This is a genomic window from Sphaerisporangium sp. NPDC005289, from assembly GCF_040607455.1.
GTDB lineage: Bacteria > Actinomycetota > Actinomycetes > Streptosporangiales > Streptosporangiaceae > Sphaerisporangium > Sphaerisporangium rhizosphaerae.
This window is the reverse complement of sequence record NZ_JBEXGS010000003.1, coordinates 229,560-287,230: the sequence shown is the minus strand read 5'-3', so window position 1 is coordinate 287,230 and position 57,671 is coordinate 229,560. Positions and strand designations below refer to the sequence as shown.

Annotated in this window: 48 protein-coding genes (2 of these 48 cut by a window edge); 32 read left to right on the top strand and 16 right to left on the bottom strand. The window is 72.6% G+C overall.

The window, feature by feature from the left end; translation table 11 throughout:
• Positions 1–597, bottom strand: the 5' portion of a protein-coding gene (locus ABZT47_RS06915) for an LCP family protein (RefSeq protein ID WP_354837071.1). The gene continues 1,155 nt to the left of window position 1, outside the view; 597 of the gene's 1,752 nt are visible here — the first part of the coding sequence; the start codon lies at positions 595–597; its stop codon lies beyond the left edge, outside the window.
• A gap of 284 nt (positions 598–881) precedes the next feature.
• A complete protein-coding gene (locus ABZT47_RS06910) occupies positions 882–2,573 on the bottom strand; it encodes a phospholipid carrier-dependent glycosyltransferase (RefSeq protein ID WP_354837069.1) in 1,692 nt (563 codons plus the stop codon).
• A 291-nt stretch (positions 2,574–2,864) separates the two neighbouring features.
• On the opposite strand from ABZT47_RS06910, the gene ABZT47_RS06905 reads away from it, so the two are divergent.
• The 5 genes from ABZT47_RS06905 to ABZT47_RS06885 all read left to right on the top strand — a co-directional run bounded on the left by ABZT47_RS06905 (position 2,865) and on the right by ABZT47_RS06885 (position 9,250).
• A complete protein-coding gene (locus ABZT47_RS06905; RefSeq protein WP_354837067.1) occupies positions 2,865–5,066 on the top strand; it encodes a hypothetical protein in 2,202 nt (733 codons plus the stop codon).
• Between the two features lie 55 nt (positions 5,067–5,121).
• Complete coding sequence (locus ABZT47_RS06900) at positions 5,122–6,039, top strand: permease-like cell division protein FtsX (RefSeq protein ID WP_354837065.1); 918 nt, start codon at positions 5,122–5,124, stop codon at positions 6,037–6,039.
• A gap of 54 nt (positions 6,040–6,093) precedes the next feature.
• Entirely contained in the window at positions 6,094–7,014 is a 921-nt protein-coding gene (locus ABZT47_RS06895) for a permease-like cell division protein FtsX (RefSeq protein ID WP_354837063.1), read from the top strand.
• 198 nt (positions 7,015–7,212) lie between these two features.
• Entirely contained in the window at positions 7,213–8,142 is a 930-nt protein-coding gene (locus tag ABZT47_RS06890; protein WP_354837061.1) for a glycosyltransferase family 2 protein, read from the top strand.
• A gap of 1 nt (position 8,143) precedes the next feature.
• Positions 8,144–9,250, top strand: a complete 1,107-nt coding sequence (locus tag ABZT47_RS06885; protein ID WP_354837059.1) for a glycosyltransferase family 4 protein — start codon at positions 8,144–8,146, stop codon at positions 9,248–9,250.
• Here the strand turns inward: ABZT47_RS06885 and ABZT47_RS06880 are convergent.
• On the bottom strand, positions 9,205–10,149 hold the full coding sequence (locus tag ABZT47_RS06880) for a lysylphosphatidylglycerol synthase transmembrane domain-containing protein (RefSeq protein ID WP_354837057.1): 945 nt from the start codon (positions 10,147–10,149) through the stop codon (positions 9,205–9,207). The two genes, ABZT47_RS06885 and ABZT47_RS06880, sit on opposite strands and share 46 nt — an antisense overlap.
• Before the next feature lie 120 nt (positions 10,150–10,269).
• Here ABZT47_RS06880 and ABZT47_RS06875 point away from each other — a divergent pair, with 120 nt between their 5' ends.
• The 5 genes from ABZT47_RS06875 to ABZT47_RS06855 all read left to right on the top strand — a co-directional run bounded on the left by ABZT47_RS06875 (position 10,270) and on the right by ABZT47_RS06855 (position 15,762).
• A complete protein-coding gene (locus tag ABZT47_RS06875) occupies positions 10,270–11,139 on the top strand; it encodes a methyltransferase domain-containing protein (RefSeq protein ID WP_354837055.1) in 870 nt (289 codons plus the stop codon).
• 50 nt (positions 11,140–11,189) lie between these two features.
• Positions 11,190–12,134, top strand: a complete 945-nt coding sequence (locus ABZT47_RS06870; protein WP_354837053.1) for a lysylphosphatidylglycerol synthase domain-containing protein — start codon at positions 11,190–11,192, stop codon at positions 12,132–12,134.
• Between the two features lie 226 nt (positions 12,135–12,360).
• Positions 12,361–13,488, top strand: coding sequence for a glycosyltransferase family 1 protein (locus ABZT47_RS06865; RefSeq protein ID WP_354837051.1), 1,128 nt, complete (start codon positions 12,361–12,363; stop codon positions 13,486–13,488).
• Between the two features lie 15 nt (positions 13,489–13,503).
• Positions 13,504–14,607, top strand: coding sequence for an NDP-sugar synthase (locus ABZT47_RS06860; protein ID WP_354837049.1), 1,104 nt, complete (start codon positions 13,504–13,506; stop codon positions 14,605–14,607).
• 231 nt (positions 14,608–14,838) lie between these two features.
• On the top strand, positions 14,839–15,762 hold the full coding sequence (locus ABZT47_RS06855; protein WP_354837047.1) for a DNA-3-methyladenine glycosylase 2 family protein: 924 nt from the start codon (positions 14,839–14,841) through the stop codon (positions 15,760–15,762).
• A 161-nt stretch (positions 15,763–15,923) separates the two neighbouring features.
• On the opposite strand, the gene ABZT47_RS06850 is transcribed toward ABZT47_RS06855, so the two are convergent.
• Positions 15,924–16,064, bottom strand: a complete 141-nt coding sequence (locus ABZT47_RS06850; protein ID WP_354837045.1) for a hypothetical protein — start codon at positions 16,062–16,064, stop codon at positions 15,924–15,926.
• A gap of 205 nt (positions 16,065–16,269) precedes the next feature.
• Here ABZT47_RS06850 and ABZT47_RS06845 point away from each other — a divergent pair, with 205 nt between their 5' ends.
• Complete coding sequence (locus ABZT47_RS06845; protein ID WP_354837043.1) at positions 16,270–18,987, top strand: bifunctional FO biosynthesis protein CofGH; 2,718 nt, start codon at positions 16,270–16,272, stop codon at positions 18,985–18,987.
• A 201-nt stretch (positions 18,988–19,188) separates the two neighbouring features.
• Here ABZT47_RS06845 and ABZT47_RS06840 read toward each other — a convergent pair whose 3' ends face one another.
• Positions 19,189–19,704, bottom strand: a complete 516-nt coding sequence (locus tag ABZT47_RS06840; protein ID WP_354837041.1) for a peptidase inhibitor family I36 protein — start codon at positions 19,702–19,704, stop codon at positions 19,189–19,191.
• Between the two features lie 510 nt (positions 19,705–20,214).
• Here ABZT47_RS06840 and ABZT47_RS06835 point away from each other — a divergent pair.
• On the top strand, positions 20,215–21,990 hold the full coding sequence (locus tag ABZT47_RS06835) for a substrate-binding domain-containing protein (protein WP_354837039.1): 1,776 nt from the start codon (positions 20,215–20,217) through the stop codon (positions 21,988–21,990).
• A gap of 27 nt (positions 21,991–22,017) precedes the next feature.
• Here the strand turns inward: ABZT47_RS06835 and ABZT47_RS06830 are convergent, their stop codons facing one another.
• From ABZT47_RS06830 to cofD, 3 genes are all read right to left on the bottom strand, one after another.
• Positions 22,018–23,043: a hypothetical protein gene (locus tag ABZT47_RS06830; RefSeq protein WP_354837037.1), complete on the bottom strand. Its 1,026-nt coding sequence runs from the start codon at positions 23,041–23,043 to the stop codon at positions 22,018–22,020.
• Positions 23,044–23,169: 126 nt separating this feature from the next.
• A complete protein-coding gene (locus tag ABZT47_RS06825) occupies positions 23,170–24,435 on the bottom strand; it encodes a coenzyme F420-0:L-glutamate ligase (RefSeq protein WP_354837035.1) in 1,266 nt (421 codons plus the stop codon).
• Positions 24,432–25,358, bottom strand: coding sequence for a 2-phospho-L-lactate transferase (cofD, locus tag ABZT47_RS06820; RefSeq protein ID WP_354837033.1), 927 nt, complete (start codon positions 25,356–25,358; stop codon positions 24,432–24,434). The genes ABZT47_RS06825 and cofD overlap by 4 nt, the downstream gene beginning before the upstream one ends.
• A 260-nt stretch (positions 25,359–25,618) precedes the next feature.
• On the opposite strand from cofD, the gene ABZT47_RS06815 reads away from it, so the two are divergent.
• From ABZT47_RS06815 to ABZT47_RS06800, 4 genes are all read left to right on the top strand, one after another.
• On the top strand, positions 25,619–28,309 hold the full coding sequence (locus tag ABZT47_RS06815) for a hypothetical protein (RefSeq protein ID WP_354837031.1): 2,691 nt from the start codon (positions 25,619–25,621) through the stop codon (positions 28,307–28,309).
• A gap of 278 nt (positions 28,310–28,587) precedes the next feature.
• Positions 28,588–28,830 (top strand): WhiB family transcriptional regulator, encoded by a 243-nt coding sequence (locus ABZT47_RS06810; RefSeq protein WP_184889896.1) that lies wholly within the window; start codon positions 28,588–28,590, stop codon positions 28,828–28,830.
• Between the two features lie 282 nt (positions 28,831–29,112).
• A complete protein-coding gene (locus ABZT47_RS06805; protein ID WP_354837029.1) occupies positions 29,113–32,187 on the top strand; it encodes a glycosyltransferase family 2 protein in 3,075 nt (1,024 codons plus the stop codon).
• Entirely contained in the window at positions 32,184–33,653 is a 1,470-nt protein-coding gene (locus tag ABZT47_RS06800) for a DUF5719 family protein (RefSeq protein WP_354837027.1), read from the top strand. The genes ABZT47_RS06805 and ABZT47_RS06800 overlap by 4 nt, the downstream gene beginning before the upstream one ends.
• A gap of 166 nt (positions 33,654–33,819) precedes the next feature.
• Here the strand turns inward: ABZT47_RS06800 and ABZT47_RS06795 are convergent, their stop codons facing one another.
• Entirely contained in the window at positions 33,820–34,215 is a 396-nt protein-coding gene (locus tag ABZT47_RS06795; protein ID WP_354837601.1) for a metallopeptidase family protein, read from the bottom strand.
• A 290-nt stretch (positions 34,216–34,505) separates the two neighbouring features.
• On the opposite strand from ABZT47_RS06795, the gene ABZT47_RS06790 reads away from it, so the two are divergent.
• The 5 genes from ABZT47_RS06790 (at position 34,506) to ABZT47_RS06770 (ending at position 38,767) form a co-directional block, all read left to right on the top strand.
• Positions 34,506–34,874, top strand: coding sequence for a DUF3499 domain-containing protein (locus ABZT47_RS06790; RefSeq protein WP_354837025.1), 369 nt, complete (start codon positions 34,506–34,508; stop codon positions 34,872–34,874).
• 180 nt (positions 34,875–35,054) lie between these two features.
• Positions 35,055–36,428, top strand: coding sequence for a phosphomannomutase/phosphoglucomutase (locus ABZT47_RS06785; protein WP_354837023.1), 1,374 nt, complete (start codon positions 35,055–35,057; stop codon positions 36,426–36,428).
• Positions 36,425–36,598 carry a Trm112 family protein gene (locus ABZT47_RS06780; protein WP_354837021.1) on the top strand — a complete coding sequence of 58 codons (174 nt, stop codon included), beginning with the start codon at positions 36,425–36,427 and terminating at the stop codon, positions 36,596–36,598. Before ABZT47_RS06785 ends, ABZT47_RS06780 begins: the two co-directional genes overlap by 4 nt.
• Positions 36,595–37,716, top strand: coding sequence for an SIS domain-containing protein (locus tag ABZT47_RS06775; protein ID WP_354837019.1), 1,122 nt, complete (start codon positions 36,595–36,597; stop codon positions 37,714–37,716). The genes ABZT47_RS06780 and ABZT47_RS06775 overlap by 4 nt, the downstream gene beginning before the upstream one ends.
• Positions 37,717–37,783: 67 nt before the next feature.
• The gene (locus tag ABZT47_RS06770) at positions 37,784–38,767 is read left to right on the top strand and encodes a cation diffusion facilitator family transporter (RefSeq protein ID WP_354837017.1); all 984 of its coding nucleotides are present in this window, start codon (positions 37,784–37,786) and stop codon (positions 38,765–38,767) included.
• A gap of 64 nt (positions 38,768–38,831) precedes the next feature.
• Here ABZT47_RS06770 and ABZT47_RS06765 read toward each other — a convergent pair whose 3' ends face one another.
• Complete coding sequence (locus tag ABZT47_RS06765; protein WP_354837015.1) at positions 38,832–39,431, bottom strand: TetR/AcrR family transcriptional regulator; 600 nt, start codon at positions 39,429–39,431, stop codon at positions 38,832–38,834.
• 96 nt (positions 39,432–39,527) lie between these two features.
• Here ABZT47_RS06765 and ABZT47_RS06760 point away from each other — a divergent pair, with 96 nt between their 5' ends.
• From ABZT47_RS06760 to ABZT47_RS06750, 3 genes are all read left to right on the top strand, one after another.
• A complete protein-coding gene (locus tag ABZT47_RS06760; RefSeq protein ID WP_354837013.1) occupies positions 39,528–40,337 on the top strand; it encodes an alpha/beta hydrolase in 810 nt (269 codons plus the stop codon).
• A gap of 180 nt (positions 40,338–40,517) precedes the next feature.
• Positions 40,518–41,729 (top strand): sensor histidine kinase, encoded by a 1,212-nt coding sequence (locus tag ABZT47_RS06755; protein WP_354837010.1) that lies wholly within the window; start codon positions 40,518–40,520, stop codon positions 41,727–41,729.
• Complete coding sequence (locus tag ABZT47_RS06750) at positions 41,726–42,460, top strand: response regulator transcription factor (protein WP_354837008.1); 735 nt, start codon at positions 41,726–41,728, stop codon at positions 42,458–42,460. Before ABZT47_RS06755 ends, ABZT47_RS06750 begins: the two co-directional genes overlap by 4 nt.
• 110 nt (positions 42,461–42,570) lie before the next feature.
• On the opposite strand, the gene ABZT47_RS06745 is transcribed toward ABZT47_RS06750, so the two are convergent.
• Both ABZT47_RS06745 and ABZT47_RS06740 read right to left on the bottom strand, forming a co-directional pair.
• Positions 42,571–43,374 (bottom strand): hypothetical protein, encoded by an 804-nt coding sequence (locus ABZT47_RS06745; protein WP_354837006.1) that lies wholly within the window; start codon positions 43,372–43,374, stop codon positions 42,571–42,573.
• Positions 43,375–43,575: 201 nt separating this feature from the next.
• Positions 43,576–43,911, bottom strand: a complete 336-nt coding sequence (locus ABZT47_RS06740; protein WP_354837004.1) for a MerR family DNA-binding transcriptional regulator — start codon at positions 43,909–43,911, stop codon at positions 43,576–43,578.
• A 113-nt stretch (positions 43,912–44,024) separates the two neighbouring features.
• Here ABZT47_RS06740 and ahcY point away from each other — a divergent pair, with 113 nt between their 5' ends.
• Both ahcY and ABZT47_RS06730 read left to right on the top strand, forming a co-directional pair.
• Positions 44,025–45,452: an adenosylhomocysteinase gene (ahcY, locus tag ABZT47_RS06735; RefSeq protein WP_354837002.1), complete on the top strand. Its 1,428-nt coding sequence runs from the start codon at positions 44,025–44,027 to the stop codon at positions 45,450–45,452.
• Between the two features lie 52 nt (positions 45,453–45,504).
• Positions 45,505–46,773, top strand: a complete 1,269-nt coding sequence (locus tag ABZT47_RS06730) for an adenosylhomocysteinase (protein WP_354837000.1) — start codon at positions 45,505–45,507, stop codon at positions 46,771–46,773.
• Here ABZT47_RS06730 and ABZT47_RS06725 read toward each other — a convergent pair.
• Entirely contained in the window at positions 46,743–47,993 is a 1,251-nt protein-coding gene (locus tag ABZT47_RS06725) for a glutamate--cysteine ligase (protein WP_354836998.1), read from the bottom strand. The genes ABZT47_RS06730 and ABZT47_RS06725 overlap by 31 nt on opposite strands.
• Positions 47,994–48,424: 431 nt before the next feature.
• Between ABZT47_RS06725 and ABZT47_RS06720 the strand changes: the two genes are divergently transcribed.
• From ABZT47_RS06720 to ABZT47_RS06700, 5 genes are read left to right on the top strand one after another with little or no spacing between them, the layout of a single operon-like run.
• On the top strand, positions 48,425–50,254 hold the full coding sequence (locus tag ABZT47_RS06720) for an ABC transporter substrate-binding protein (RefSeq protein WP_354836996.1): 1,830 nt from the start codon (positions 48,425–48,427) through the stop codon (positions 50,252–50,254).
• Positions 50,255–50,301: 47 nt separating this feature from the next.
• A complete protein-coding gene (locus tag ABZT47_RS06715) occupies positions 50,302–51,342 on the top strand; it encodes an ABC transporter ATP-binding protein (RefSeq protein WP_354836994.1) in 1,041 nt (346 codons plus the stop codon).
• Complete coding sequence (locus tag ABZT47_RS06710) at positions 51,339–52,340, top strand: dipeptide ABC transporter ATP-binding protein (RefSeq protein ID WP_354836992.1); 1,002 nt, start codon at positions 51,339–51,341, stop codon at positions 52,338–52,340. Before ABZT47_RS06715 ends, ABZT47_RS06710 begins: the two co-directional genes overlap by 4 nt.
• A complete protein-coding gene (locus ABZT47_RS06705; RefSeq protein WP_354836990.1) occupies positions 52,337–53,317 on the top strand; it encodes an ABC transporter permease in 981 nt (326 codons plus the stop codon). The genes ABZT47_RS06710 and ABZT47_RS06705 overlap by 4 nt, the downstream gene beginning before the upstream one ends.
• Positions 53,318–53,320: 3 nt before the next feature.
• Positions 53,321–54,283 carry an ABC transporter permease gene (locus tag ABZT47_RS06700; protein WP_354836988.1) on the top strand — a complete coding sequence of 321 codons (963 nt, stop codon included), beginning with the start codon at positions 53,321–53,323 and terminating at the stop codon, positions 54,281–54,283.
• 294 nt (positions 54,284–54,577) lie between these two features.
• Here ABZT47_RS06700 and ABZT47_RS06695 read toward each other — a convergent pair whose 3' ends face one another.
• Positions 54,578–55,468 carry an RDD family protein gene (locus ABZT47_RS06695; RefSeq protein ID WP_354836985.1) on the bottom strand — a complete coding sequence of 297 codons (891 nt, stop codon included), beginning with the start codon at positions 55,466–55,468 and terminating at the stop codon, positions 54,578–54,580.
• 38 nt (positions 55,469–55,506) lie between these two features.
• On the opposite strand from ABZT47_RS06695, the gene ABZT47_RS06690 reads away from it, so the two are divergent.
• On the top strand, positions 55,507–56,496 hold the full coding sequence (locus ABZT47_RS06690) for a stage II sporulation protein M (protein WP_354836982.1): 990 nt from the start codon (positions 55,507–55,509) through the stop codon (positions 56,494–56,496).
• A gap of 1 nt (position 56,497) precedes the next feature.
• Here the strand turns inward: ABZT47_RS06690 and ABZT47_RS06685 are convergent, their stop codons facing one another.
• Positions 56,498–57,505 (bottom strand): sigma-70 family RNA polymerase sigma factor, encoded by a 1,008-nt coding sequence (locus tag ABZT47_RS06685; protein WP_354836980.1) that lies wholly within the window; start codon positions 57,503–57,505, stop codon positions 56,498–56,500.
• 20 nt (positions 57,506–57,525) lie between these two features.
• A protein-coding gene (locus ABZT47_RS06680; protein WP_354836978.1) for a TIGR03086 family metal-binding protein crosses the window boundary here: on the bottom strand, positions 57,526–57,671 show its final stretch. It continues 436 nt past the right edge of the window; the window shows 146 of its 582 coding nt (coding positions 437–582); its start codon lies off the right edge, out of view; the stop codon is at positions 57,526–57,528.

Here is a 57,671-nt window from a genome sequence, read left to right as displayed (position 1 = left end):
GCGCGGGAAGCTGATGAGCGTCGCCTTGTCGCGGTTCGGCGACACGTGCATGAGGATGATCGTGTCGGTGCGCTCGCCCAGGTCGCTCATGTGCTGGCCGTACTTCTTGTTGTCGCCGGCCCGCGAGTCGGAGCCGACCAGCAGGACGTTGAGCGCCCCGGTGGCGTTCACGGGGCGGTTGGCGTTGAGGTCGCCGCTGACGTCCTCGGTGCGGACCTCGCCGAGCACGTTGCGGTACAGCGTGTAGCCGGTGAGCGCCAGCAGCACCATGACGCTGGTGAGCGCGATGCTGACGTAGGCCAGGACGCGCATGCGCCCGTTGCCGCCGCTGCCGTGCGGAGGCGGGCCGCCGCCTCCGGGACCGCCGTCGCCGCCGCCGCGCCGCCGGCCGCGGCCGGGCTCGTCCGGCGGCGGAGGCCCCTCGACGGGACCGCCGCGCTGGCGGCGGCCGCGCTGCTCGTCCACCATGGGGAAGTCCTGCGGGCCCGAGGGATGGTTCTCGTACGGGCCGTGGGGGCCCGCGGGCCGTACCGGGGCTGGGGCGTCGGGGGGAACGCCTCTGCGGCGGCGGCCCCCTTCGCGGGGAGGGACGTCCACGGGAGGCTGCTCCATCGCTCGGCCGCGGCTGGACCGGCGACCGGAGGCGGGAGGCGCGTTCCGATGGTTGGTGACCGTGGCGCCGTGTCGGTGCTCGCTCATTTCGTCATGAGGTTAGTCACCGGGCCGACTCTGGGCGACATGATCGGAGGAACAGGCGCATGATCACGGTTACTCCAGAGGGGGTCGATCGGGCGGCCAAGCATACCGACACGAGGATATTTCCTGGAATAACGCAAACGGTGGGTTTACTGGAAGTTCACAGGATCACCAGGTCACGACCGTCATGACCGGTCCGTCTGTCTCGCCGTCAGGAGCCCCGCGGACAGGAACGCCAGCGGCACGGCGGGCAGCACATAGCGGTAGTCGAACTCCGCCGTGGCGGCCGGAATGACCAGCAACGACACCGCCATCACCCACGGCGGCGCCCACGCCGTCCGGCTCGTCCCAGGCCCCTCCGCGCGGCGGCGCGCCCGCGACCGCCACGCGCGTCCCGCGGCCACGCCCGGAGGCAGGAGCAGGACGGCCAGCAAGGCCGTGCCCGGCAGCCACACCACGTCCTGGTAGGCGCGGGTCCACCCCGCGAGGGGCTCGACGACGCGAGTGCCGATCGGACCCCGCTCATAGCGCACGGCGAGGCTCGCCCCGTAGGTCGCCGGGTAGCGTCCCGGCGGCGGGGGCGTCCGCGCCGGAAACTCGTAGTAGTCGTAGATCTCCTGGTCGGGGTACACCGGGCGGTTCGGGGTGAACGAGCGGGCCAGCTCCGAGAGCACCGAGGCGGCGTAGTCCAGCGGCTGGCTGCGCAACGCGAGCAGCGCGAACCGCCCCGCGAGCCGGTCGGTCTCCTGGGTGAAGGTGATGCCCGGCAACGCCACCAACGGCGCGTCCGGCGCCCACACGTACTCCTGCGACGGCGGGCGGCGCGAGGGCGGCCTGTCGTCGCACAGCACCGCGAGGTCCCGGGGCGGGCGCATGACCGAGCAGTCGGCGAACGACATCGTCCGCCCGTACAGGAAGACGCCGTTGGAGCCCACGATGCCGACCCGGTGGTAGGTCGCCCAGAACCAGGCCGCGTACCCCGCGATCGGCACCAGCGCGACGAGCACCAGCACCGCCGCCGGCCGCGCCCGCCGCCATGCCCGCGTCATGACCCCGCGGGCACCGACGGCGCGTCCGGCAGCCGGTGCTTGCTCACCAGGACGCCCGACCGGCGGCCACACCGCTCCGGCGGCGTCGGCGCCGGAGGTCTGCTTCCGGGGACGGCGGACCAGCGGTTCCCGGCTGGGACGGCGGACCAGCAGCCACACCGCCACGACGGCGAGCAGCGGCAGTCCCACCGTGCGCGTCAGCGTCGCCGCGCCCAGCAGCGCCCCCGCCAGGCACACGGCGCGCCACCTGGGCCGGCCCAGCAGCACGTACATGGCCGCCACCAGCAGGAACGCGAACAGCGTGTCGGAGACCAGGAGGTGTTCGAGCTGGACCTGGTAGGCGTCCAGCAGCACCGGCGCCGCCGCGAGCGTCGCCGCCCAGACCCGCCCGCCGGCCCGTCTGACCGCGGCGTAGACCAGCACGCCGATGGCCGCCCCGAGCAGGTGCTGGACGAACGCCACGAACCCGAAGGAGTGGAACGGCTCCAGCAGGCGCAGGAACATCGAGTAACCGGCGGGCCGCACCAGGTCGGGACGGGGACGCAGCGCCGTCACCACGTAGGTGTAGGAGTCGGGGAACCACAGCACCGGCCGATAGCCGAGCATGGCCACCACGCGCAGCGCCACGCCGAGCCCGAGCACCCCGAGGAACCACCGGTGCGCCCGCAGCCCGCCCCACAGCCGCGCGCCCGCCCGCTCCGAGGACCACCACGAGGAGAACCCCCCGCCCGAGGGCGGCCACCAGGAACGGACCCGCCCGCCGGAGGACGGCCCGGAGGGTTCGCCCGCGCCGGTCCGCACGCCGGAGCCCCGCTCCGAAGCGACCACTCCACCCCCAGCCCACGGGTCCCGGCGTCCCGGGAAGACACGAACGCGCACGCGAGACCCGCGTACGCGCCGCTACGTTACCGGCCGGCCACCCGCCCGCGCCCCGTTCCGGCCCCCGCGCCGACCGGCCCGTGCGCTGTCCGGCCGCGCGGACCTGCTCGGCGGCTCGCGGCCGTCACCGGCCGCCGCGCGGCCCGAGAGCGTCGCTGGTTCTCGGGGGTGGGAAGGTACCGGTGGGAGGGGTGCGTGGCGACACGGGGGGACAGCGCGGCCGCTAGGCTCGCCGGGATCATGGACGGAGTCTGGCGCGATCGCTCAGGGTGGCCGCAGGCGGGCCGGGTGCTCGCGGCGGTGACGGCCATGCCCGCGCTCGTCCTGACCGGCTGGCTGCTCGCCGGACTGCCGCTGCTGCTGGCCGGCTGGTTCCGTCCCCTGCCCGCGCTGCTGCTCGGCGGCGCCCTCGCCGCGGCCCTGTGCGTGTACGGCACCCGGTCCGGGAGGCCGCCCGGTGGCCTCGCCGGACGGCCGCACGACACCCGCGACGCGCGAGGCGGGGGAGAGGTGGGGGACGCCTCGGCGGGGCATGTGTGGGCGGTCGTCGGGGTGGCGGTCGCCTCCGGGGTGTTCAATGCGATCTTCCACACCGAGCAGCTGATCGTCCGCAGGGACCCGGCGACCTACGCCCAGTACACCGCCTGGCTGGCCGGGCACGGCTTCCTGCCCATGCCCTATCCCACGGCGGCGTTCGGCGGTCCGGACCCGGCGCTGCGGTTCGACAGCATCGGCTTCTACGACCACGGCGGCGCGGTGGTGCCGCAGTTCATGCCGGGGGCGCCGCTGATCGACTCCATCGGCGCGTGGCTGGGCGGGCTGTCCGGGCTGCTGATGGTGCCGCCGGTGCTCGGCGCGCTGGCCGTGCTGACCGTGGCCGGGGTCGCCGCCCGGCTGGCGGGCGCGCGGTGGGCGCCCGTGGCGGCGCTGGCGTCCGCCGTCGCGCTGCCGATCCTCTACACCTCGCGCACCACGTTCAGCGAGATCCCGTCCCTGATCCTGATCTTCGGTGGCATGGCGCTGGCCGCCGACGCGCTCGGCCGGTCGCGGGGGACGGCCGTGCTGGCCGGCCTGTCCTTCGGTCTCGCCGTCCTGGTGCGGGTGGACGGGCTGCGGGACGTGCTCCCCGTCCTTGTGTACGCGGGGCTGCTGATCGCGCTGCGCGGGCGGCGCGGCCGGGGCGAGGCGTACGCGCGGATGGGCGTGCCGCTGCTCGGCGGCCTGCTGGGCGGCGCGGGCCTGGGCCTGGTGGCGGCCTTCTTCCTGTCGCGGCCGTACCTGAACTACCTGTCGGACTCGGTCAGGCCGCTGCTGGTGATCTGCGGGGCCGTGCTGCTGCTGACCGTGGCGGGCGCGGTCGCCGGGCCGCGGGTCATCCCGGCGGCGGGCAGGGCCGTGCGCGCGTGGCGCCCGGCGCGCCGCCTGCCCGAGGTGCTGGCGGCGCTGGTCGTCCTGGTGATGGCGGGGTTCGCCGTGCGCCCGTGGGTGCAGACCGTGCGGCGCGTGCCGGCCACGGTCGAGGACACGCTGAACTCCATCTTCATCAAGTGGACCCAGCAGGCGAACGGGATGCGGCCCGATCCGACCCGGCTCTACTCGGAACAGTCGCTGTACTGGGTGATCTGGTATGTCGGCGTGCCCGTGGTCATGCTGGCCACCCTCGCCGCCGCCGTGCTGGTGCGGCGGATGGCGCGGAGCAGGGGGCTGCCGTGGCTGCTGCCGCTGGCGATCATCGGCTGGACGACCGTGACGACGCTGTGGCGGCCCGCCATCACCCCCGACCATCCGTTCGCGTCGCGGCGGCTGGTGCCGGTGGTGATCCCGGGCCTGGTCGTCCTCGCGGTGTGGGGCCTGCGCTGGGCGTGGGCGAGGATCCGCGGCGCCGGGTACGGGACGACGGCCATGCGGTGGCTGACCGCGGCGGGCGCCGTGCTGCTGGTGGCGCCGGGGACGGTCACGTCGATCGGCACCGCCTTCACCCCGGTGGAGCGCGGCGAGGCGGCGGCGGTGCGAGGGCTGTGCGCGGCGCTGCCGCCCGACGCGTCGGTCCTGATGATCGAGCGGGTCACCGGCGACCGGTTCACCCAGGTCGTCCGGGCCATGTGCGACCGGCCGGCCGCGCAGGTCCGGACGGAGGGCGGGGGCGCCACGCCTCCGGTTCCCGGGGCCCCGGCGGCGACCCCCCCGGACGACGGCGGGGCGGACACGACGCGCGACGTGGCGGCGGCCTCCGACGTGACCCGGCTGGTCCGGCGCGTGCGCGCCGCCGGGCGCGTCCCGGTGCTGCTGGCCGCCGAGAAGGTGCAGCTGATCCGGTACGGGACGCCCGTGCAGGTGGTGCGGCTCCGTACGCGCCAGGACGAGCGCTCCCTCATCGACGCCCCGAACGGCACCTGGTCCCTCTCGATCGACGTGTGGATGGTCATCCCCGGCGCGGTCTGACCGTTTCCGGCTCGTCGTTTGACGCCCGGGAGGCGTGATCGGAAAAGTGGACGCCATGAACTGGCGAGTGGAACCCCCCGAGGCCGGCGAGGAGCTGTCGTTCGGGGACGACCCCGGGCGCGAGTCGCGATTATCGGCATGGGAGTCGGCGGGCCGGACGTGGGTCTCGGCGCATCGCAAGCTGCTGGCCGCCGTTGCGGCGTTCGTCGTCCTGCTCGGGGCGCTGGGCGCCGGCGGCTGGCACCTGTACCAGGAGTCCCGCAAGCCGCTCCCGCCGCCGGACGTCGCCCTGCCCGTGCAGGACAGGTTCGTCGTCGTCCTGTGCGGGGCCGGAATCACCCAGTGCCAGGACGGCGGCGCGGAGGCCGCCAAGGACGTCGGCCGTATCGAGGCCGATCTGCGGGCCGTGCCAGGGGTGTCCTCGGTGCGGTTCCGTAGCGGCGAGGCCGAGTTCGAGCGGGTCAAGAAGAAGGGCGGTTACCAGCAGCCGGACGGTTCGATGATGCCGATCACTCGTGACATGTTCGCCGACGGTTTCGAGGGCGTGCTCCGCAGCCCCGAGCTCTTCGCCCAGGTGGCGGCGCGGAGCCGTCTGGTGGCGGGCGTGGCGGACGTCTGGCGGACGCCGACGGAATACTGGACGGGCAAGGCGAACGTGACGGTGATCCTGTGCGGCACCGGCGCGGCCAAGGAGTGCGCGCCGCTCGACTACGAGTCGCCGACGGAGCGGCAGAGGCAGGCCATCGTGGACAGGATCCGCGAGGTGGACGGGGTGGAGAAGGTCTACTTCGAGGACAGGCGACACGCGCTGCGGCTGCAGAAGCACTACTACCCCGAGGACCGGTCCTTCGACCCTCCTTTGCTGCTGGTGAACATGCAGGAGTCCCTCCGCGTGAAGATCGCCGGGCCTGACGCGTCCCAGCGCCTGCGGCAGGCGCTGAAGAACGTGCCCGGCGTCGAAGACGTGCGGTGATCCCGCGCGGCCCGCGGTTGACGGCGGGTCGTCACGATCGGAAGAGTTGACGACATGGAGTGGCGAGCCGAGCCGTCCGAGACCGGCGAGGAGTTGGCGTTCGGGGACGGAGACTCCGAACGCGAGTCCCGATTACGCGTGTGGGAGGCGGCGGGCAGGCGGTGGGCGTCGGCTCACCGGAGACCGCTGGCGGTGGTGGCGGCCGTCGTCGTCCTGCTCGGGCTGGTCGGGGGCGGCGGCCGATACCTGTACCTGAAGTCCCGCGAGCCGCTGCCGCCGCCCGATGTCGCCCTGCCCGTGCAGGACAGGTTCTCGGTCTTCCTCTGCGAGCCCGAGATCCCGGAGTGCCAGGCCGGCGGCGCGGCGGCCACCAGAGACCTCCGCCGTATCGAGACGGAGCTGCGAGCCGTCCCGGGGGTGGCCTCGGTGCGGTTCGTCAGCGGCGAGGCCGAGTTCCAGGAGGCGGGCAAGAAGCACGGCGTCGTCTACCGGACCGACGGCCTGGTGACGACGATGACCCGTGACATGTTCCGCGACGCCTTCGAGGGGGTTCTCACCAGCCCCGGTGTCTTCGGCCAGGTGGCGGAACGGGGCGGCCGGATCGCGGGCGTGTGGAAGATCTATCGCGCGCCGACGGACTTCTGGACGGGCAAGGCGAACGTGACCGTGACCCTGTGCGGCACCGGTGCGCCCAAGGCGTGCGCGTCCTCCAGGTACCAGTCGCCCACCGAACGGCAGAGAGAGGTCATCCTGGACAGGATCCGGGAGGTGGACGGGGTGGAGAAGATCTACTTCGAGGATCGCGAGCACGCGCTGAAGCTGCAGAAGCACTACGACCCCGAGGACAGGGCCGGTCCTCCCCAACTCCTGGTGAACATGCCGGAGTCCTATCACGTGAAGCTCGCCCGGCCGGACGCGGCCGAGCTCATACGGCAGGCGCTGAAGAACGTGCCCGGCGTCCAGTCCGTCCTCTGAGTCACAGCGTGCGCGAGGCCGCCGAAGGACATGCCGGGCGTGCGGGCGGTGCTGGGGTCTCGCGTGCGGCCTGCGGTCACGGGAGGGACGGGGAGTACGAGCCGACCCGGCGGGCAGAACGACAAAAGGGGACGGAAGAGTCCTAGATGGGGTCGAGGGACACTCGGATGCCGGCCGGGCCCTGTATCCTCGCCCGACGTGAGTGTGACCGAGACGCCTGAGACTGGATCCGCCGTGGACGCCAAGCCGTATGTGACGATCGTTCTGCCCTGTTACAACGAGCAGGACCACGTCATCGCCGAGGTCGAGCGCATCACCGGCGCCATGGACGCCAGCGGTTACACCTATGAGCTGGTCGCGGTGGACGACCACTCCACCGACGGGACGCTCGACCGGCTGCGCGAGGCCGCGCCCCGGTTCCCGCACATGAACATCGTCGCCTTCCACCGCAACGGCGGCTCGGGCACCGTGCGGCGCATCGGCACCCAGGACGCGCGCGGCGAGATCGTCGTGTGGACCGACGCCGACATGACCTACCCGAACGAGCGCATCCCCGAGCTGGTGCAGATCCTGGAGAAGGATCCGACGATCGACCAGGTCGTCGGGGCGCGCACCAGCGAGCAGGGGTCGCACAAGATCCTGCGCGTGCCGGCCAAGTGGTTCATCCGCAAGGTCGCCGAGCGGCTGGCCGGGCAGGAGATCCCCGACCTGAACTCCGGCCTGCGGGCCTTCCGCCGGTCGGTCTCGCTGCCGTACCTGCGGCTGTTGCCCCCCGGGTTCTCCTGCGTGACGACGATCACGCTGGCGTTCCTGTCCAACCAGCACGACGTGCACTACATGCCGATCGAGTACAGCAAGCGGGCGGGCACGTCGAAGTTCAGCTTCATCTCCGACGCCTACCGCTACATCCTGCAGGTGCTGCGGATGGTGATGTACTTCAACCCGCTCAAGGTGCTCATGCCGCCGGCGATCTGGCTGGTGGTCATCGCGCTGGGCAAGGGCGTCGTCGACATGGTCCGCCACCCGTTCTACTTCCCGGCGAGCACGGTGATGACGTTCCTCTCGGGGTTGATCATCGGGTCGCTGGCGCTGCTCGCCGACCTGATCGTGCGATCTCGGGGCGAATGACGTGCGCGTCGCGATCGTCGGGCCCACCTACCCGTACAAGGGCGGCGGAGCGCAGCACACGACCGAGCTCGCCCACCGGCTGACGGCGCTGGGGCACGACGTCGTGATCGAGTCCTGGCGCGCCCAGTACCCCTCCTTCCTGTACCCGGGGCAGCAGACGATCTCCGCGCCGGAGGGGGAGCCGTTCCCCGGCGTCCGCCGCGAGCTCGACTGGCGCCGTCCCGACGGGTGGCTGCGCTGCGGGCGCCGGCTGCGCGGCGCCGACCTGGCCGTTCTGACCCTGCTCAGCCCCGTGCAGGTGCCCCCTTATCTGGGCATCCTGGCAGGGCTGCGCCGCGCGACCGAGGTGGTCGCGCTGTGCCACAACGTGCTGCCGCACGAGCGCAAGCCGTACGACGCGCCGCTGGTCAAGGCGCTGCTGCGCCGGGTCGACCGCGTGCTCGCGCACTCCGAGGAGCAGGCGGGGCTCGCTCGCGGGCTGGCGCCCGCGCCGGTGCGCGTGGCCGGCCTGCCGCCGCACCTGCCGTCCAAGGGCCAGGGGCTCGCGGCGTCCGAGGGTGAGAGCCTCGCGGCGGCGTCCGGCGGAGTGCGCCGTAGGCTGCTGTTCTTCGGCATGGTGCGCCCGTACAAGGGCCTGGACCTGCTGCTGCGCGCCCTCGCCCGGGTCCCGGGCGTGTCGCTGACGGTGGCGGGGGAGTTCTGGGGCGGCCTGGAAGAGACGCGCGCCCTGGTCGCCGAGCTGGGCCTGGACGATCGGGTCGAGCTGCGGCCGGGGTACGTCGCGGCCGATGACGTGCCGGGGTTGTTCGCCGGCGCCGACGCCCTCGTGCTGCCCTACCGGTCGGCAACGGCCAGCCAGAACGCCTGGCTCGGCCACGAGCACGGGCTGCCGGTCATCGCCACCCGGGTGGGCGCGCTCGCCGACCACGTCACCGACGGGGTGGACGGCCTGCTGGCCGAGCCGGGCTCGGTGGACGCGCTGACCGAGGCGATCGGCCGTTTCTACCAGGACGGCGAGCCCGAGCGGCTGCGCCAGGGCGTCAAGGCCGTCGACCCCGAGCCTCACTGGGCCGCGTACACCGCCGCCTTGCTGTCGGCGGGCGCCTGACCGCGCGCCGCCACGAACCCGATGCCCGCCCAGGCGACGTCGGCGAAGGTGAAGGCCAGCCGGGACACCACGGCGATGACCAGCGCGTGCGGGGCGTCGAGCACGGGCGCGAGCACCAGCACCATGGCCCCCTCGCGGACGCCGATGCCCGCCGGGATGATCACGGTGAGCAGCCCGGTCACCCAGGCCAGCGCGTAGGCCCCGGCGGCGACGGCCAGCAGCGACGGGCCGCCGGGGGCCATGTCGCGCAGCAGCAGCCAGATGTGCAGGCCGTAGAACAGCCATCCGCCCATCGTCCAGGCGGCCGCCACGAGCATCGCCCGGCCGGGGAGCACCTGCTCCAGGGGCTCCCTGCGGGCGACGCGCAGCGCGAGGTTCAGCGCGAACGTCAGCACGCGAGGGTGCAGCCCCGCCACGATGAACGGGATGAGCAGCAGCAGGTACCACGTCTGCCTGGCCACGTCCTGCGAGGTCAACGGCAGGGTGACCGCGGCGAGGCCGAGCGCGCACCCGAGCGAGACGACCAGCCCGATCACGGTCGCGCCGAAGGTGCGGCGCGGCGGCGAGCCGTGGTCGCGGGCCAGTTCCATCATCGCGGCGAACGCCCACACCGAGCCGGGGACGTACTTGCCGAGCTGCCCGACGAACAGCACCTTGGCGGCGACGCGCATCGGCAGGGGCGAGCCGAACCCGGCGAGCACGACCTGCCAGGCGACGAGCATGAACCCCAGACCCACCAGGACCGCGGCGAAGGACCCCGCGACCGTCCACCACGACAGCCGGGCCATCGCGGCCACCGTGTCGTTCCAGTTGCGGGACAGGCCGTAGGCCAGGAATGCGAGGGCGACGAGCGCGAGCCCCACCCGGAGCAGAGGACTTGATCGCAGCCGGTTCACCATCCGCCCAGCGTACGACGGCTGGTTACCGGCCGGTAGCCGTCTGCTCCGCCGCGTTGCCCGATCATGGCCGGCCCGTGACCATACGAGTCACGCCGTCGCCAGCCACTAGGGTGGATGGCCGTGGGCAGTGAACGCGTGGCGCAGCTTGAGTACTCGCAGATCCAGGCGGCGATGCTGGACGAGGCGAAGCGGCGCCGCAAGGCCGCCAAGATCATCGCCGTCCTGGCGCACTTCCTGGGCCGCGACCCCGGCCCCGGCGACGGCGCTCCCGGCGCCCCCGGCGTGCTCGACGGGCTGACGGTGGCCGACATCGGCTGCTCGGCCGGGTTCATCGCCGACGAGCTGGCCTCGGCGGGCGCGCGGCACGCCTTCGGCATCGACATCGACGTGCCGGGCCTGCGCAAGGCGGCCGGGCGGTTCGGCGAGCGGGTCGAGTTCGTCTGCGCCGACGGCACCGCGCTGCCGTTCCCCGACGGGTCCATGGACGTGCTGGTGCTGAACCACATCTACGAGCACGTGGTCGACCCCGACGCCGTGGTGCGCGAGCTGCACCGCGTGCTGGCCGACGACGGCGTGCTCTACCTCGGGCTGGGCAACCGGCTCGGGGTGATGGAGCCGCACTACAAGCTGCCGTTCCTGTCCTACCTGCCGCCGTCGCTGGCCGACCGGTACGTGCGCGCCTTCGGCCGCGCCGACCACTACTACGAGCGCTTCCGCACCCGGGCGGGGCTGCGGCGCATGCTCGCCGGATTCCACGTCTGGGACTACTCCTTCCCGGTGCTGGCCTCGCCCGAGCGCTTCGCCGGGGCCGAGCTGTTCCCCGGCGCCGTGGGACGGGCCGCCCAGGGCACGCTGGCGCGCACGCCGCGCCCGGCGCTGCGGGCGCTGCTGCCGGTCGTGCCCACCTATCTGTGGGTGGCCACCAAGACGCCCCGCCGGCCGCTGGGCCCCGCCCTCCCGCAGCCCCCCGAGCCGGTCCGCACCCCATGACCCCTCCGGACCCCATGTCCGGTCCGGACTCCGTGCCCGGTCCGGACTCCGTGACCGCTCCGCCCGCCCGCTCGGCGCGCAAGAAGCTGGTCCGGCTGCTGTTCCTGCTGGTGGCCCTCGGCTTCGGGGCGTGGGCCGTCGCCGGGCGCTGGTCACAGGTGGCCGACGGCTTCTCCCGGCTGTCGTGGCCGCTGCTCGCCGCATCGCTGGTGGCCGTCCTCGCGGCCCTGTCGGCGGGGATGCTCATGTGGCGTGCCCTGCTGGCCGACCTCGGGTCGCCTCTCGCGCTCACCGACGCCGCCAAGGTCTTCTTCGTCGGCCAGCTCGGCAAGTACATCCCCGGCTCGCTGTGGCCGGTGCTCGCGCAGATGGAGATGGGCAAGGACCTCGGCGTCCCGCGCTCGCGCAGCGCCACCGCCTTCTTCCTGACCTACCCCATCTACCTGGCCAGCGGTCTGGGCGTGGCGGTGCTCACCCTCCCTGCCTTCGCCGGAGACTCGGTCGCCCGCTACGCCTGGCTGCTCCTGCTGCTGCCCGTGCTGGTCGCCGGGCTGCACCCGCGCGTCGTCAACGGCGTGCTCGGCCTCGGCCTGCGGCTGCTGCGCCGGCCGCCGCTGGAGCGCCCGCTCAGCCGCCGCGGCGTGCTGGCCTCGGCGGGCTGGGCGTTCGCGGGCTGGGCGGCCTACGGCGTCCACCTCTGGCTGGTCGTGACCGGGCTCGGCGCCGCCGGGCCGCGCGCCCTCGCGCTGTCCCTGGGGGCGTTCTCGCTGGCCTGGTGCCTGGGGTTCATCGTGGTCATCGCGCCCGCCGGGGCCGGGGTGCGCGAGGTGGCGATGGTGGCGGCGCTCGCCCCCGTCCTCCCCGGCGGTACGGCGCTGGCCGCCGCCCTGTGCTCGCGGCTGCTGGTCTCGCTCGGCGACCTGATGTGGGCGGGCCTCGCGGGCTTGGCCGCCCGGCGCGCGGAATCCGTTCCCGTCACCGCCGAACACGACTGATTTTCCGCATTCGTTGCCCACCGGACGCCCTAAATGCCTGTCATATCTCTCACGGATTCGGGGACCCTCGCAATAGAGTGATGCCGATGGGGATCGGGGGCGAGGGGCCGGCGGTGACCGGCGGGACACACGGGTGGCCCTGCCGGTTCGCACCGATCTGGTGACCTTCGCCCGCACGCGATCTCCGCCGATGACCGGCACCGAGATCGGAAGGGAGCGATCGCTCTTGACGCCCCGAGTGCTCGTCGACGCCGCGGCGGTTCCGGCCGACCGTGGCGCCCTGATCCGCTACGTCGACGGGCTGGTCGCCGCGCTCGACCGGGCCGGCGCCGACCTGTCGGTGGTCTGCCAGCGGGCCGACGCCGAGCGTTACGGCAAGATCGCCCCCTCCGCCCGCATCCTCGCCGGGCCTCCGGCGATCACCAACCGCGCCGCGCGGCTGGTGTGGGAGCAGACGGGCATCCCCGTGCTGGCCCGCCAGGTCGGCGCGCAGGTCATCCACGCCCCGTACTACTCCATCCCGCTGCACTCCGGGCTGCCCACCGTCGCGACCGTGCACGACGTCACCTGGTTCACCGAGCCCGGACGGCACGACAACGTCAGGGCGTCCTTCTTCCGCGCGGCGACGCGCACGGCCGTCCGCAGCGCCGAGCGGGTCATCGTGCCCTCCAAGGCCACCCGCGACGAGCTGGTGCGCGTGCTCGCGGCCGATCCGACGCGCATCGACGTCGCCTACCACGGGGTCGACCGGGCGCTGTTCCACCAGCCGTCGGAGGAGGAGGTCAAGCGGGTGTCGGGGCGGCTCGGTCTGCGCGGCCGCCCGTACGTCGCCTTCCTCGGCGCCTTCGAGCCGCGCAAGAACGTCCCGAACCTGGTGAAGGGCTTCGGGCAGGCCGTCCGCGACCTGCCGGGCTCTCCCGCGCTGGTCCTGGCGAGCGGGGCGGGGTGGAGCGACGAGGTGGACGAGGCCATCAGCGCGCTCCCGGTGGCGGTGCGGGTCGTTCGCCCGGGCTACCTCTCCTTCGCCGACCTGCCGGGCTTCCTCGGCGGCGCGGTCGTGGTGGCCTTCCCCTCCCGCGGAGAGGGCTTCGGGCTGCCGGTGCTGGAGGCCATGGCCTGCGGGGCGCCGGTGCTGACCACCCACCGCACCTCGCTGCCCGAGGTCGGCGGGGACGCCGTCGCCTACACCGAGCCCGACGCCGGGAGCATCAGCGACGCGCTGCGGGCGCTCCTTTCGTCCGGGGAATGCCGGCGCGCGCTCGCCGAGGCGGGTCTTGCCAGGTCGCGAGAGTTCACGTGGGAGGCCTCCGCCGAGGCGCATATGATGAGCTTTCAACGAGCGGTCGATCAGTGAGCTAGCCTCACCGGTGTGACGAGCAGCTACTCGCCGGAGTCGGCGCACCTGGAGGCCATTCTCCTCGTAGGCGGGCAGGGCACCCGTCTTCGCCCTCTCACCTTGAGCACCCCCAAGCCGCTTCTTCCCACCGCGGGCGTGCCGTTCCTCGCCCACCAACTCGCGCGTGCCCGGTCCTTCGGCGTCCGGCGCATCGTGTTCGCCACCTCCTACCGCGCCTCGATGTTCGCCGAGGCGTTCGGAGACGGCTCCTCCTTCGGCCTGTCGCTTTCGTACATGACGGAACAGACCCCGCTCGGCACCGGCGGGGCGATCCGCAACGCCGCCGAGGCGCTCACCTGCGGCCCGGACGCGCCGGTGCTCGTACTCAACGGCGACATCCTGTCCGGGCACGACATCGCCGAGCAGGTCGGGATGCACGTCTCGCGCGGGGCGGCGGTGACGCTGCACCTCACCGAGGTGGACGACCCCTCGCGGTTCGGGTGCGTGCCGACCGACGACCAGGGCCGGGTGACCGCCTTCCTGGAGAAGACCCCGAACCCGGTGACCAACCGCATCAACGCCGGGTGCTACGTCTTCCAGCGCTCGGCCATCGACCGGATCCCGGCGGGGCAGGTGGTCTCCGTCGAACGGGAGACGTTCCCCGGCATGATCTCGGCCGGCGAGCTGGTGCTCGGGTACGCCGACCGCTCCTACTGGCTGGACGTGGGCACTCCCGCCGCGTTCGTCCAGGGCTCCTGCGACCTGGTGCTGGGCCGCCTGCCCTCTCCGGCGCTGCCCGCGCCCTGCGGGGAGTTCATGGCGCTGCCCGGCGCCCAGGTCTCGCCCAGCGCCAAGATCGAGGGCGGCACGGTCGTCGGGCCGCGGGCCGTCGTGGAGTCCGACGCGTCGGTGCACGGCAGTGTGCTGGACGCCGACTCGGTGATCGAGTCCGGGGCCGTCGTCGTCGACTCGGTGGTCGGCGCGCGGGCCCGGGTGGCGTCGGGGGCGGTGCTGCGCAACGCGGTCATCGGCGAGGGCGCGGTCGTCGGGCCGGGCAACGAGTTGCTGGCCGGGGCCCGCGTCTGGCCGGACGTGCGGCTGCCGCCGGGCGCCGTCCGCTTCTCCAGCGACGTCTGACCCCCTGCGACGTCTGACCCCTGCGACGTCTGGCGTCTGCGCGGTTCGACGTCTGCGAGGTTCGACGCCGACGAGGTTCGACGTCCCGGGGTTCGACGTCTGCGCGGTCTGACGTCTGCGGGGTCCGACGCCTGCGAGGTCTGGCGTGGGGGAGATCTGCTCCAGGGGAGGGCGCGGCCGGGCTCCGGCCGCGCCAATAGTCCGGCGTCGGGCGAGAACTAGTCTGGCGTTGTGCGAGAACGCAGGTGGCGGCCGGACGCTCCGGCGGACGTCGAGTCGGCCATGGCGCCGCACCGGCGCGGTGGCGGCGACCCCGCCTGGCAGCTCACCGCCGACCGGGCCATCTGGCGCACCTCCCGCACCCCCGAGGGGGCCGGCACGCTGCGCGTCACCGTGGAGCCGCGTGAGCGGACGGTGGTCGCCCACGCCTGGGGGCCCGGCGCCGGCTGGATGCTGGAGACCCTGCCGGATCTGCTCGGCGCGCACGACCGGGTCGGCGACTTCGCGCGCCTGATGGGGGCGCTCGGCCCCGAAGGGCACGCGCTGGTGCGCGAGCTGGCCTCCCGGCACGCGGGCCTGCGGGTGGGCCGCACGCTGCGCGTGTTCGAGGCGCTCGTGCCCGCCGTGCTGGAGCAGAAGGTCGTCGGCCGGGAGGCGTGGCGGGCGTGGCGGTGGCTGCTGTCCCGCTACGGCGATCCCGCGCCGGGCCCGGCGCCGGCGACGATGCGGGTGTTCCCCGAGCCCGAGGTGTGGCGGGCGATCCCGTCCTGGGACTGGCACCGGGCGGGGGCGGAGGCCGTGCGGGCCAGGACGATCGTCAACGCCGCCCTGCACGCCGCCAAGCTGGAGGCGGCGGGGGAGGCCGAGGCCGACCGGCTGCTGCGGGCGCTGCCGGGCGTCGGGGTGTGGACCTCGGCGGAGGTCCGTCAGCGGGCGTACGGGGACCCCGACGCCGTCTCGGTCGGCGACTACCACCTTCCGTCGCTGGTCGGCTGGTCGCTGACCGGCCGCAAGACCGACGACGCGGGAATGCTGGAGCTGCTGTCGCCCTACCGGGGGCACCGCCACCGCATCGTGCGGCTGCTGGAGCTCGGCGGCCGGCGGCCGCCGGCGCGCGGGCCGCGGATGGCCGCCCGCGACTACCGCTCCTTCTGACCTCCGAGCGCGCCGGTCAAGCGGGGCGAGCGGGCGGGTCAGCGGGGCGAGCGGGCGGGTCAGCGGGCCGTACAGGTCGGTCGGCCGTCGGGCGCGCCGGTCAGCGGGCCGAGCGGGCGGGTCAGCGGGAGAGGGTCGGTCAGCGGGCCGGGGCGGGCCGGTCAGCGGGCGAGTAACGAGGAACGGTCGCCGGCCATGGTCGGGGAGCTGGAGGCCCAGTCGCGCCCGTCACGGGTGTCGGTGCCGAACAGCGGCGCGAGCACGGCGGCGGCGACGATGAGGACGAGGATCAGCCAGGACATCGTGACTCCTTGAGAAGGTTCCCTTGGGTGCCCTTCTATTATGTGCGCGTGCATAGTTTCACGTCCATCGAGATTCTCTGGGTAGTACCGTTAAGAGGCTCTTAACCGATGAGCGTGCGCGCCGACTCCGGAGGTTGATCGGTCACAGGGCGCGGCGCACCCCCGCCCAAGGGCCGGGACGCGAGGGTTTCGTACTGTGCGATGCATGAACGCGAATCCCACAGACGCAGCCATGCGGCGGGCGCTGGCCCGGGCCAGGGACGGCAAGGCGCTCGACCCGGCGGAGGCGACGGTCCTCCTGCACGCGAGGGGCGCCGACCTCGACCGCCTCCTCGACCACGCCGGCCGCGTCCGGGACGCCGGGCTGGCCTCCGTGGGCAGGGAGCAGGTCGTCACCTACAGCCGCAAGGTGTTCATCCCGCTCACGCGGCTGTGCAGGGACCGCTGCGGCTACTGCACGTTCGCCACCGCCCCCGGCAAGCTGCCCGCCCCGTTCCTCACCCCGGACGAGGTGCTGGAGATCGCCCGGCAGGGCGCCGCCATGGGGTGCAAGGAGGCGCTGTTCACCCTCGGCGACCGGCCCGAGGACCGCTGGCACCAGGCCCGCGAGTGGCTGGACGCCCACGGCTACGACGACACCCTGTCCTACGTGCGCGCCATGGCGATCGGCGTCCTGGAGGAGACCGGGCTGCTGCCGCACCTCAACCCCGGCGTCCTGACCTGGCGCGACCTGCAACGGCTCAAGCCGGTCGCCCCGTCCATGGGCATGATGCTGGAGACGACCTCCCGCCGGCTGTTCGAGGAGAAGGGCCAGGCCCACTACGGCTCCCCGGACAAGGACCCCGCGGTCCGCCTGCGCGTGCTGGAGGACGCCGGCCGCTCCAACGTGCCGTTCACGACCGGCATCCTGATCGGCATCGGCGAGACCGTCGCCGACCGCGCGGAGTCGATCTTCGCGATTCGGCGGGTCGCCCGGGAGTACGGCGGCGTCCAGGAGGTCATCGTCCAGAACTTCCGCGCCAAGCCCGACACCGCGATGCGCGGCATGCCGGACGCCGATCTCAGCGAGCTGGCCGCGACCATCGCGGTCACCCGGCTCGTGCTCGGCGGGCGGACGCGCGTCCAGGCGCCGCCCAACCTCATCGGCGACGAGTACGACCTGATGATCAGGGCCGGCATCGACGACTGGGGCGGGGTCTCGCCGCTGACCCCCGATCATGTGAACCCCGAGCGGCCCTGGCCGCACATCGAGGAGCTCGCGGCCCGCACCGCCGCCGCCGGGTTCACGCTCAAGGAGCGCCTGACGATCTACCCCGAGTACGTGCTGGCCGGCGAGCCCTGGCTGGACCCGCGCCTGCGCGGCCACGTCGCCGCCCTGGCCGACCCCGAGACCGGCCTGGCCCGGCCGGTGAACCCCGAGGGCAGGCCGTGGCAGGAGCCCGACGGCGGGTTCGCCGCCGTCGGCCGCACCGACCTGCACGTGGAGGTCGACGCCTCAGGGCGGGCGCAGGACCGGCGCGACGACTTCGCTCGCGTCTACGGCGACTGGGACGCCCTGCGCGACCGGCTCCCGGCCGGCGTCGCGCCTGGCGGCATGCCTGCCGCCTCGGCCGGGGTGGCCGCGACAGGACCGGTCGCGGACGAAGCGGCCCAGGCCGCGACGGCCAAGGCCGGGGCAGCCCAGGCCGGGGTGGCCCCCGCGCGCGCTGGGGCCGTCGACGGGGAGATGCGCGCGGCCCTGCGCCGCGCGGAGGCCGACCCGGCGGGACTCACCGACGCCGAGGCCCTCACGCTGCTGGGCGCGGACGGCGCCGACCTTGCGGAGCTGTGCCGGGTGGCCGACGGCCTGCGGCGGGAGGCCGCCGGCGACGAGGTGACCTACGTCGTCAACCGCAACATCAACTTCACCAACGTCTGCTACACCGGCTGCCGCTTCTGCGCGTTCGCGCAGCGGCGCACCGACGCCGACGCCTTCACCCTGTCCCTGGACCAGGTCGCCGACCGGGCCGCCGAGGCGTGGGAGGCGGGGGCGACCGAGGTGTGCATGCAGGGCGGCATCCACCCCGACCTGCCCGGAACGGCCTACTTCGACATCGCCAGGGCGGTGAAGAAGCGGTGCCCGGACCTGCACGTCCACGCCTTCTCCCCGATGGAGGTCATCAACGGCGCGAGCCGGACCAATCTGTCGATCCACGACTGGCTGGTGGCCGCCAGGGAGGCCGGGGTCGACTCGCTGCCGGGCACGGCGGCGGAGATCCTGGACGACGACGTGCGCTGGGTGCTCACCAAGGGCAAGCTCCCGACCCGCGAGTGGGTCGAGGTGATCACCACCGCGCACCGTGTGGGCATCCCGACGACCTCGACGATGATGTACGGCCACGTGGACACCCCGGCCCACTGGGTGGCCCACATCCGGCTGATCCGCCGCATCCAGGAGGAGACCGGCGGCTTCTCGGAGTTCGTGCTGCTGCCGTTCGTGCACCACAGCGCCCCGATCTACCTGGCGGGCATCGCGCGCCCGGGACCGACGGCCCGGGAGAACCGCGCCGTCCACGCGCTGGCGCGCGTCATGCTGCACGGCGCGATCGCCAACATCCAGTGCTCGTGGGTCAAGCTCCAGGACGACCTGTGCCGGGCCGTGCTGTCGGGCGGCGTGAACGACCTGGGCGGGACGCTCATGGAGGAGACGATCAGCAGGATGGCCGGGTCGGAGAACGGCTCCTACAAGACGATCAGTGACATCGCCGCGATGGTGGAGCCGACCGGCCGCCCGCTGCGCCAGCGCACCACCGGCTACGGCACCCCCTCCGCGGAACGCCTGGCCGCCGCGAAGGCCAGCGACGGCGTCTGCCGCAGCGTCCGCCGCCCGCCTGACCTGCCCCTTGCCGAGGGACCGCGACGCGTCGCGGTCCCGCCCGCCTGACCCGCCCCTTCCCGAGGGACCGCGACGCGTCGCGAGTCTGTTCCGCCTGTGGTGATCTTCGGGCCGCGGCATCCGGCAGGGGTTCTGCGTTCCCGGTCTCCTTCGTCTCCCGGTCTCCTTCGTCGGGAGCGAGGAGCCCTTCGCCGGACGCCGCGGCGCTCTCTCAGGCGCGAAGACGCCGGCGTCGCTGTGCCGCTGGGCTCAACAGGAGTTCGTCCAGCGGTGGCTGGCGATGTTGTTGTTCATCGACTTGCCCTGGCCCGATTTTCCGTCCCACAGGAAATAGATGCCCGCCAGGTTGTTCAGATAGTAGCCGTTGGGCAGGCAGTTTCTGGAGCCCAGGTAATTCGGGCTGTAGTACAGGTTGACGTCGTCGTACGAGCCGGGCCAGCCGCGATTCTCCAAGGAGCTCGCCTGATTGCGCATGCTCATCTCGCTGAACATTCCGGAACAGGTGTCCCAGTTGCCGTCATCATTGAGCCACTCGCAGTAAGGGCCTCCTCTGTTGGTCTCATACCATGCCAGGAAGTAGCCATCCGCTGCCGACGCCGCCGACACCGCCGACGGGGCCGACGCGATCGGCACGGCCTTCGAGGTCGGTGTGGTCACGGCGGAATCGGATGAGGACGGGTTGTCCGCCTGCGCGGCACCGGGGGTGGCGAACAGCGCCAGGGCGGCGAGTCCCAGCGCGGCGAGGGCGGTGTTTCTCCTGTGCATTGCTCTCTCTTTTCTTTCATCGGCTCATTGGCGCGCCGCGGCTTCAGCCGGATTCGTGAACGAGGCGCGCGTTTCATGAGGATCTGGGTGGCCTGATTCGCGGCCAACCGCATGCTCCGACGGCGGCGCTTGGCGAATCGCCTGAAGCGGGGCCGGCGCAGAACGTGAATCACGGGTGTTTCATGGCCGCAGCATTGTTGAGAGCCGGATGCGGCAACAAGACCTTTGCGGGGAAACGCAAGGGTGCCCGAGGCCGGGCCTCGGCGGTCGGTGCGGCGACCGCCCGGCGTCCACCGCCCGTGGCCCACCGCTGCCCTGCCGGCGATCTTGACGGGCGGCCGCCGAGGTCGTGCGTCCGCGCGGCACGGGCGGGCGGCTCCCGGGTTCGCGTACGGCGCGCTATCAGACGGGAGTTATAACAAGTTCCTCACTCACACCGTGCGAGGACTTGCGCGGCTTGTGGGATCCCTTGGGACAATCGTCCGACTCGTCCTCAGGGAAAGGCGAATTGTGGCGTCTGGTCGAGTTGGTCGGCACCGGGCGGATCCGATCGCCGAGCCCGCGCCCCGGCGCGGCAGGCGCCGGGTCCTGCCCGTGGTGCTCGCCGCCGTCCTGGCCCTGGCGGCGGTCGCGGTCACGGTGAAGGTCGTCCGCGGCGCCGGCGGCTGTTCCGGCCGGGACCCCGTCCTGGTCGGCGTGGACGCCGCCGTGGACATATCCCCGGTCGCCATGGCCGCGGCCGAGCGGTTCAACGCCCGCAGAACCGCGGTGGAGGGGCGGTGCGTGCTGGTGCAGGTCACCGAGCAGCCGCCTGCGCCCGTCATGCGGACGCTGACCGGAGACCGGGCCGGGGTGCTCGCCGGGCGCCCGGACGCGTGGATCCCCGACTCCTCCGCCTGGGTGCGCTTGGCCCGCAAGCAGGGGGCGCCGGACGTCGCGCCGACCGAGACGGTCGTCGCCACCTCGCCGCTGGTCTTCGCCACCCGCCGCTCGCTGGCCCGGCGGTTCGCCGAGGGCGGGACCGAGATGAGCTGGGAGATGATCTTCCCGGCGACGGCGCGCGGGCGGCTCCAGCCCACCTCCCGGGAGCCGGACGTCGTCCGGATCCCTGATCCGTCGGTCTCCGGCGCCGGCATCGCCACCGTGGCGGCGGCCACCGACATCGCCGGCACCGGGGGCAAGGGGGCGCGGGAGCTGACCGCCTTCGTGCGCATGGCGCAGGCCGGGTCGGCTCCGGACTACCGCTCGATGCTCGCCGCCGTGGACGACCGGTCCTTCTGGCAGCGGCCCGTCGTCGTCGTGCCCGAGCAGTCGGTGTGGCTGCACGACCAGGCGCCCGCGGACGATCCGCTCGTCGCGCTGCATCCCAAAGAGGGCACGATCATGCTCGACTACCCCTACGTCGTGACGGCCGCCGACGCCGCCGACGCCGCCGGGGCGCGGCTGTTCGGCGAGTGGCTGCGGTCGCCCGAGGTGGGGGACGCCGTGCGGCGCGGCGGGTTCCGGCTCCCGGACGGCGCCCAGCCGCCGATCGGCGCCGGTCCGGGAATTGCCGTCGATCACCCACGCCCGCGCCCGTCCATCACGCCCACGGTGATCGACCAGGCGCTCGACGCCTGGAGCCGGCTGGCCCCGCCGAGCGACATCCTGGTCCTGGCCGACGCCGGGCGGCACATGGCCGAGCCGATCGCCGGGAAGAAGGGCGCCACCCGCCACTCCGTCGCGCTCGAGGCCGCCCGGCTGGGACTTCAGCTGTTCCCCGCGTCGACGAGCATGGGCCTGTGGGAGTTCGCCGACGGGCTGGGCGGAGGCAAGGGGTACCGGCGGCTCGTCGGCCTCGGGCCGATCGTCCGGCCCGACCGCGACGACGACCGGCTGACCCGCCGCTCGCGCCTGGAGACCCTCACCCGTACTCTCCGTGCCTTCCCGGCCCGCGACAGCTCGCTGTACGACGCGGTCTTGGCCGGATTCCGGGAGGTCACCGCCTCCTACGACCCCGCGATGAACAACTCGCTGTTGGTCATCACGGCAGGCGAGGACGATGGGGCCGGGATTTCCCGCCAAGAGCTCGTGCGCGGGCTGCGGGAGGCATGGGACCCCGACCGGCCCGTCCAGATCATCGTCATCGCCTTCGGCCGGGACGTGGACCGCGCCGCGCTCGGCGAGATCACCTCGATCACGAACGGGTCGCTGCACGTGGCGTCCCGTCCCGGCGAGATCATCGACGTCTTCCTGGGCGCCCTGGCCCGCCGCCTGTGCCACCCGACCTGCGGTGGTTCCGGCTGACGAGACAATTCCGTGACATGCCGGGTCTCATCTGGTCTGGACGAGGGAGCCGGCGCGTCCCAGCGCGGCGAGCTCCATTCGCAGCCGGGTGTTCACCTCGTCGGAGTACGCACGCCGCAGGCGCTCGCCGTACTGCCGGTCCAGGCGACGGATGGTGTCGGACAGGCCGCTGCTGCTCGCGCATCCGGCCTCAGCGACCGCTGTGCGCACTTCTTTCGCCCGCGCCGCGGCTTTGTCCGGGTTCGTGAACGCGGCGCGGGCTTCATAGGGATCTGTGTAGCGGAACCCCTTCGCACTCATGCAGGTGGACCATTTCTTGACCGACTCGGTGAACCCGGTATCGGCGAGCACCTGTCTTCCGCGCATCTCGGTGAGCGCATCGGTCATCGTCGTGACGCGGAACCAGACTTCGAGGTCCCCGTAGAGCTTCTCTTGGGCCTGCGCGATGCAACCGTCGTCGGCCCGGCCGACGGTCATGCCGTTCGGGGTCGTGACCTCCAGTCGCCTCGCGGATCGTTCGCCGTGCAGAGCGTCCAACGCGCGCTGCCGTTCTGTCGGCGGCAGACCGGTGAAGTACCGGCGGTTGGGATCGGATCTGCGCAACTTGTCGCGTTGCGCCTGAATGTCACTGCCGTAGCCATGCCGGGAGGCCCACGGCACATCGTCGATGACGTAGGGAAAGTCGCGGTCTTCCGGCAGCGGCCGCCGGGGCACGGCCCACATGTCGAAGCCGCGGGCTCCCATACACGAACGCATCAGCTTGTCCTCGGCGTCGTGCAGCAGGTCCTTCTCCTGCTCGGTGAGGGACCGCGTGGGAGCGGCGGACGTGGCCGCGGCCGCGGACCGGCTGGGAGCCGGTTCGTCCAGCGCGTGGAAGACCACCGCCAGCGCGGTCGCTCCCACCGCCACAATGGCGGCGACGGCACGCCGATGTAACCGCATGCGCTCTCCTCTTCGTCCCCCGTGCCCGGCCGCTGTCGGGCGGCGGCCGGATTCGCGCCACCGGAAGCGCTCGATGGCCGCAGCATCGATGAGCGCCGGATGCGGGAACAAGACCTTTGCGTGGAAACGTAAGGGTGCTCAACGCTCAGGGCCTCGCGGTCAGGTGCGACCACCGGCCCGATGTCCGGCCGCAGCGCACGCGGCGGTGAGGTGGGCGGCGGGGCGGCGGCCGGGCCTCTAGCGGGTGACGATGAAGTCGGCCGGGTCGCGCGGGGGACGGTCGCGGGGCGGCGCGGCGGCGTGGCCGACCGCGACGGCGCCCATCGGGTCCCAGGCGCCGGGCAGGTCCAGCACCTCGCGCACGACCTCGCGGCAGAACATCGTCGAGGAGACCCACGCCGACCCCAGGCCCTCGACGGCGAGGTGCACCAGGAGGTTCTGCACGCCCGCGCCGGTGGCGACGACGAACATCTCGCGCTCGGCGGCGTTGCGGCGCTCGTCGGGATAGGTGTGGGACCCCTCCATCACCAGGCAGGGGACCACCAGGTACGGGGCCCGGCGCAGGACGTCCCCGCGCCGCACGCGGCGGGCGATCGACTCCTCGGTGAACCCGGTGGCGCGCAGGTCGCGCACCCAGGCCGCGAGCATGGCGTCCAGCAGCTTCTCGCGCGCGCCGGCCGACTCCAGCAGCACGAACCGCCAGGGCGTCGTGTGGTGCGGGGCGGGCGCGCTCACCGCGGCGGCCACGGCCCGCCTGACGGCGGCCGGGTCGACCGGCTCGGCGGAGAACTCCCTGATCGTGCGCCGCGCGAACAGCACGTCGGCCGAGCCGTACCGGAACATGTCCTCGTCGGCGGGCCGGACCAGCGGGCGCACCCCCGGGCCGTCCTCGTCGGTCACCAGATGGGACAGCCCCCGCACGACGGCCACCGGCACCCCGTCCAGCTTGCCCTTGACCAGCTCTGCCGCCGCCGCGATCTCGTCGACCAGCGCCGTCACCGTCGCCGACAGCGGGTTGCCGTAGGCGTCGGAGCGGCCGCGCAGGTCGTCGAGCGGACGGACGCCGGCCGCGCCGATCGCCACGTCGGTGAGCCCGTTGCGCCAGGGGCGGCCGAAGGTGTCCGACAGGATCACCCCGGCCCGCACCGGCAGGCCGGAGCGGATGCGGCGGGCCGAGGCGTCCGGGTCCAGCGGCAGGAGCAGCACGGTGCCCGGCTCGGTGTTGGAGGCGTCCACCCCGGCCGCCGCCATGACGAAGCCGTGGCGGGTCTGGGCGATGACGGTGTCGCCGCGCCGGGCGACCACCCGCTCGGTCTCCTGCGCGATCGCCTCGGCGCGGCCGTCCGCCTCGCGGACGCGGCCCTCGGCCTTGCTCACGATCTTGGAGGTGACGACGAGGATGTCGCCGTCGGCGAGATCGGGCACCGCGCGCGCGATCAGCTCGGCGAGGTCGTCGCCGGGCCGCACCTCGGGTAGGCCCGGCACCCCGTGGACGCTGATCATCCGGCCAGCTCCAGCGCGGCGCGGGCGATGCCGGCGGTGGCCTCGACGCCGGTCATGAGCAGTGGCCTGGCGACCACGCGCACCCCCTCCAGCGCGACGCCGGCGTCCTGCTCGGCCACCAGCCAGCCGGAGACCAGGCGCGAGCCGTAGAGCTCCAGCACGGCCTGGGCGCTGGTCTCCACGCCGATGGCGGTCAGGCACGCGTCGGCCATGCCGCGCACCGGGGCGCCGCCGATGATGGGGGAGACGCCGACCACGGTCTTGGCCGAAAGGGCCTCGCGGATGCCGGGGATCTGCAGAATCGTCCCGATGCTCACCACCGGGTTGGACGGCGGCAGGATCACCACGTCGGCCCGCTCGATCGCCTCCAGCACGCCGGGCGCGGGCTTGGCGTCCTCCGCGCCGACCAGGACGATCTGCCGTGCGGGCACCGAGGCCCGCAGGCGCACCCACCACTCCTGGAAGTGGATCGCGCGGCGGCCCTGCTCGTCCTCGACGATCACGTGGGTCTCGGCGCGGTCGTCGGTCATCGGGATCAGCCGCACGCCGGGCTTCCAGCGGTCGCACAGCGCCTCGGTGACCGCCGACAGCGGGTAGCCGGCGTTCAGCATCTGGGTGCGGACGATGTGGGTGGCGATGTCGCGGTCGCCCAGGCCGAACCACTGAGGTTCCATGCCGTAGGCGGCCAGCTCGGCCTTGACGACGTGGTGCTCGTCGGCTCGGCCCCAGCCCTGCTCCTCGTCGATGCCGCCGCCGAGGGTGTACATGACGGTGTCGAGGTCGGGACAGACGCGGAGCCCGAACAGCGTGATGTCGTCACCGGTGTTGCCGATGACGGTGATCTCCGCCTCGGGGGCGGCGGCCTGGAGCCCGCGGAGGAAGCGGGCGCCCCCGATGCCGCCGGCCAGGGAGAGGATGCGCATGTGTCAAGTGTTCCATTGCCGTCTCCTTGGTCCGGCCCGGGCCGGACGGCGGTGGGGGAGGGCCGCGAAACCCCTGCTCCATAGCGGATGCGAGCCGAAAAAACCGGACAAGATGGTCTTATGTGATCAATGAGGTTCTTGGGTCTCGTGCCCCCAAAGTGCGGAGATGTGCAAAACTGCGGTTGCCGTATGGACCCAATTGGGGGGTAGTTGTGGTCAAAGTAGAGCCCGGGCGGCTCCGCGAGCCTGCGGCCTGGATCATGGTTGTGACGGTCTGCGCACAGGTCCTGGTCGGGGTGGAGAGCCTGTTCCTCGGCTCCGGCCTGCCCTTCGGCGTCAGGGCGGCCTCCTCGCTGCTCAGACTGGACTCGCCGGTCAACGTGGCCCTCGCGCTCGGCGCGGTCGTCCTGGTCACCCGCTTCGGGCCGCCCACCCCCCGCGCCCGTCTGGTCAACCTCGTCGCCGTCATCGCGCTCGCGGTGTCCGCCGTGTTCGGGGCGATCGCTCTGATCGGCGTGCTCATCGGCGGCGCGGGCGGCGGTCTCGGAGTGATCGAATACCTTCTGACCGGCCTGCCCGCCCTCGCTCTGACCGTGGTCGGGCTGGTGTACGCGATGTCGGTGCTCCCATCGGCCGCCCCCGCGGCGTCCAGGCCCCGTCAGGAGGCGTTCGGCGCCCCCGGCTTCGCGCCCCAGGGACACCCCGGGCAGCCGGGCCCCCAGCACGGCTTCCAGGAGCAGCCTCAGCACGGGTTCCAGGGACAGCCGCAGCACGGGTTCCCGGAGCAGGTCCGGCACGGGTTCCACGAGCAGCCGCAGCCCGCGTTCCAGGGGCAGCCCGAGCACGGGTACCCGGGACAGCCGGGGCACGGGTTCCGCGAGCAGGCGGGCCCGCCCCAGGGGCAGGGCGCCGAGCAGCCCGGCCATCCCCAGCAGCAGCCCGCGCCTCAGCAGGCCGGCCCTCAGCAGCAGGGCTCCCAGCCGGGTCATCCCGAGCAGGCCGGACAGCAGGGCGGCCCGTACAACGGCCAGGCCGCCTACCAGCCGGCGCTGCCCCCTCCGCCCGGCCTGTACTCCGTGCAGCCCTCCCAGCCGGTCGACCCGTACGCGCCGGCGCAGGCGTCCGCCGACCCCTACGGGCAGCCGGGCGCGCAGCGCGCGCAGACGCCGGGCGCCTACGAGCCGCAGCCGTCCGGGTCGTACGAGCAGCCGCGGACCTCCGGCGGCGGGTACGAGCCGCAGTCCTCCGGGTCCTACGACAAGCCGGGCGCTGGAGCCTACGAGCCGCAGTCGCCGGGGTCGTACGAGCAGCCGGGCGGCGGGGCCTTCGGGCAGCCGCCCTCCTCCCCGTACCCGCAGCAGCCGTCCGTACAGAACCCGCCGGCCGCCGACCCCTACGCGCAGACGCCTTCTCCCTACGCCCCGCCGGCGGCGGGCGGGAGCTTCACCAACCCGGAGGCCTTCACCACCGGCGCCCGCCAGGCCCTCCCCGCCAACGACACCCCGCCCCCCTTCGACCTGTCTCCGACCTACGGCCAGCAGTCGCAGAGTGCGGGGGGCGGCTACGGCCAGAACGGCTCGCCGGACCAGCCGTCGTCGTACGGTCAGACGGGTCCGCAGTCCAGCCCGCTGGACCAGCCGTCGTACGGGCAGACCAGCCCGCAGCCGAACCCGCTGGACCAGCCGTCGTCGTACGGTCAGACGGGTCCGCAGTCCAGCCCGCTCGACCAGTCGCCCTCGTACGGCCAGCCGAGCCCGCTGGACCAGCCGTCGTCGTCCTCCTACGGCCAGGCCGGTGCGCAGCCGAGCCCGCTGGACCAGCCGTCGTACGGGCAGACCAGCCCGCAGCCGAACCCGCTGGACCAGCCGTCGTCGTACGGTCAGACGGGTCCGCAGTCGAGCCCGCTCGACCAGTCGCCCTCGTACGGCCAGCCGAGCCCGCTGGACCAGCCGTCGTCCTATGGCCAGACGGGTCCGCAGTCCAGTCCGCTGGACCAGCCGTCGTCGTCCTCCTACGGTCAGACCGGTGCGCAGCCGAGCCCGCTGGACCAGCCGTCGTACGGTCAGACGGGTCCGCAGTCGAGCCCGCTCGACCAGTCGCCGTCGTACGGCCAGACCGGCTCGCAGGCCGCTCCGCTCGACGCGTCGTCCTCGTCCTCGTCGTCCTCCTCTTCCTACGGGCAGGCGACGACGCAGCCGAACTCCTACGGGCAGGCGGGGGCGGGCGGGGAGTCCTACGGCGGCTACTCCTCCGGCGACTTCGGGCGTGCGGCCGAGCCGTCCCCGCTGTACGCCGAGGCGGCGGGCGACCCGCGCCAGCAGCAGATCGCCCAGGCCTACCAGCAGGCCCAGAGCTACCAGCAGACGCAGGGCGGCGCCGGAGGGACGTCGTCCGACCTCGGCGGCGGCCAGGGAAGCGGTTCGGAGTACACCGGCACGCAGCCGGTGCGCTCACCCGACTACACCCCCACCTACGGCGGTCCTTTCGGTCACCCGCAGTCTCCGGCGGACCCGGGAGGCTATGGTTCGCAGTCCCCTGCGGACTCCGGAGGCTATGGCGCGCCGTCTCCGGCGGACTCCGGGGGTTACGGTACGCAGCCGCCGGCCGACGCGCAGGGGTACCGGCCGGTCCAGGACCAGCCCTACTCGCCCGGCCAGGACCGGCCGCAGCACGAGCAGGCGTCCTACCAGGGCGGCCGGCCGAGCCAGGCCGCCTGGGAGGAGCCCGCGGAGAAGACTGTGCGCTTCGACCCGAAGGCCTTCCAGAACGACCCGCTGAACGCGCCGATGCCGCCGTCCCCCTCGGCGGCCCGGCGCGACGAGCCGATAGACCCGACCGCCATCTACGCCCCCGACAGGTCCTCCCAGGCAAGGCCGGAGGAAAGCGAGGGTAGAGATCAGACAGGTCAAGGGTCCGATCAGGGGTCGCGCTGGTACGGTCCCGACCGCTGAGGGCATAGAAGATCGGGAATCGCGGAAGGCCGCCGCACACGCCGGATCGGCGTCACGGACGCGGCTCGCGGATGCCACCGATGCTCGCATACCGGGGTGAGCTGGTCTTTCCCCGGATACTGGCATGCCGCTTGACGCCACACGCGGCACACGCGTGTAATTACAACTGTGTAGTTACGCCTTTCACATGCTGGGTATTGAGGAAGGTGTTCAAAAGGGGGGCTCCGTTGCGGGGCGGGCGGGCTATCAGCAGGAGGTGTGCAGTGACCGATCTGGTCATGGCACAGATGCTCGGCGCGGAAGAGCTGGGATGGCAAGAGCGCGCCCTGTGCGCGCAGACGGATCCGGAGGCGTTTTTTCCAGAGAAGGGCGGTTCCACGCGCGAGGCGAAGAAGGTGTGCCGGTCCTGCGAAGTGCGGGCCGAGTGCCTTGAGTACGCCTTGCAGCATGACGAGAGGTTCGGCATCTGGGGGGGATTGTCCGAGCGGGAACGGCGCAGGATCAAGCGAGAGGCCGGCTGAGCCGGCCCGGCGGGCGCCGATCCTTCGGCGCCGCCGGTGGTGACGACGTCACGAGCGACGCCGCGAGATCACGGTCACGGCCGCCGGCCGTGGGCAGGGGAGCCCACAGCCGCCGACCGGGCGAGGGGACGTGGTCGGCGGGGCGGACGCCGTGGCGCCGGCGCTGGTATGCCTGAAAGCGACGGGCGCCGACCGGATTGACGGACTGGCGGACTCCGCGTACCCGAGGTGCCGTATCGTGATCGGCGCAAAGCCACACGAGCCCCCAAGGACACCCTCTCCGTGCAACCGCCGCGTCCATCGGTCACAGCGATCGTCGTCTCCCATGACGGCGCGCGCTGGTTGAAAGAGACGCTGCAGGGGGTTCTGCACCAGACGCGCCCCCTCGACCGGGTCGTCGGCGTGGACAACGGCAGCCGCGACGGCGGCGCGAAGATGCTCACCGAGGTGTTCGGCCCGAACGCCGTCCTCACCATGCCCCGCTCCACCGGGTTCGGCGAGGCGGTCGCGGCGGTACTCGAACGCCTGCCGCGCACCGGCGGCGAAGAGTGGATCTGGCTGCTGCACGACGACTGCGTGCCCGACAGGCGGGCACTGGAGGCCCTGCTCTGGGCCGCCGCGGCCGACAAGAAGGCCACCATCCTCGGCCCCAAGCTGCGCGACTGGCTCGACCGCCGCATCCTGCTCGAGATAGGCGTGACCGTCGACCGTTCCGGCCGCCGCGACACCGGGCTGGAGCCGCGCGAGTACGACCAGGGCCAGCACGACGGCGTGCACGAGGTGCTGGCGGTGTCCACGGCCGGCATGCTCATCCGCCGCGACGTGTGGGACCAGCTCGGCGGGCTCGACACCGCGCTGCCCATGTTCCGCGACGACCTCGACCTGTGCTGGCGCGCCACCGCCGCCGGCCACCGCGTGCTGTGCGTCACCGACGCGGTCGCCTGGCACGCCGAGGCGGCGACGCGGCGCAGGCGGCGCATGGCGGTGAGCGACGTCCACCCGCGCAGGCTCGACCGGCGCAACGCCATGTTCGTGATCATGGCGAACCTGCCGTTCCGGTCGATGCTGTGGTCGATGGCGCGCAACCTCGTCGTCTCGCTGTTCCGCACCCTGTTGCTGCTGCTGGCCAAGCAGCCGGCCAACGCCCTGGACGAGGTGGCGGCGTTCGCCTCCGTCATCGGCGGCCCGCGCCGCCTGCTCAGGGCGCGCAAAGCCAGGAGGCAGGGCAGGAAACAGGGCTACCCCAAGGTCAAACGGCTGTTCACGCCGTCGGGCATGGCGTTTCGCCGGCTGACCGACATGGTGCAGGGTTACCTGTCGGGGTCGGGGCCGATCGACTCCGCGGGCCGCCACCACGCGGTGATCTCCGAGCCGTCCCGCGAGGACGACGGCGAAGAGCTGCTGACCGACGCCGGGCTGATGCAGCGCGTCTTCGGCAACCCCGGCGTGCTGCTGTGCCTGGCCCTGGTGGCCGTCACGGTGGCCGCCGAGCGGTCGCTGCTTTACGGCGGCCTGCTCGGCGGGGGCGCGCTCGTGCCGGTCGCGGGCGGCGCCTCCGACCTGTGGGCGTTCTACACCTCCGGCTACCACGCCGCGGGCCTTGGCTCCGACGGCTGGGCCCCGCCGTACGTGGCCGTCCTGGCCGCCCTGTCGACGCTCTTCTTCGGCAAGACGTGGCTGGCGGTCTCGGTGCTGCTGCTCGGCTGCGTTCCGCTCGCCGGCCTGTCGGCGTACGTCGCGACCCGGTCGATGATCTCCCATCCGCTGGCCCGGGTCTGGCTGGCCGCCTCCTACGCGCTGCTGCCGGTGGCGACCGGCGCCGTCGCGGCCGGGCGGCTCGGCACGGCGATGGTCTTCGTCCTGCTCCCCGCCTACGCCGCCTTCGCCGCCAGGGTCATCACGGGCGAGCGCCGCAGTGCGCGCCGGGCCGCGTGGGCGCTCGGCCTGCTGCTCGCGGTGGGCACGGCGTTCGCCCCGCTGGTGTACGTGCTGGTCGCGGTGCTCGGCGGCCTGGCCGCGGTCTCGTTCGGCGGGGTGAGGCGCGGGGTGGGCCTCTCGCTCGGCATCGCGATGGCCGTGCCGATCGTGCTGCTGTTCCCGTGGCTGCTGCAGCTCGCCGCCGACCCCGGGCGCGTCCTGCTCGAAGCGGGCCTGCACCGGCCCGGCCTGGTCGACCCCCGGCTGCCGCCGGCGGCCCTGCTGCTGCTCAGCCCGGGCGGCCCCGGAGTGCCGCCGATCTGGGTGACCGGCGGTCTGATCGCCGCCGCGCTGGCCGCCCTGCTGTTCCGCCGCCACCAGATGGTGGTGGTCGTCGGCTGGGGCGTCACCGTCTTCGGCGTCCTGGTGGCCACCGTGGCGGCCCGCGTCCCGGTCGACGGCGCCCCCGCCTGGCCGGGCGTGCCGCTGGCCTTCGCCGCCACCGGTCTCATCGTCGCCGCCGCGCTCACCGGCCACCGCGTCATCGAGCTGCACCGGGCGGGCGGCCTGCGCCGCGTGGTCGCCGTTCTCATGGTCATGGTGGCCTGTGTCTCACCCGTCCTGGTGGCGGGCCTGTGGGTCAAGGACGGCGTGAGCGGGCCGCTGCGGCGCGGCGTGCCCAGCGTGATCACCGACTTCGTCGCGGCGGCCTCGACGCGGGGCGAGAGCACGGTCGTGCTCCGCTCGGGCGCGGACGGCCTGCTGAGCTTCACCATCCTTCGCGGGCGCACCCCGCTGATCGGCGAGACCGAGCTCCCGGTCCCCGCCACCACGCGCCGCCGGCTGTCGGACGTCCTGGCGGGCGTCATCTCCGGCCGCGGCGGGGACGACGCCGTCGCGCTGGCCGCCTATGGGGTCCGCTTCGTCGTCGTCCCCGGTCCCGTGGACGCCGGGGTCCGCCGCTCTCTGGACGCCGACCCGGCGCTCGCGCGGATGAACCTCTCGCCGGACGGCGGGCTGTGGCGGATGGTCCAGCCCCTCGGGCGGGCCTACCTGCTGGCGCCCGACGGCCGGCGCACCCCGGTCGAGTACACCGGCACGCCCGGCGGCGGGTTGACGGTCGCCGTCCCGCCCGGGCCCGCCCAGCGCGTCCTGGTGCTGGCCGAGCCCGCCGGAGGGTGGACGGCCGCCGCCGGCGGCGCCTCGCTCGCGGCGCGCACCGTCGACGGGTGGGCGCAGGGCTTCGAGGCCCCCGCCGCCGGTGGACGCGTCACCGTGGCCTACGGAGCCTTCTGGCACGACGCGTGGCTGTGGGCGCAGCTCGTCCTGGTCGTCCTGGTCCTCATCCTGGCCTCGCCCGGCGCCCGCGGCGCCGAGACCGTCGAGGAGTACGCCGAGCCCGCGGTCGAGCGCGAACCCCAGGAGGTGCTGGTCCGGTGAGGGCGCTGATCGAGAACCGGTTCGGGTTCCTCGCGCTGGTGCTGATAGCCCTCGGGGCCCTGTTCGGCGTGGCGTTCGTCACCCGCCAGGGCGTCGCGCCCGTCCCGGTCCCTCCGCCTGGCAGGGTCGCCGTGGAGTCGATCTCCACCGTCTGCCCCGACCCGGCCGGCGCGCGCGTCAGCGCGATCACCCCGCCGGGCGGCAAGGGCGACGGGGTGGCCACGGTCGCGGAGGTCACCGAGCCCGGTGGCAAGGCCCCCTCCGTCGCGCGGCTCGAAGGGCCCGGCGTGCTGTGGCAGCGTGAAACCCCGGCCAAGTCCGGCCCGCTGGAGGTCTCCGGCAGCGGCGCGATGGCCGCCGGCCTGGAGGCCGCGCAGACCACCCGGCGGCTCAAGGGCACGGCGCGCGGCCTGGCCGGGGTGCGGTGCGCCGAGCCCGGCGCGGGGGCGTGGTTCGTCGGCCCCGGCCCCGCCGCCGCCGACGTGGTGCTCTACCTGGCCAACGCCGACGCCGCCGACGCCATCGCCGAGGTCCTGGTCTACGCCGGCGAGGGCCCGGTCGTGAGCGACCGCGGCAACAGCCTGGTGCTCAAGCCGGGCGAGCACCGCACCGTGCACCTGCGCGACCTCGCGCCCTCGCCGCTGGTCATGGCCATCGAGGTGCGCACCATCAGCGGCCGGGTGGCCGCCTCGGCGCGGGCGGTGCTCGGCAAGGGCAAGGGCGCCGACTGGCTTCCCGCCGCGGCCGCGCCGGCCAGGACGGTCGTGGTCCCGGGCATCCCGGGCGGCGGCGGCCGGCGCGAGCTGTACGTCACGGCCCCCGGGGAGACCGACACCGTCGTGCACGTCAAAGCCCTGACCGCCGACGCCTTCTTCGCCATGAAGAACCGCGAGTCGCTGGACGTGCCCGCCGGGTCCACCGCCTCGCTCGACCTTTCCACGGGCATCGGCGGCCAGCCGGCGGCGATGGTGCTCACCGCGGACGTCCCGATCGTGGCCGGGGTCATGGCCACCGGCACGGGGAGCAAACCGGACGTCGCGTTCACGGCGGGGGCCCCGGCCATCGCGTTCGGCAGCGTGGTGGCCGACAACCGGGGCGGCAAGGACGTCTCGTCCCGCCTGATCCTCTCGGCGCCCGGCGCGCGGGCCGAGGTGCGCGTCCAGGTGCTGCCCAAGCGCGGCGCCGCGCCCCCTCCGGTGGACGTCGAGATCCCCGCCGCGCGCACCAAGGAGATCAAGCTCGCCCCGCCGGGCGGCGGCGACTTCAGCGTCGTGGTGACGCCGCAGCCGAAGTCGGGGCCGGTGTACGGGGGCAGGGTGCTGGACGAGCGCACCCCCGACGGGTTGCTGCTCACCGCCCAGCCTCTCGCCCTGGCGCGCACCTGGGTGATCGCCCCGCCGGTCCAGGAGTCCTCCGACGTGGTCCTGCCCGACCGCCCGGCTCCGCCTTCCACCGGCGGCGACTGACCGCCTCGTGGCGCCCCCCGGTGATGCCCGTCCGGGCCGGCGCCCGTCAGGGATGGCACCCGTCAGGGATGGCACCCGTCAGGGACGGCACCCGTCAGGGACGGTGCTCGGTCGCGGGGCCCGGTCGCAGGGCTCTGTCGTGGCCCTCGGTCGCCCGGGGCGATGCTCAGTGGCGGTCGTCGTAGCCGGGGTCGACGGTCTCGGGGGACAGGCCGAGGAGGCTGGCCACCTGCTCGACGACCACGTCGTGCACGAGCGCGCCCAGCGTGTCGCGGTCGCGGGCGCGGGCCTCCAGCGGGCGGCGGTAGACCACCACGACCGCCGGGGAGCCGGCGACGGCGGGCTCGGCCCGGCCGAAGGGGATGGGGTCGGAGGACAGCCGGCCCGGCCCGTCGACGAGCTCGTCGGCGGGGGGCACGTCCTCCACCGCGAACTCGACCGCCGAGAGCTGGCCGCCCCATTTCGGCTTGAGCCGGTCGACGGCGTCCAGCACGAAATCGTCGAAGCGCTCGCTCCGGGAGCGCGCGATGGGCACGTGCGACGGGGCGAGCGGACCTCGCATGCCGCGGCCGTGCCGATCGCGCCGCCGCGGGCCGTTGGGGCGGGGCGTGCCGCCAGGGTCCGGACTCACATAGCCAAGCCTAGATCGTGCCTCCCGGATCCCGTGCCGACTCCCTGTGTGTCCGGGTGGCGCATCCCCGGACGGGCACCGGAGCGTGCCGTTTCTCAAGGACATGCCAGGTGGCGATATGACGCCCGTAAACGGCGGGTAAGTGTCCGAAATGTGGCGACACGCTCGTTAAGAGCTGCCGGGTGGTGGCAATGTGAACGCGGACCGGATACGGTCCCTCCGTGAGCCCCGTCCGCAGCTGTTCCCGTACCGCCTGCAGGCAGCCTGCCGTCTTCACACTCACGTACGTCTACGCCGACTCGACCGCCGTTCTCGGCCCGCTGGCGACGTACGTCGAACCACACTGCTACGACCTGTGCGCGGACCACGCGGAGCGGCTGACCGCCCCCCGCGGGTGGGAGGTCGTCCGGCTGCCGTCGGAGGCCGGTCAGCCGACCACCGACGACCTGGAGGCCCTGGCCAACGCCGTGCGCGAGGCCGCGCGCCCCACGCCGTCCTCGGGCGAGCCGGTCGGGCAGGGGGTCGAGGTGGGCCGCCGCGGCCACCTGAGGGTGCTGCGCTCGGCGCAGCAGCAGAACCTCGAGCGCTGAGGCTCCCCTCGCGGCCTCCCGCGCCGCCACGAGGACGCCAGGACCGCGACCGGTGTTGCGCCCGTCACTCACGGGTCACCCGGGTCCGGCGGGGTCGCTCCGGGGCTCTCAGATTCGTCGAAGACCACCATGGGACGCAGTAGGCTCGACCGAAAAGACATGACTAGGTGCGGAGCGGCAGTGGGCGACCTCGCCAAGATCTTCAAGGCGTACGACATCCGCGGCGTCGTGCCGGATGAGCTCAACGAGGCGGCCGCCGAGGCCGTGGGCGCGGCCTTCGCCGAGGTCGTCGGCGCCGCCGCCGTGGTCGTCGCCCGCGACATGCGCCCCTCCTCCCTCCCGCTGTCGGCCGCCTTCGCCCGCGGGGTCACCGGCCGGGGCGCCGACGTGGTCGACGCCGGCCTCGGCTCCACCGATCTGCTGTACTACGCCAGCGGCAGCCTCGGCCTGCCCGGCGCGATGTTCACCGCCAGCCACAATCCGGCCCGCTACAACGGCATGAAGCTCTGCCGGGCGGGCGCCGTCCCGGTGGGCGCCGACACCGGCCTGACCGCCGTGCGCGACCGCGCCGCCGAGATCCTCGCCGCCGGGCGCGGCGCCGGAGCCGCCTCCGTCCCGGCCGCCGGGAAGCTCACCTCGCGCGACCTGCTGGCCGGGTACGCCGCCCACCTGCGCGGGCTGGTCGACCTGTCGGGCGTCCGGCCGCTGAAGGTCGTCGTGGACGCCGGCAACGGCATGGGCGGGCACACCGTCCCGGCGGTGCTCGACGGCCTGCCGGTCGAGCTGACCCCGCTGTACTTCGAGCTCGACGGCACCTTCCCCAACCACGAGGCCAACCCGATCGAGCCCGACAACCTGCGCGACCTGCAGAAGGCCGTCCTGGACAAGGGCGCGGACCTCGGCCTGGCCTTCGACGGCGACGCCGACCGGTGCTGGGTCGTCGACGAGCGCGGCGAGTCGGTGCCGCCCTCGGCGATCACCGCCCTGGTCGCGGTCCGCGAGCTCGCCAGGCACCCGGGCGCCACGGTGATCCACAACCTGATCACCTCCAGGGCCGTGCCCGAGATCATCGCCGAGCACGGCGGCGTCCCGGTGCGCACCCGCGTCGGCCACTCCTACATCAAGGCCGAGATGGCCCGCACCGGCGCGGTCTTCGGCGGCGAGCACTCCGCGCACTACTACTTCCGCGACTTCTGGTTCGCCGACTCCGGCATGCTGGCCGCGCTGCACGTGCTGGCCGCGCTCGGCGAGCAGCGGCGCCCGCTGTCGGAGCTCCTCGAGCGCTACGCCCGCTACGCCGCCTCCGGCGAGATCAACAGCACCGTCCCCGACCAGGCCGCCGCGACGGCCCGGGTGCGCGCGGCGTTCGCCGGCCGCGACGGCGCGTCGGTGGACGAGCTCGACGGGCTGACCGTGTCGGGGCCCGACTGGTGGTTCAATCTTCGTCCGTCCAACACAGAGCCGCTTCTCCGGTTGAACGCCGAGGCGGCCGACGAGAAGCTGATGGCGGCGGTCCGGGACGAGGTCCTCGCCGTCGTGAGGAGTGCACCGTGAAGATCGATGACTGGCTGCTGGACATCCTGGCCTGCCCCGCGTGCAAATCGCCGCTGAACGCCGTCCCCGAGAGCGACGAGCTGGCGTGCAGCTCCGAGACCTGCGGGCTGGTCTATCCCGTCCGCGACGACATCCCCGTGCTCCTGGTGGACGAGGCGCGCAAGGCGTGAGCTCCTTCGAGCCCGAGCGGCTGGACGACGCGACGTTCCTGACCGAGGGCGACCCGTCGGGCATGCTCCCGGCGATCGCCTCCTCCGGCGCGCAGGTGCGCACCTCGCACCGCACGGCGCTGGAGGCCGGCGTCTCGCGGCTGTCGCGCGGCGACCGGCCCCGGGCGGTCGTCGTGGCGGGCATGGGCTCCTCCGCCCTGGCGGGCGACATGCTCGCCGCCGTGTGCGGGGGCGGGGTGCCGATCCCCATCGTGACCGTCGGCTCCTATCGGCTGCCGGGCTGGGTGGGCGCCGCCGACCTGGTCATCGCGGTGTCGTCCTCCGGCGCCACCGAGGAGACCCGCACGCTCGCCCTGGAGGCCGTCCGCCGCGGCTGCCGCCTGCTGACGGTGAGCCGCCCGCGCTCGCCGCTGGCGGCGATCGCCGAGCAGGCGTCCGGGCTGCACGTGCCGATCGCCCCGGTGGCCGGCACTTTCCCGCCCGACAGGGCGAGCCTGTGGGCGCTGACCATGCCGCTGGTCGCCGTCGCGGCGGAGCTCGGGCTGGTCGAGGCCGGTCCGGAGGTGGTGGAGGCCGCCGCCGCGCGCCTTGAGGACATCGCCCACCGCTGCCGCCCGTCCAGCGAGTCGTTCATCAACCCGGGCAAGACCCTGGCGATGGAGCTCGCCGGCACCATCCCCATGGTGTGGGGCACCTCGCCGGTGACCGGCGCGGTCGCGCACCGGCTGGTGTCGCAGCTCGCCAAGAACGCGAAATATCCCGCGATCTACGGTGAGATTCCCGGCGCGGTCCACGACCAGGTGGCGGTGGTCGAGGGCCCGCTCGCCGAGCGTGACATCTTCGGCGACGGCGCCTCCCTGGCTCTGCGGCTGGTCGTGCTGCGCGATCTGGAGGAGCATCCGCAGGTGAGCAAGAAGCGCGTCCTGGCGGTGCGCATGGCCGAGCAGAGGGGCGTTCCGGTCACCGAGATCACCGCCGAGGGCGTCCATCCCCTGGAAAGGCTGGCCTCGCTGGTGGGGCTGGTCGACTACGGGACTGTTTACCTGGCCCTGGGGTACGGTGTCGATCCGGCCCAGGTGGCGACCGTCGCGGAACTTAAAGCCCGAGTTACCCCATAAGATCTGCGATGACCGCTTCACCGGGCGGGTAGGTGCACGGTTTCGACGGGATGGGTGGAGACTGCGGGTGAGCGCGGGCGGCGGTACCAAGGCGATCATCGCGGCGCTGGGGGCGAACCTGGCGATCGCTGTATCGAAATTCGTGGCGTTCCTGTTCACGGGGTCGTCGTCGATGCTCGCCGAGTCGGTGCACTCGGTCGCAGACTCCGGCAACCAGGCGCTGCTGCTGCTCGGCAACCGGCGGTCCCAGAAGCGCGAGAACCGCAAGCACCCGTTCGGTTACGGCCGCGAGCGCTACTTCTACGCCTTCGTGGTCGCGGTCGTGCTGTTCACGATCGGCGCGGTGTTCTCGCTGTACGAGGGCTTCGAGAAGATCGCCCACCCGCATGGCGTCGAGTCGCCGATCTGGGCGTTCGGCGTGCTGATCTTCGCGATCGCGGCCGAGGGGTTCTCCTTCCGCACCGCGATCAAGGAGTCGCTGCCGCTCAAGGGCGAGCAGTCGTGGTTCACCTTCATCCGCCGCGCCAAGGCCCCCGAGCTTCCCGTCGTGCTCCTGGAGGACCTCGGCGCGCTGCTCGGCCTGCTGTTCGCGCTGTTCGGCGTGACCATGGCCGTGGTCACCGGCAACGGCGTGTGGGACGGCGTGGGCACGCTCATGATCGGCCTGCTGCTCGCGGTCATCGCGGTCATCCTGGCCGTCGAGACCAAGTCGCTGCTCATCGGCGAGAGCGCGGCCCCCGAGATCGAAGATCGCATCTGCGACGCGCTCGAGAGCGCCCCCGAGGTCAGCCGGGTCATCCACCTGCGCACCCTGCACATGGGTCCCGAGGAGCTGCTGGTCGCCGCCAAGATCGCCGTGGAGCACGACGACACGGCGGCCGAGGTGGCCAAGGGCATCGATGAGGCCGAGCGGCGCGTCCGGGAGGCCGTGCCGATCGCCAAGATGATCTACCTGGAGCCCGACCTCTACCGCAAGGACGAGGCCCCCCGCTCCCCCCTGGACCCCTCCGCCTCCGAGCCGGCCGCCCCGGCCAAGGCGGACCACGCCTGACCGGCGACCTGTCCCGCCGTCCCACCGCGCGCTTTCGCACGCCTTGGCGCGAACGTGAAGCCGGCTAACCGGCTTGGACCCGCTCGGACGCCGGGGCGTGAAGTATCGCGGGGATGACGATGGAGTCGACGATTTCCGTGATCGCGTCCTCGCCCGGTGGCAGACCGTACAGCACGACCTCGTTGCGAATGAGGTCGAACGGAAGTTTGACCACGCGCGAAGGCAGACGGACGGCGGGGATCTCGTTCCGCTCGATCGCACGCCGGACGATGGTCGCGACCTGCCCTCCTTGAGCCCTGGAGGCCAGCCGGGCGCGGAGGGCGCGGGCGGCCTCCGGGTCACGGGCGGTCTCGACGGCCATGCCGGCCAGGACCTCGCCGTGCACAGAGCCGAGTAGCCGGGCGACATGCTCCATCATGGCGAGCAGGTCGGTCCGCAGCCCGCCGGTGTCCGGTGGCTCGGTGTCCACGGGTGCGGCGTGGTCGAGGGCCGCGAGCGCGAGTTGCGCCCGGGTGGGCCAACGGCGGTGGATCACCGGCCGGCTGGTGCCCGCTCTGGCGGCCACGGCCTCCATCGTCAGTTTGGCGTATCCCATCTGAGTCAGCAGCTCCCAGGTGGCATCGAGGATGGCCCGCTCCAGCCGTTCTCCTCGTCGTCGGCTCATCTCAAGCTCCTTTTAGATGCGTTGCGCATCTTACCGGAAACGGCGTACGTTAGATGCAGTCCGCATCTTATCTGGCGCACCCGAACCGGAGGCATGATGGCCACGCACGAGAACGGCGTCCTGGATGTAGCCGGCGCCCGCATCCACTATGAGGTCCGCGGCTCGGGGCCCGCGCTCTTGCTGATCCCCGGAAGTAACGGCGACGCCGGCTTCTTCGATGCCATGGCCGATCGGCTCGCCGACCGCTACCTGGTCGTCAGTTACGACCGCAGGGGCTTCTCCCGCAGCCCTGCCGGCGAGGAGTCGGCCGAGTGGATCGAGACGCACGTCGAAGACGCGCGCCGTCTGATCGACGCCGTCGCCGAAGAACCGGCTCGCGTCTTCGGCACCAGCGCGGGAGCCGTCATCGGACTCGCTCTCATCGGCCGGTATCCCGAGCGGGTCGGTAGGCTCGTGGCGCACGAACCGCCCCTTCTGGAGGTGCTGCCGGACGCCCCGCGGTGGCGAGCCTTCTTCGAGGATGTCGTCGCCACCCATCAGAGCCAGGGCGCGGACGCGGCGATGCGACAGTTCATGACCGGGATCGGGATGGGCGAGGCTCTCCGGCCGGCCGATCTCGACCCTGAGCTGCTCGGCCGCATGGCCGGAATCGCGCACACCGTTCTGACCCAAGAAGTCCCCAACGCTCCCAGCCACCGCCCGGACCTCGCCGCGCTTGACGCGCAGCACGCTCGCATCGTCCTCGCGGGGGGCCGCGACTCCCGTGCCCACTTCCCCTATCAGCCGGCCGTCGTGCTCGCGGCCCGATGGAACCAGCAGGTGATCGATTTCCCCGGGGACCACCTCGGCTACTGGTCCTATCCCGCCGAGTTCGCCGCCACCCTGACCGACGCCATGGCCATGTGACCCTGCCCAGCCGGACCCACTGTCAGCGGCCCTGGCGTAGAGGTCCTCTCCTTCGCGCGCTGGATGCGACCCCACCCGGCCGGCGTTCTCCCGAGGACTCGCTCGGCCCCCGTCGAACGGATGCGGATTTCCAGCCGTGGGCGGATGCCACATGATCAGATGAGGCGATACCGTCCCATCATGGAATGGGCTGGATGGCGGCGCGGTGGAAGCGACCTCACCGACGCGGTGGTGGCGGTCGTTGTCGCGCTGCTCATCCGATACGCCATCGTCGATCCGCCGGGGCCGTCGTCACCGTGGTCCGGGTGGTCGGCCTGGCCGGTGGCGGCGGTCCTGAGCTTTCCGATCGCCCTCCGGCGGCGCCGGCCGCGGGCCATGCTCGCCGTCGCGTGCGCGGCGGGCACGGGGGTGACCATTGCCGGCGCCGTCGCGGCGGGCGCGATCTGGCTGACCTTCGTGCCGACCGCGCTCGTGCTGTACCTGGTGGCAGCGACCGCCTCGATCGTCTGGTCGGCGGCGGGCCTGGCGGTCTGCGTGTCCGCCGCGGTGACCGCGATCCTGGTCTACTACGTGCAGGTGTTCCCCGGTCTCGCGCTCGCGGCGACGCCCAGCGAGATGCCTGCGGCCTGGCCGATCGAGATCGGTACGATCGGTGTGCTCTTGACCGTCGCGTGGGCCCTCGGAACGGTCGTGCGCTGGAAGCGGGACACGACCGCCCGCCTCGTCCGTCACCTCGCCGACGCCGCGGTGACCGACGAGCGCAGGCGCATCGCCAGGGAACTGCACGACATCATCGGCCACAGCATGAGCCTGATCGCCGTCAAGGCCACGGTCGCCAACCACGTCGCCGACGCCCGCCCGCAGGAGGTCCGCGCCGCGCTGGCCGTCATCGAGGAGACCAGCCGCACCACGCTCACCGAGATCCACCGGGTGCTCGGCCTGCTGCGGTCCGACGGCGATCCTCAGCAGGACCCTGTGCCCGCGCCCGGCATGGCGGACCTACCCGGGCTGGCCGCCCACGCCCGCTCGGCCGGAGTCGAGGTGGAGCTGACCGTCCGTGAGGAGGCCGCCTTGCCCGCCGCGGTCGCGGTGTCGGTGTACCGGATCGTGCAGCAGGCTCTGACCAACGTCGTCAGCCACGCGGGGCCGTCCCGCTGCGCGGTCACCGTGGACGTCGACGGGCGGGAGGCCGTGATCGAGGTCGTCGACGACGGTCCCCGCCACGGCCGGCCGCCGCGGGCAGGCCACGGCGGACATGGCGGCCACGGCCTGATCGGCATGCGGGAACGGACGAAGATGTACGGAGGCACGTTCGATTCGGGGCCCCGGCCCGAAGGAGGCTTTCGCGTGTCGGCTCGACTGCCCTACGCCCCGGACGGCGCCGCGGCATGAGCATCGACGACACGGGCATCGACGACGCGAGCATCGGCGCCGCTCCGCACGACTCATCCCCGCCCGTCCGGGTTTTGCTGGTCGAGGACCAGATCCTGATCCGCGACAGCCTCAAGGTCCTCATCGACGCCGCACCGGGGCTGGCCGCCGTAGGCGAGGCGGGCACGGGCGCCGAAGCCGTGCGCCTGGCCCGCCGGCACCGGCCCGACGTCGTCCTGATGGACGTGCGCATGCCGGACATGGACGGCATCGAGGCGACCCGGCGTATCTGCGCCGACCCCGCCTGCTCCGGCGTGCTCGTACTGATCCTCACCACGTTCGACCTGGACGAATACGTGTACGCGTCGCTGCGGGCGGGTGCGAGCGGCTTCATGCTCAAGAGCGCCACGGCGGCCGAACTGCTGGCCGCCATCCGGGTCGTCGCCTCCGGTGAGGCGCTGCTCGCGCCCACCGTCACCCGCCGGCTCATCACCGAGTTCCTGCAGGGCTCTCATCCCGCACAGGTCGTGCGGGGCCTCGACGAGGTCACCCGGCGCGAGCGCGAGGTGCTCCTTCTCATCGGCAGGGGCATGTCCAACGCCGAGATCGCCGAGCATCTGTGCCTCACCATCGGCACGGTCAAGACCCATGTCGGCCGCCTCCTGGCCAAACTGGGGGCCAGGGACCGTGCCCAACTCGTCATCGCCGCCTACGAAGGCGGCCTCATCACCAACCCGGACGGCCGCTGGTGACGGTCCGCCCTTCTCCGAACGAGGGCACGCCTCCGCACGTTCATCAGGTGCGGATGCCGGTGGCCGTGAGGTGGGTTCCCGGCTCACCGGCGTAGCACTGGTCCGGATCGTCATCCTCTCGGACCGAAGGCCGACATGAGGACGTGCACGGCGATGAGGGCGACGACCCAGATCATGGCGCGCCTGGTCGGTGGGGGGCCGCCGCGCAGCAGCGAGATGCCCAGGGGGATGAAGGCGACGCAGAGGCCGCCCACGGCGATGAAGGACTGCGGTTCGGTGCCTTTGAGCGTCCCGAGCGCGAGCGCTGACATCAGGCCGAGTGCGATCGAACGGCCCAGCCCCAGGGCGCCGGAGCGGTAGGCGCCGATGGCCAGCACGACCCAGCCGAAGAAGGCCGGCCCGGACATGGACCTGAACGGATGCCAGACGGTGTCCCGCCACGCCACGTAGTAGCCGTCGATGCCCTTGAGCATGGTCTGCAGGCCGAGGCTGTCGGTCAGGTGGAAGGCCAGGTGATCGGTGCCGAACTGGAAGGTCCTGGTGAACAGGCCGACGATCACCAGGCAACCGCCCCACAGTCCCCACAGCGGGGCGGTGACGGCGATCCGCTGTGCCAGCGTCATGACCGCCGGCCACAGCAGAACGAACCCGCCGGCGAAACAGGCGTAGGCAGCGGTGATGAGGGCGGGATGCTGCGTGTAGGCGACGAGCTGATAAGGGACGAAGTAGTAGAACTGGGACCGCAACAGAGTCCCGGTCATGATCAGGATGGGACCGGCGATCAGCGAGATGGCACTCACCCACCGGCCGGGGAACGGGGGTTGGCGGTCCAGATTGGCGGCGGCGTTGGCGGCCCGCCGGTCCGCGCCGGTCTGCCGCCACCGCGTGATGCGCCCGCGAAGATCAATGCTCATATATTGCTGCCCGTCTTGTCCGTGTCGGTACGCCCGGACCGGTATGTCGGGGCACAGCAGCATGGTGCTGGGCGAGGCAGTGGGCGCGCGTCCGGCTCGGGTCGCATCTTGACGGGCGGGCACGAGCGGGTGTGCGACCTCAGACGGACGCGCGTGTCCGACCGTGGGCAGATGCCGGGTGAGTGTGAGGTCTCCAGCTGGTCAGCGGCCGTGGCGTAGCAGGCGGAGGGCCTTCTCCTTTTCGAAGTCGAGGGCCCTGCGGGGGGCCTGGATGCGGCCGACGCGCAGGCCGAGGTCGCGGACGGCCTGGGCGACGGCGGGCTCGCTGAGCACGCGCAGGCCGAAGGCCAGTTCGGCGGGGGAGACGTCGAAGCGCCGCTCCAGGTCCATCGCCTGGGTGACGGCCGCCAGCTCCTCGGGGCCGAAGCGGCGGTGGGAGCCCTTCTCGCGGGTCGGCGGCAGCAGGCCGAGCGCCTCGCGGTAACGGAGCATCCGCGGGGACATTCCCAGTCGTTTCGCCGCCTCGGTGATGCGCATGGGGCCAATTCTTACATAATTGTGTCAGGTTCGCAGATCTGGGGATGCGTTGGGGTCCGCGGGGCTCTTAAACTCGCAGGGACGCACAATGACCGGGTTGAGGGGAAGACACCATGGACTTCAAGGTCGCCGACCTTGCGCTGGCCGATTTCGGCCGCAGAGAGATCCAGCTCGCCGAGCATGAGATGCCGGGCCTGATGGCGGTCCGCCGCGAGTACGCCGAGACTCGCCCGCTGGCCGGAGCCAAGATCATGGGCTCCCTCCACATGACCATCCAGACCGCCGTGCTGATCGAGACGCTGGTCGCGCTCGGCGCCGACGTGCGCTGGGTGAGCTGCAACATCTTCTCCACCCAGGACCACGCCGCCGCCGCGGTCGTCGTCGGCCCCGAGGGCACCACCGACGCCCCCAAGGGCGTGCCGGTGTTCGCCTGGAAGGGCGAGACGCTGGAGGAGTACTGGTGGTGCACCGACCAGGCGCTGCGCTGGCCCGACGGCACCGGCCCGAACATGATCCTGGACGACGGCGGCGACGCCACCCTGCTGGTGCACAAGGGCGCCGAGTACGAGAAGGCCGGCGCCGTCCCCTCGCCCGCCGAGGAGGACCCCGAGGAGTGGAAGATCATCCTCGACCTCCTGCGCCGCACGGTGACCGACGAGGGCCGGTGGACCACGGTCGCCGCGGGCATCAAGGGCGTCACCGAGGAGACCACCACCGGCGTCCACCGCCTGTACGAAATGTTCAAGGCCGGCACGCTGCTCTTCCCGGCGATCAACGTCAACGACTCGGTCACCAAGAGCAAGTTCGACAACAAGTACGGCTGCCGCCACAGCGTCATCGACGGCCTCAACCGCGCCACCGACGTCCTCATCGGCGGCAAGGTCGCCGTGGTCTGCGGCTACGGCGACGTGGGCAAGGGCTGCGCCGACGCGCTGCGCGGCCAGGGCGCCCGGGTGATCGTCACCGAGATCGACCCCATCTGCGCCCTCCAGGCCGCGATGGACGGCTTCCAGGTCACCACGCTGGAGGACGTCGTCGGCATCGCCGACATCTTCGTGACCACCACCGGCAACTTCGACATCATCACGGCCGACCACATGGGCCGGATGAAGCACAACGCGATCGTCTCCAACATCGGCCACTTCGACAACGAGATCGACATGGCCGGCCTGGCGAAGACCCCCGGCATCGTGAAGACCGAGGTCAAGCCGCAGGTCCACACCTGGACCTTCCCCGACGGGCACCAGATCATCGTGCTGGCCGAGGGCCGCCTGATGAACCTCGGCTGCGCCACCGGCCACCCGAGCTTCGTGATGTCCAACTCCTTCACCAACCAGGTGATCGCGCAGATCGAGCTGTTCACCAAGACCGAGCAGTACCCGATCGGCGTCTACGTCCTGCCCAAGCACCTGGACGAGAAGGTCGCGCGGCTCCACCTCGACGCGCTCGGCGTCAAGCTCACCACGCTGAGCAAGGCCCAGGCCGAGTACATCGGCGTGGACATCGAGGGCCCGTACAAGCCGGACCACTACCGCTACTGATCGACGATCATGGCAGGGTCCCCGCGCGGTCCGCGCGGGGACCCTTCGCCACATGAGCACAGGGGGGACCGTGGACGTCGCGGACGCGCCGCTCGCCGAGGCGGGGGAGCGACGCATCGACTGGGCGCTGCGCTCCATGCCCGTGCTGCGCGCCATCGGGGCGCGCTTCAGCCAGACCCGCCCCCTGGAGGGGCTGAAGGTCGCCGCGTGCCTGCACGTGACCGCCGAGACGGCGGTGCTCGTCGGCGCGCTCAAGGCGGGCGGGGCCGAGATCGCGCTGGCGGCCTCCAACCCGCTGTCCACGCAGAACGACGTCGCGGCGGCGCTCGCCTCCTACGGGGTGGAGGTGCACGCCCGGGCCGGGGTGGACCGCGAGACCTACTACCGGCACATCCACGAGGCGCTGGACATCGCCCCCGACCTGGTGCTGGACGACGGCTGCGACCTGGTCAACATCCTGCACACCGAGCGCGTCGAGCTGCTGGAAGGCGTCTCGGGCGGCTGCGAGGAGACCACGACCGGCATCATCCGGCTGCGGCAGATGGCGGCCGAGCAGGCGCTGCGCTTCCCGATGGTCGCCGTCAACGACACCCGCACCAAGCGGATGTTCGACAACCGCTACGGCACCGGCCAGTCCACGCTCGACGGCATCATGCGGGCCACCAACGTCCTGCTCGCGGGGCGCACGGTCGTCGTCGCCGGGTTCGGCTACTGCGGGCGCGGCGTCGCCGAGCGGGCCAGGGGCCAGGGAGCGCGGGTCATCGTCACCGAGATCGACCCGGTCAAGGCCCTGGACGCCGCCCTGCAGGGGTATGAGGTGCTGCCGATGGCCGACGCGGCCAGGGCGGGCGACCTGTTCATCACCGTCACCGGCAACCGCGACGTCGTCCGGGGCGAGCACCTGGCCGAGATGCGGGACGGCGCCATCCTGGCCAACGCCGGCCACTTCGACGTCGAGATCGACGTGCGGGCCCTGGAGGGCATGGCGCAGGACGTGAACTTCGGCGTACGGCCCTACACCGACGAGTACGTCCTTTCCGACGGCAGGCGCCTGCTGCTGCTCGCCGAGGGCCGTCTGGTCAACCTGACGGCCGCCGAGGGGCATCCCGCCGCTGTCATGGACATGTCGTTCTCCGCCCAGGCGCTCGCCGTCGCCTGGCTGGCCGGAGAGCGCTCCCGGCTCGCCCCGGGGGTGTACGACGTGCCGGCGGAGATCGACACCGAGGTGGCGCGGCTCAAGCTCGGCGCGGCCGGCATCGAGATCGACGCGCTCACCGCCGTCCAGGCCGACTACCTCAGCTCCTGGCGGGTCGGTTCCTGAAGAGGGACGAGCGAGCCGCCGACGCCGGCGCGCGTCCCGGTCACCGCCCGGGCCGGTGAGGGCGGCCCGCCGAACAGCTCCGGCACCTGCGTGGTCTGCCGGACGAGCAGCTCGGCGACGTCGCCGACCTGGCCGCGGCGGCGGTGGGCGGCCCGCTGGCGTTCCGCGCCCGAGCCGCCGCGCCGCATGCGGCGCAGCGCGGCCGTGACCGGCGCGAGGTCGCCGGCCGCCGCCAGGGCCGGGCGCACGGTCTCCACCAGCCGTTCGGCGAGCGTCCACGCCGGGACGACCCGGCCGGTGATCGGGTCGTAGACCGCGCCCTCCATGCCGTCGCGGGCCGAGCGCCAGTACGCGGCGCACAACAGCGTGTGGTCGACCGGCGGGCCCGGGACGCCCCGGCGCACCTCGACGAGCGCGGTCGCGGCCAGGGCCCGGACCAGCGCGGCCAGCAGGACGGCCTCCTCCACCGTGGCGCAGGTGTCGGCCGACCGGAACTCCAGGGTCGGCAGGTGGTGGGAGAGCCTGATCAGCCAGTACACCATGCCCCGGTCGAGGATCGCCCCGCTGGCACGCAGGCCCCGCAGCAGGCCGTCATAGTGGCCGGCCGACAGGAAGTACGGCGGAGGACCGGCGCTCGGCCAGCGCGCCCACAACATCGCCCGCCAGCTCGCGTAGCCGGTGTCCTCGCCGTCGGTGATGGGGGAGTTGGCGGTCAGCGCCTGCAGGAGCGGCAGCCAGGGCCGCACGTGGTTGCTGACCCCCACGGCCTCCTCGCGGTCGGCGACGCCGATGTGGACGTGGCACCCGCACACCCCCTGGCCGTACAGCAGGGCGCGGAACTGCTCGTACATGCGCCGGTAGCGCGGTGCGGCGCTGAGCGGGGGCATGCCGCCGCAGCCGACCAGGCACGTCCCGCACGCCGACAGCGCGGCTCCCGCGTCCGACGCGGCGGCGGAGACGAGGGCGCGCAGCCGCAGCAGGTCGGCGGCGAGCGCCCGCAGATCGGTATGGACGGCGCTGTTGGTCTCGACCTGGCACCTGGTCAGCTCCGGCACGACCCGGCAGGCGGCCAGCCCGCCGAGGCGGCGCAGCACCTGTCCCGCGGCGGGCCGCAGGCGCCCGCTGCGCGGGTCGATCAGCAGGAACTCCTCCTCCATGCCCATGGTCAGCAAGGGGGGCGGGATGTTCCGGCGCGAGGTCGTGGACGGCGTCGGTTTCACTGCTCCACCTCATTCGGGTGCATCCCCGGAGGAAGCAGACGTTCAAATGTACCGATGCCCGTACCAATAGTCCGGAAACCGGGTTTACCTCCTGCTTCCCATCCCTGGGAGCACCTTTGCATGCGGCCGCTACCGCGACGTTCGCGCAGCTCAGAGGGCTATGAGCGGGTTGTTCGGCGATTGTGTCGCAATTCGCTGATATTTCACGACCGAACCGGCATCACTTATGGATCGCGCATCGCCATCGGTTGCGTAACCGGCCTCGACAGCCGGCCCGGAAAGTGGGTTCCTTCAATCAGAGCGGCCCTCGATCTGCACCAAGCGCCTCATCCCCGAGCACCCGTCCCAGCCGCAAGGCAGGGCGCCAGCCTACCGCGCGCCCGCCCTGCGACCGGCCACCAGGATCCCCATCTCGGCACCCAGGAGGGCAGATGGCCAGATCGCGCCATCTCACCATCGCGGTCGCGGCGGCGGCGACGCTGCTCGCCTCCGCCTGCGCGACCGACAGCGGCACCGGCGGCACCGGCGCCGGAAAGTCCGCCGGCGCCCAGCAGCCGGCCGGCAAGCCCGTCCAGGGCGGGACGCTGCGGCTGGTCGGCGGCGGCGACGTCGACCACCTCGACCCGACCAGCACCTACTACACCGTGACCAACGGGCTCCTGCGCGCCTACGCCCGCCAGCTGTTCTCGCTGGCCGCCCAGGCCGACCTGAAGAAGGCTCTGGAGGTCGTGCCCGACGTCGCCGCCGAGATCCCCACCACGGCGAACGGCGGGCTCAGCAAGGACCTGCTCACCTACACCGTCAAGCTGCGCGACGGCGTCCAGTGGGACACCACGCCGCCGCGCGCCGTCACCGCCCAGGACTACCTGCGCGGCTTCAAGCGGCTGTGCAACCCGGTGGCCGGCTCGGGAGCGCCCGGGTACTACACCAGCACGATCAAGGGCATGGCGGAGTACTGCTCCGCCTATGCCAAGGCGTTCGAGAAGGACAAGCCCACGCCGAAGGCGCTGGCCGACTTCCAGAACTCCCACGACATCCCCGGGGTCCAGGCCAAGGACGACAAGACGCTGGTGTTCACGCTCGTCCAGCCGGCCAGCGACTTCCTGAACATCCTGTCGCTCAACTTCGCCTCGGCGGCGCCGCAGGAGTACGACCAGTACCTGCCCGACGACGCGGACTTCCGCCAGCACGTCGTCTCCGACGGGCCCTACAAGATCGTCAAGTACGTGGCGACGAAGGAGATCAGGCTGGAGCGCAACCCGGCCTGGAAGCAGGAGGCCGACCCGATCCGCCACCAGTACGTCGACGCGATCGAGGTCAAGGAGGGCGTCACCGAGCCCGACAGCGTGCAGCAGCAACTGGAGGCCGGCACCGCCGACCTGTCGTGGGACCTGCCGGTGCCGACGGCGCAACTGCCCCGCCTGGCCTCCTCCGGCGACGCGAACTACAAGGTCTTCCCCGGGGCCATCACCAACCCCTACCTGGTGTTCAACCAGCAGAGCAAGAACGCCGGCGGCGCCATGGGCAAGCTCAAGGTGCGCCAGGCCATCGAGTACGCGATCAGCAAGGTGGCCATCGGCAAGATCTACGGCGGCAAGGAGCTCAACACGCCGCTGCACACCGCCATCCCGCCGGGCAACATCGGCTACCAGGAGTACAACCCCTATCCGACGCCGGGCGACGCGGGCGACCCGGCCAAGTGCAAGCAGATGCTCGCCGAGGCCGGCTACCCGAACGGGCTCACCCTGACCGGGGCCTACCGCAACGCGGGCAACCACCCGGCCGTCTTCCAGTCCTACTCCGCCGACCTGCAGAAATGCGGTATCACGGTCAAGGGCCTGCCGGTGCGGCAGGGCGACTACTACGGCGCCTTCCTGCAGAACGTGTCCCTCGCCAAGGGCAGCAAGTGGGACATCTCAGCCCCCGGCTGGGTGCCCGACTGGTACGGCAACAACGGGCGGGCGGTCGCCCAGCCGCTGTTCCAGACCAACTGCACCCCCGGCACCTCCAACTACGGCTGTTACAGCAACCCCCGGGTGGACGACCTGATCAAGCAGGCGCTCGCCGAGCCCGACGCGGCGAAGTCGGCGGGTCTGTGGCACCAGGTGGACCAGCAGGTCATGGCGGACGCGGTGATCGTGCCCTTCCAGAACCAGAACACGCCGATCTACCACGCCAAGCGGGTCAAGAACGCCCTCTACCTGCCCTCCTTCCAGCTCTACGACGTCACCAACCTCTGGCTCGACCCGCCGAGCCCGTGATGCGGGCGCGACGTCGTGATCGCAGGAATCGGACGAAGGACCGGTAGATGAGCCTTCTGGAAGTCAAGGACCTCACGGTCGGCTTCCCGACCGCGGACGGCCTCGTGCGGGCCGTCCGCGGGCTGTCGTTCAGCGTCGAGCCGGGGCGGACGCTGGCGATCGTCGGGGAGTCCGGGAGCGGCAAGACGGTGAGCACGCAGGCCATCCTCGGCCTGCTGCCCGAGGCCGACATCACCGGCAGCGCCCTGTTCGAGGGCGTCGACCTGCTCACGCTGGGGGAGGAGCGGCTGCGCCGGATCCGCGGGTCGGCGATCAGCGTCGTGTTCCAGGACCCGCTGACCAGCCTGCACCCGCTGTACAAGGTCGGCTGGCAGATCGCCGAGCTGATCCGCGTCCACGACGCCGGCGTGGGCCGCGCCGAGGCCCGGCGGCGCGCGGTCGAACTGCTGGGGCTGGTCGGCATCCCGCGCCCGGACCGCCGGGTGGACGACTACCCGCACCAGTTCTCCGGCGGCATGCGGCAACGCGCGATGATCGCGATGGCGCTCGCGCTCAACCCGCGCCTGGTGGTAGCGGACGAGCCCACCACCGCGCTGGACGCCACCGTCCAGGCGCAGATCCTCGACCTGATCACGCGCCTGCAGCGGGAGTTCGACATCGCGCTGGTGCTGATCACCCACGACCTCGGCGTGGTGGCGGGCGTCGCCGACGAGGTCATGGTCATGTACGCCGGGCTTCCCGTGGAGCGGGCCGACCGGCGGACGATCTACTACCGGCCGCACCACCCGTACACCAAGGGCCTGCTGGAGTCCATCCCCGGCAGCACGGGGGTGCGCAAGGGCCGGCTGCGGCCGATCCCCGGGCAGCCGCCGAGCATGATCGCCGTGCCGCCCGGGTGCGCGTTCCACCCGCGCTGCCGCTACGCCATGCCGGTCTGCTCCGCCGAGCCGCCGCCGCTGGCCCGCGTGACCGGCGACGGCGACCACGCCTCGGCCTGCTGGCTGCCGCACGAGGCCGTCGGGCTCGGCGAACAGGCGGAGGCCGTGCGGCTGCGCGCCGCCCGCGCGGAGAACGGGGGAGCGGCGTGAACCTCCTCGAAGTCGACGACCTGGTCAAGCACTTCCCCATCCACGAGGGCGCCGTGCTGCGCCGCAGGGTCGGGCAGGTGCACGCGGTCGACGGGGTGAGCCTCACCCTCGCGCCCGGCGAGACGCTGGGCCTGGTCGGCGAGACCGGCTGCGGCAAGTCCACGCTGGCCCGCTGCATCGCCGGGCTGTACCCGGTCACCTCCGGCAAGGTCGTCTTCGACGGCCAGGACATCACCAATCTGCCGCGCGGCGCGATGCGGCCGTTCCGCCGCGACATCCAGGTCATGTTCCAGGACCCCTACGGCTCGCTCAACCCGCGCAGGCGCGTCGGCTCGATCATCGCCGACCCGCTGGTCATCCACGGCATCGGCACCGCCAAGGAACGACGGCGCGCGGTCGGCGAGCTGATGGAACGGGTCGGGCTCAACCCCGAGCACTACAACCGCTTCCCGGCCGAGTTCTCCGGCGGGCAGCGCCAGCGCATCGGCGTCGCCCGCGCCCTGGCCCTGCGCCCCCGGCTGATCATCTGCGACGAGCCGGTGTCGGCGCTCGACGTGTCGATCCAGGCGCAGATTCTCAACCTGCTCAAGGACCTGCAGGACGAGTTCGGCCTGACGTACCTGTTCATCGCCCACGACCTGTCGGTGGTGCGGCACGTCAGCGACCGCATCGCCGTGATGTACCTCGGCCGGGTCGTGGAGCTGGCCGAGGCCGACGAGCTGTACGAGCATCCTCGCCACCCCTACGCCGACGCGCTGCTGTCGGCCACGGCCGTCGCCGACCCCGACGCCGCCGACCGGCGCGGCCGGGTCATCCTCACCGGCGACGTGCCCTCGCCGATCGACCCGCCGTCCGGCTGCCGCTTCCATCCCCGCTGCCCGCGCGCCGGGGACCTCTGCGCGGAACGACAGCCCCCGCTGGAGGGCGGCGCCCACCTGACGGCCTGCCACTACCCGATCGGCGGAGAAGCGCCGGCGGGAGAAAGGGGGACGAGGTGACGCTCACCGAGATACGGCCCGGGGTGGTGCCCGGCAGGACCATCGCCGGGCGCAGCCCGTGGGCCCTGGCCTGGGCCCGCATCCGCACCGACAAGGTCGCCCTGGCCTCGGCGGTCGTGGTGGTGCTCCTGCTCCTGCTCGCCGCGGCGGCGCCGCTGATCGCCCAGTGGAGCGGCCACGGGCCCGACGACCAGTTCCGCGACATCGGCATCACCGACCAGGGACTTCCGGTGGCGCCGAACGGCACGTTCTGGTTCGGCACCGACCGGCTCGGCCGCGACCTGTTCATCCGCGTGCTGTACGGGGCGCGGGTGTCGCTGGTCGTCGGCGTGCTGTCCACCGGGCTCGCGGCCGTGCTCGGCGTCGCCGTCGGGCTGCTCGCCGGCTTCTACGGCGGCGTCGTGGACACGCTGCTGTCGCGCCTCATGGACGTCGTGCTCTCCTTCCCGTACCTGATCTTCGCCATCGCGGTGGTGTCCATCGCCGGTCCGTCCCTGACCGCCACGGTCGGGGTGATCGCGTTCTACTCCTGGGCGGCGATCGCCCGGATCGTGCGCGGGCAGACACTTTCGATCAAGGAACGGGAGTACGTCGAGGCGGCCAGGTCGCTCGGCGCGAGCGACGCGCGCGTCATGGTCGTCGACATCCTGCCGAACCTGCTCGCCCCGGTGATCGTGCTGGTCACGCTGCTGGTGCCCGCCGCCATCGTGTTCGAGTCGACGCTGTCCTACCTCGGGCTCGGCATCGTCCCGCCCACGCCGTCCTGGGGCAACCTGCTCAGCGAGGCGCAGGGGTTCTACCGGGTGGCCTGGTGGTACCTCACCTTCCCCGCGGGCACGCTGCTGGTCGCCACGCTGGCGTTCAACCTGCTCGGCGACGGCGTCCGCGACGCCATCGACCCGCGCACCGAGCGCCTGTTCAGCCGCCGCAGGGGCATCGCCCGCAGGCGCGCCCGCAAGAAGACCACGGGGGGCTGACCGATGTTCCGCCGCTTCCTCATCCGCCGGGTGATCCTCGGCGCGATCGTCCTGTGGCTGGTCACGCTCGGGACGTTCTTCATGTTCTTCGTGGCCCCCGGCGACCCGGCACGCACGCTGGCCGGCCGGCAGGCCACCCCGGAACAGGTCGAGCTCATCCGGCGCGACCTCGGCCTCGATCAGCCCGTCCTGGTGCAGTACGGCCAGTACATGGGCCGCCTCCTGCACGGCGATCTCGGCAAGTCCTACTTCAACGGCGAGTCGGTCGGCACGCTCGTCGCCGCCGACCTCCCGCCGACCCTCTCCCTGGTGCTCGGCGGCGCGGTGCTGTGGTTCCTGGTGGGCGTCAGCGCGGGCGTGCTCAGCGCCACCCGGGCCCGCTCGCCTCTCGACCGGGCCATGACGTTCCTGGCGCTCGCCGGCGTCTCGATGCCGACGTTCGTCATCGGGCTGCTGCTGCTCTACCTGCTGTTCTTCCAGCTCACCAAGGCCGGCCTGCCGATCTTCCCGCCGGACTCCTACGTGGACTTCTCCCAGAACCCGGCCGAGTGGGCGCGGCACCTGATCCTGCCCTGGGTCACGCTCGCCACCGTGCAGGCCGCGACCTACCTGCGGCTCACGCGGGGCTCGATGCTCGACGTGCTCGGAGAGGACTACATCAGGACGGCGCGCGCCAAGGGCGTCCCCGAGCGGCGGGTCGTCGTCCGGCACGGCCTGCGCTCGGCGCTGACGCCGGTGGTGTCACAGCTCGGCGTGGACGTCGGCACGCTCATCGGCGGAGTGGTCGTCACCGAGTCGGTCTTCGGGCTCGGCGGCGTCGGCCAGGCGGTCGTGCAGGCGTTCGTGAGCAGCGACCTGCCGGTGATCATGGGGGTGGTGCTCATCACGGCGGCGGCCGTGGTCGTCGCCAACCTCCTGGTCGACGTCGCCTACGCCCTCCTGGACGCCCGCGTCCGGCTCGCCTGACCCTCGGGGGCGGTCAGTGGAAAGGGGTGTGCGGGCGGGAACTCCCGGCGAGAAAGGGGCATGCGGGCGGGAACTCCCGGCGAGAAAGGGGCGTGCGGCCGGGACTTCCGCGAACGGGCGTACGCCTGTCGGGGCTCCCAGGTGAACCGGGGGATGACATGGGCGTGGCCGGCGCGTCCTCTCCCATGCGCGCCGGCCACACCCGTTTCCCACGTAGCGGACCAATGCCCCAGTGGCCCGCTGGACGTCCCTGTGCCCCCTGTTCGGGCATGTATGCGGCAGAAGACGCGAAATCTAGGCGGGAGGGATGAAACCACTGGCCGTCGGCGGTGTCGCCGCAGGTGGGGGCGGGAAAAACGGCGCCGGATACGCCCCGGAAACGGGCGCCGCTCCCGGCACGCCTGCGAAGGGAGAAGCGGACGACGACGCCCGCGCCTGCCGCGCCTGGAGGGCGAGCCGCGCCTGCGTGCGGCGGCGGCGCTCGGCCAGAACAGCGGCGAGGTAGGCGTAGGGCGGCGCGGCGGGCGGGGGCGGCGGCGAGACGAACGAGGAGAACTGCCCGGCGATGCGCACCCCCATCTCGTGGCGGACGGCGGGGGACAGCTGGTGCCAGCGCGACAGGTACTGCCGGGCCGTGGCGGCGAGCGCCTCCGGCAGCCGCGACAGCTCCAGCGTCGTGGCCCAGGCGGCGAGCTGGGGCGGCATCTCGGGCGGCGGCGCCTGGCGCGGGGCCCGTTCGGAGATCACGATGGTGCCCGCGAAGACGTCGCCGAGCCGCTTGCCGCGCTCGCTGACCAGCGAGCCGATCAGCGCGGGCGCCCCGAACAGCAGCCAGAACTCCAGCAGCCCGGCCAGACCGCGGAACATCGCCTGCCGGAACCGCTCGGGGCCGCCGTCGTCGCTCACCACCCGGAGCCCGAGCGCCAGCTTGCCCAGGCTGCGCCCGCGGCTCAGCGTCTCGAAGATGACCGGGTAGCCGACCATGACCAGGGCGGTCAGCAGGATCGTCAGCGCGATCGCGAAGGCCTCCTCGGTGACCACCGACAGCATGCCGAGCAGCAGGGACAGCCCGACGATGGCCGCGAACTGCAGCAGCATGTCGATCAACAGGGCCACCGCGCGGCTCGGCAGCTGGGCCACCCGCACCTCGACGACGACGGCCTCACCGGTCACCACATCTGCCACGCCCCCACCCTATCCACCGGGCCAATAGGCTTTCGTGCGTGGACATCGACGCGTTCGTCTCCGTGCACAAGCCGACGTGGGACCGGCTCGAGACCCTGGTGCGGCACCGCGGCTCGCTGACCGGCCCCGAGGTCGACGAACTGGTCGACCTCTACCAGCGCGTGGCGACCCACCTGTCCATCGTCAGGTCCGGTTCCGACCGGCTCCTCGTGGGCCGGCTGTCGGCGCTGGTCGCACGGGCGCGCTCGGCCGTCACCGGCGCCCACACCCCCGCCTGGCGGGAGTTCATCCGGTTCTTCACCGTCTCCTTCCCCGTGGTCGCCTACCGTGCCCGCTGGTGGTGGGCCGGCTCGGCCGCCGTCTTCCTGGCGGTCTCGGTCGTGCTCGGCTTCTGGGTCGCGCGCAACGCCGACGTCCAGGCCGCCATCGCCGGACCCGAACAGATCAAGCAGCTCGTCGAGCACGACTTCGCCGACTACTACTCCGAGCACCCGGCCGGGGCGTTCGCCGGGCAGGTGTGGATCAACAACGCATGGGTGTCGATGCAGGTCATCGCGATGTCGGTCCTCCTCGGCATCCCCATCCCGTACATCCTGTGGCAGAACGCCGCCAACGTCGGCATCTCCGCCGGCCTCATGGCCTCACGCGACCGGCTGGACATCTTCTTCGGCCTGATCACCCCGCACGGGTTGCTGGAGCTCACCGCCGTCTTCCTCGCCGCCGCCGTCGGCATGCGGCTCGGATGGACGGCCATCGACCCCGGTCCGCGGAAGCGCGCGGAGGCGCTCGCCGAGCAAGGACGCGCCGTCGTCAGCGTCGCCCTCGGCCTGGTCGTGGTGTTGCTGGTGTCCGGGCTGATCGAGGCCCTGGTGACCCCGTCGCCGCTGCCCACCTGGGCGCGCATCGGCATCGGGGTGCTCGCCGAGGCCGCCTTCCTGGCGTACGTGGTGTACTTCGGCCGCCGTGCCCTCCACGCCGGCGAATCCGGCGACCTCGAACGCACCCCCGACGTGGCCCCCTCCACCTGACTCAGCGGACGACGGTCGGCGGGAAGCCGAAGGTGGCGACCAGGCCCGGTTGGTGGAACGAGATGATCTGGCTGATGCCCGCGCCGGTGACGGTGAGCACCACGATGCCGTACGCCTGGTAGGCGCCGTGTCCGTCACGGGTGTAGGCCACCGCGGCGGGCTGCCCGTTGGCGCCGGTCGGGAGCATGAGCCAGTCACCGGGCGATCCGAGAATCCGGGTACGGAGGTAGGGCACGCAGGTCGCGCGGCCGGCGAACCAGGTCTTGAAGGGCGTCGCCTCCAGGGTGGCGTCCCGGCGCAGCAGCCGTTCCAGGGCCGGCGCGTCGGCGTTCTGGAAGGCCGCGACGTACTGGTCGAGCAGCGCACGGGCACCCGGTTCGGTGGGCGGGATGATCTCGCCGGCCGCGGGGGCCAGGTCCCGGAGCCGGGCGCGGGCGCGTTGCAGCGCGCTCTTGACCGCCGCTGTGGTGGTGCCCAGCATGACGGCGACCTCGGCGGCGGGAAAGGACAGCACATCCCGCAGAATGAGCACGGCCCGTTGCGTCCCGGACAGGTACTGCAGGCCGGCGACCAGCGCCAGTCGCAGGTCCTCCCGCGCGAGGACGATGGACGCGGGGTCGGCCGTCTCAGGGCCGACGAGTGCGTCGGGGACCGGTTGAAGCCAGCCGACATCGGGTCCGGCCGGTTCCGGGGCGGCCTCGGGGTCCGGTTCCGGACCGCCGAGGCCGGAAGGAAGCACTCGCCTGCTGTGATGCCCCAGCGCGGTCAGGCAGGCGTTGGTGGCGATCTGGTAGAGCCAGGTGCGCACCGATGACCGACCCTCGAACGCGCTGTAGGAACGCCAGGCACGCAGATAGGTCTCCTGGACCACATCGGTGGCATCGTCCACCGAGCCGAGCATGCGGTAGCAGTGCGCCAGCAGTTCCCGCCGGAACGGCTCGGCGTCCCTGACGAACGCCTCACCGTCGGGCACGTCGGGCACGACGGTCTCCTGGTCAGATTCCGCCACAGGTCACGATCACTCTCCGGTCATAGGGAGCGGCCGAGGAAGGCGGCCAGCCGGTCGGCCGCGCACGCGTCGGCAGGAGCCTCGACGATGGGCCCGAAGATGGCCTCTCCCTCAGGCCCACGGTAGGCGTCGAGGATCTCGACCCGGGCCTGGACGAGCAGCTCGC

What these genes read in the sequence shown, in the direction of transcription:
- ABZT47_RS06900 (WP_354837065.1), top strand. Translation starts at nt 5,122, where the DNA reads ATGAACTGGCGAGTGGAACCCCCCGAGGCCGGCGAGGAGCTGTCGTTC.
- ABZT47_RS06755 (WP_354837010.1), top strand. Translation starts at nt 40,518, where the DNA reads ATGGAATGGGCTGGATGGCGGCGCGGTGGAAGCGACCTCACCGACGCG.
- cofD (WP_354837033.1), bottom strand. Translation starts at nt 25,358, where the DNA reads ATGCGCATCCTCTCCCTGGCCGGCGGCATCGGGGGCGCCCGCTTCCTC.
- ABZT47_RS06720 (WP_354836996.1), top strand. Translation starts at nt 48,425, where the DNA reads ATGGCCAGATCGCGCCATCTCACCATCGCGGTCGCGGCGGCGGCGACG.
- ahcY (WP_354837002.1), top strand. Translation starts at nt 44,025, where the DNA reads ATGGACTTCAAGGTCGCCGACCTTGCGCTGGCCGATTTCGGCCGCAGA.
- ABZT47_RS06745 (WP_354837006.1), bottom strand. Translation starts at nt 43,374, where the DNA reads ATGAGCATTGATCTTCGCGGGCGCATCACGCGGTGGCGGCAGACCGGC.
- ABZT47_RS06850 (WP_354837045.1), bottom strand. Translation starts at nt 16,064, where the DNA reads ATGTCCTGGCTGATCCTCGTCCTCATCGTCGCCGCCGCCGTGCTCGCG.
- ABZT47_RS06845 (WP_354837043.1), top strand. Translation starts at nt 16,270, where the DNA reads ATGAACGCGAATCCCACAGACGCAGCCATGCGGCGGGCGCTGGCCCGG.
- ABZT47_RS06840 (WP_354837041.1), bottom strand. Translation starts at nt 19,704, where the DNA reads ATGCACAGGAGAAACACCGCCCTCGCCGCGCTGGGACTCGCCGCCCTG.
- ABZT47_RS06880 (WP_354837057.1), bottom strand. Translation starts at nt 10,149, where the DNA reads ATGGTGAACCGGCTGCGATCAAGTCCTCTGCTCCGGGTGGGGCTCGCG.
- ABZT47_RS06730 (WP_354837000.1), top strand. Translation starts at nt 45,505, where the DNA reads ATGAGCACAGGGGGGACCGTGGACGTCGCGGACGCGCCGCTCGCCGAG.
- ABZT47_RS06740 (WP_354837004.1), bottom strand. Translation starts at nt 43,911, where the DNA reads ATGCGCATCACCGAGGCGGCGAAACGACTGGGAATGTCCCCGCGGATG.
- ABZT47_RS06760 (WP_354837013.1), top strand. Translation starts at nt 39,528, where the DNA reads ATGGCCACGCACGAGAACGGCGTCCTGGATGTAGCCGGCGCCCGCATC.
- ABZT47_RS06825 (WP_354837035.1), bottom strand. Translation starts at nt 24,435, where the DNA reads ATGATCAGCGTCCACGGGGTGCCGGGCCTACCCGAGGTGCGGCCCGGC.
- ABZT47_RS06750 (WP_354837008.1), top strand. Translation starts at nt 41,726, where the DNA reads ATGAGCATCGACGACACGGGCATCGACGACGCGAGCATCGGCGCCGCT.
- ABZT47_RS06810 (WP_184889896.1), top strand. Translation starts at nt 28,588, where the DNA reads ATGGCACAGATGCTCGGCGCGGAAGAGCTGGGATGGCAAGAGCGCGCC.
- ABZT47_RS06905 (WP_354837067.1), top strand. Translation starts at nt 2,865, where the DNA reads ATGGACGGAGTCTGGCGCGATCGCTCAGGGTGGCCGCAGGCGGGCCGG.
- ABZT47_RS06700 (WP_354836988.1), top strand. Translation starts at nt 53,321, where the DNA reads ATGTTCCGCCGCTTCCTCATCCGCCGGGTGATCCTCGGCGCGATCGTC.
- ABZT47_RS06715 (WP_354836994.1), top strand. Translation starts at nt 50,302, where the DNA reads ATGAGCCTTCTGGAAGTCAAGGACCTCACGGTCGGCTTCCCGACCGCG.
- ABZT47_RS06765 (WP_354837015.1), bottom strand. Translation starts at nt 39,431, where the DNA reads ATGAGCCGACGACGAGGAGAACGGCTGGAGCGGGCCATCCTCGATGCC.
- ABZT47_RS06895 (WP_354837063.1), top strand. Translation starts at nt 6,094, where the DNA reads ATGGAGTGGCGAGCCGAGCCGTCCGAGACCGGCGAGGAGTTGGCGTTC.
- ABZT47_RS06795 (WP_354837601.1), bottom strand. Translation starts at nt 34,215, where the DNA reads ATGCGAGGTCCGCTCGCCCCGTCGCACGTGCCCATCGCGCGCTCCCGG.
- ABZT47_RS06815 (WP_354837031.1), top strand. Translation starts at nt 25,619, where the DNA reads ATGGTTGTGACGGTCTGCGCACAGGTCCTGGTCGGGGTGGAGAGCCTG.